General features: G+C 71.6%; 45 protein-coding genes and 1 pseudogene (1 of these 46 cut by a window edge). 27 read left to right on the forward strand and 19 right to left on the reverse strand.

Annotated features, from left to right (window positions below; all coding sequences use genetic code 11):
* Positions 1–377: 377 nt before the first annotated feature.
* Positions 378–1316: a DUF1963 domain-containing protein gene (locus tag IE172_RS19240; RefSeq protein WP_190098476.1), complete on the reverse strand. Its 939-nt coding sequence runs from the start codon at positions 1314–1316 to the stop codon at positions 378–380.
* 182 nt (positions 1317–1498) lie between these two features.
* Here IE172_RS19240 and IE172_RS35440 point away from each other — a divergent pair, with 182 nt between their 5' ends.
* On the forward strand, positions 1499–1675 hold the full coding sequence (locus tag IE172_RS35440) for a hypothetical protein (protein ID WP_166025849.1): 177 nt from the start codon (positions 1499–1501) through the stop codon (positions 1673–1675).
* 33 nt (positions 1676–1708) lie between these two features.
* Here IE172_RS35440 and IE172_RS35445 read toward each other — a convergent pair.
* Positions 1709–2092, reverse strand: a pseudogene (locus tag IE172_RS35445) (ISAzo13 family transposase); the annotation flags it as partial.
* 23 nt (positions 2093–2115) lie between these two features.
* Here IE172_RS35445 and IE172_RS19250 point away from each other — a divergent pair.
* Complete coding sequence (locus tag IE172_RS19250) at positions 2116–3054, forward strand: IS110 family RNA-guided transposase (RefSeq protein ID WP_229886195.1); 939 nt, start codon at positions 2116–2118, stop codon at positions 3052–3054.
* Between the two features lie 449 nt (positions 3055–3503).
* Here the strand turns inward: IE172_RS19250 and IE172_RS19255 are convergent, their stop codons facing one another.
* The 3 genes from IE172_RS19255 to IE172_RS19265 form a co-directional block, all read right to left on the reverse strand.
* Positions 3504–4373, reverse strand: coding sequence for a carbohydrate ABC transporter permease (locus IE172_RS19255; protein WP_190098477.1), 870 nt, complete (start codon positions 4371–4373; stop codon positions 3504–3506).
* A complete protein-coding gene (locus IE172_RS19260) occupies positions 4370–5344 on the reverse strand; it encodes a carbohydrate ABC transporter permease (RefSeq protein WP_190098478.1) in 975 nt (324 codons plus the stop codon). Before IE172_RS19260 ends, IE172_RS19255 begins: the two co-directional genes overlap by 4 nt.
* A gap of 111 nt (positions 5345–5455) precedes the next feature.
* On the reverse strand, positions 5456–6778 hold the full coding sequence (locus tag IE172_RS19265) for an ABC transporter substrate-binding protein (RefSeq protein WP_190098479.1): 1323 nt from the start codon (positions 6776–6778) through the stop codon (positions 5456–5458).
* Positions 6779–7049: 271 nt separating this feature from the next.
* On the opposite strand from IE172_RS19265, the gene IE172_RS19270 reads away from it, so the two are divergent.
* Positions 7050–9500: a glycoside hydrolase family 2 protein gene (locus tag IE172_RS19270; protein ID WP_190098480.1), complete on the forward strand. Its 2451-nt coding sequence runs from the start codon at positions 7050–7052 to the stop codon at positions 9498–9500.
* On the forward strand, positions 9497–10525 hold the full coding sequence (locus tag IE172_RS19275) for a LacI family DNA-binding transcriptional regulator (protein WP_190098481.1): 1029 nt from the start codon (positions 9497–9499) through the stop codon (positions 10523–10525). Before IE172_RS19270 ends, IE172_RS19275 begins: the two co-directional genes overlap by 4 nt.
* A 189-nt stretch (positions 10526–10714) precedes the next feature.
* Here IE172_RS19275 and IE172_RS19280 read toward each other — a convergent pair whose 3' ends face one another.
* The 3 genes from IE172_RS19280 to IE172_RS19290 form a co-directional block, all read right to left on the reverse strand.
* A complete protein-coding gene (locus tag IE172_RS19280; protein WP_190098482.1) occupies positions 10715–11689 on the reverse strand; it encodes an ROK family protein in 975 nt (324 codons plus the stop codon).
* An 89-nt stretch (positions 11690–11778) separates the two neighbouring features.
* The gene (gene manA, locus IE172_RS19285; RefSeq protein ID WP_190098483.1) at positions 11779–13023 is read right to left on the reverse strand and encodes a mannose-6-phosphate isomerase, class I; all 1245 of its coding nucleotides are present in this window, start codon (positions 13021–13023) and stop codon (positions 11779–11781) included.
* An 88-nt stretch (positions 13024–13111) separates the two neighbouring features.
* Entirely contained in the window at positions 13112–14668 is a 1557-nt protein-coding gene (locus tag IE172_RS19290) for a cellulose binding domain-containing protein (RefSeq protein ID WP_190098484.1), read from the reverse strand.
* A 553-nt stretch (positions 14669–15221) separates the two neighbouring features.
* Between IE172_RS19290 and IE172_RS19295 the strand changes: the two genes are divergently transcribed.
* The gene (locus tag IE172_RS19295; RefSeq protein ID WP_190098485.1) at positions 15222–16499 is read left to right on the forward strand and encodes a cellulase family glycosylhydrolase; all 1278 of its coding nucleotides are present in this window, start codon (positions 15222–15224) and stop codon (positions 16497–16499) included.
* A 455-nt stretch (positions 16500–16954) separates the two neighbouring features.
* On the opposite strand, the gene IE172_RS19300 is transcribed toward IE172_RS19295, so the two are convergent.
* Complete coding sequence (locus IE172_RS19300) at positions 16955–17179, reverse strand: hypothetical protein (RefSeq protein WP_190098486.1); 225 nt, start codon at positions 17177–17179, stop codon at positions 16955–16957.
* 1054 nt (positions 17180–18233) lie between these two features.
* Here IE172_RS19300 and IE172_RS19305 point away from each other — a divergent pair.
* The 5 genes from IE172_RS19305 (at position 18234) to IE172_RS19325 (ending at position 22676) form a co-directional block, all read left to right on the forward strand.
* Positions 18234–19331, forward strand: a complete 1098-nt coding sequence (locus IE172_RS19305; protein WP_229886197.1) for an IS110 family RNA-guided transposase — start codon at positions 18234–18236, stop codon at positions 19329–19331.
* Positions 19332–19363: 32 nt separating this feature from the next.
* The gene (pcaDC, locus tag IE172_RS19310; RefSeq protein ID WP_190098487.1) at positions 19364–20677 is read left to right on the forward strand and encodes a bifunctional 3-oxoadipate enol-lactonase/4-carboxymuconolactone decarboxylase PcaDC; all 1314 of its coding nucleotides are present in this window, start codon (positions 19364–19366) and stop codon (positions 20675–20677) included.
* A gap of 49 nt (positions 20678–20726) precedes the next feature.
* Positions 20727–21362 (forward strand): MBL fold metallo-hydrolase, encoded by a 636-nt coding sequence (locus IE172_RS19315; RefSeq protein WP_190098488.1) that lies wholly within the window; start codon positions 20727–20729, stop codon positions 21360–21362.
* A gap of 52 nt (positions 21363–21414) precedes the next feature.
* Positions 21415–22194: an exodeoxyribonuclease III gene (locus IE172_RS19320; protein WP_190098489.1), complete on the forward strand. Its 780-nt coding sequence runs from the start codon at positions 21415–21417 to the stop codon at positions 22192–22194.
* Positions 22195–22268: 74 nt separating this feature from the next.
* Entirely contained in the window at positions 22269–22676 is a 408-nt protein-coding gene (locus tag IE172_RS19325; RefSeq protein ID WP_190098490.1) for a DUF6278 family protein, read from the forward strand.
* A 541-nt stretch (positions 22677–23217) separates the two neighbouring features.
* On the opposite strand, the gene IE172_RS19330 is transcribed toward IE172_RS19325, so the two are convergent.
* The gene (locus IE172_RS19330) at positions 23218–23973 is read right to left on the reverse strand and encodes a hypothetical protein (protein WP_190098491.1); all 756 of its coding nucleotides are present in this window, start codon (positions 23971–23973) and stop codon (positions 23218–23220) included.
* 153 nt (positions 23974–24126) lie between these two features.
* Here IE172_RS19330 and ggt point away from each other — a divergent pair, with 153 nt between their 5' ends.
* Positions 24127–25944, forward strand: coding sequence for a gamma-glutamyltransferase (gene ggt / locus IE172_RS19335; protein WP_190098492.1), 1818 nt, complete (start codon positions 24127–24129; stop codon positions 25942–25944).
* 46 nt (positions 25945–25990) lie between these two features.
* On the opposite strand, the gene IE172_RS19340 is transcribed toward ggt, so the two are convergent.
* Positions 25991–28519, reverse strand: a complete 2529-nt coding sequence (locus IE172_RS19340) for an ATP-dependent Clp protease ATP-binding subunit (protein WP_190098493.1) — start codon at positions 28517–28519, stop codon at positions 25991–25993.
* Positions 28520–28832: 313 nt separating this feature from the next.
* Positions 28833–29606 (reverse strand): type I methionyl aminopeptidase, encoded by a 774-nt coding sequence (gene map / locus IE172_RS19345; RefSeq protein ID WP_190098494.1) that lies wholly within the window; start codon positions 29604–29606, stop codon positions 28833–28835.
* A gap of 33 nt (positions 29607–29639) precedes the next feature.
* Between map and IE172_RS19350 the strand changes: the two genes are divergently transcribed.
* From IE172_RS19350 to IE172_RS19390, 9 genes are all read left to right on the forward strand, one after another.
* Positions 29640–29903: a helix-turn-helix domain-containing protein gene (locus IE172_RS19350; protein WP_190098495.1), complete on the forward strand. Its 264-nt coding sequence runs from the start codon at positions 29640–29642 to the stop codon at positions 29901–29903.
* Positions 29904–30003: 100 nt separating this feature from the next.
* Entirely contained in the window at positions 30004–31695 is a 1692-nt protein-coding gene (locus IE172_RS19355) for a hypothetical protein (protein WP_190098496.1), read from the forward strand.
* Between the two features lie 170 nt (positions 31696–31865).
* Positions 31866–32708 (forward strand): nitrilase-related carbon-nitrogen hydrolase, encoded by an 843-nt coding sequence (locus IE172_RS19360; protein ID WP_190098497.1) that lies wholly within the window; start codon positions 31866–31868, stop codon positions 32706–32708.
* Positions 32705–33991, forward strand: a complete 1287-nt coding sequence (locus IE172_RS19365) for an aspartate aminotransferase family protein (RefSeq protein ID WP_190098498.1) — start codon at positions 32705–32707, stop codon at positions 33989–33991. Before IE172_RS19360 ends, IE172_RS19365 begins: the two co-directional genes overlap by 4 nt.
* Positions 33992–34019: 28 nt before the next feature.
* Positions 34020–35579, forward strand: a complete 1560-nt coding sequence (locus IE172_RS19370) for a PucR family transcriptional regulator (protein ID WP_190098499.1) — start codon at positions 34020–34022, stop codon at positions 35577–35579.
* A 156-nt stretch (positions 35580–35735) separates the two neighbouring features.
* Entirely contained in the window at positions 35736–36578 is an 843-nt protein-coding gene (locus tag IE172_RS19375) for a nitrilase-related carbon-nitrogen hydrolase (protein ID WP_190098500.1), read from the forward strand.
* Between the two features lie 34 nt (positions 36579–36612).
* Positions 36613–38016 carry a dihydropyrimidinase gene (gene hydA / locus IE172_RS19380; RefSeq protein ID WP_190098501.1) on the forward strand — a complete coding sequence of 468 codons (1404 nt, stop codon included), beginning with the start codon at positions 36613–36615 and terminating at the stop codon, positions 38014–38016.
* 11 nt (positions 38017–38027) lie between these two features.
* Complete coding sequence (locus IE172_RS19385) at positions 38028–39029, forward strand: TIGR03842 family LLM class F420-dependent oxidoreductase (protein ID WP_190098502.1); 1002 nt, start codon at positions 38028–38030, stop codon at positions 39027–39029.
* 27 nt (positions 39030–39056) lie between these two features.
* Positions 39057–40580, forward strand: coding sequence for an NCS1 family nucleobase:cation symporter-1 (locus IE172_RS19390; RefSeq protein WP_190098503.1), 1524 nt, complete (start codon positions 39057–39059; stop codon positions 40578–40580).
* 20 nt (positions 40581–40600) lie between these two features.
* On the opposite strand, the gene IE172_RS19395 is transcribed toward IE172_RS19390, so the two are convergent.
* The 7 genes from IE172_RS19395 to IE172_RS19425 all read right to left on the reverse strand — a co-directional run bounded on the left by IE172_RS19395 (position 40601) and on the right by IE172_RS19425 (position 49634).
* Entirely contained in the window at positions 40601–41524 is a 924-nt protein-coding gene (locus tag IE172_RS19395; RefSeq protein WP_190098504.1) for a CAP domain-containing protein, read from the reverse strand.
* A gap of 357 nt (positions 41525–41881) precedes the next feature.
* Entirely contained in the window at positions 41882–42550 is a 669-nt protein-coding gene (locus IE172_RS19400) for a hypothetical protein (RefSeq protein WP_190098505.1), read from the reverse strand.
* Positions 42551–42732: 182 nt separating this feature from the next.
* Positions 42733–43797: a lipoate-protein ligase LplAB gene (gene lplAB / locus IE172_RS19405; protein WP_190098506.1), complete on the reverse strand. Its 1065-nt coding sequence runs from the start codon at positions 43795–43797 to the stop codon at positions 42733–42735.
* Positions 43798–44067: 270 nt separating this feature from the next.
* Positions 44068–45078: an ABC transporter ATP-binding protein gene (locus IE172_RS19410; RefSeq protein ID WP_190098507.1), complete on the reverse strand. Its 1011-nt coding sequence runs from the start codon at positions 45076–45078 to the stop codon at positions 44068–44070.
* Positions 45075–47054: a dipeptide/oligopeptide/nickel ABC transporter permease/ATP-binding protein gene (locus IE172_RS19415; protein ID WP_190098508.1), complete on the reverse strand. Its 1980-nt coding sequence runs from the start codon at positions 47052–47054 to the stop codon at positions 45075–45077. Before IE172_RS19415 ends, IE172_RS19410 begins: the two co-directional genes overlap by 4 nt.
* Positions 47054–48004, reverse strand: coding sequence for an ABC transporter permease (locus IE172_RS19420; protein WP_190098509.1), 951 nt, complete (start codon positions 48002–48004; stop codon positions 47054–47056). The genes IE172_RS19415 and IE172_RS19420 overlap by 1 nt, the downstream gene beginning before the upstream one ends.
* Before the next feature lie 76 nt (positions 48005–48080).
* Positions 48081–49634, reverse strand: a complete 1554-nt coding sequence (locus IE172_RS19425) for an ABC transporter substrate-binding protein (RefSeq protein ID WP_190098790.1) — start codon at positions 49632–49634, stop codon at positions 48081–48083.
* A 206-nt stretch (positions 49635–49840) separates the two neighbouring features.
* Here IE172_RS19425 and IE172_RS19430 point away from each other — a divergent pair, with 206 nt between their 5' ends.
* The 7 genes from IE172_RS19430 to IE172_RS19460 all read left to right on the forward strand — a co-directional run.
* Positions 49841–50593, forward strand: a complete 753-nt coding sequence (locus IE172_RS19430) for a FadR/GntR family transcriptional regulator (RefSeq protein ID WP_403374496.1) — start codon at positions 49841–49843, stop codon at positions 50591–50593.
* Between the two features lie 209 nt (positions 50594–50802).
* Positions 50803–51825, forward strand: a complete 1023-nt coding sequence (locus IE172_RS19435; protein ID WP_190098511.1) for an acetylxylan esterase — start codon at positions 50803–50805, stop codon at positions 51823–51825.
* A 26-nt stretch (positions 51826–51851) separates the two neighbouring features.
* A complete protein-coding gene (locus tag IE172_RS19440; RefSeq protein ID WP_190098512.1) occupies positions 51852–53339 on the forward strand; it encodes an exo-alpha-sialidase in 1488 nt (495 codons plus the stop codon).
* 87 nt (positions 53340–53426) lie between these two features.
* Entirely contained in the window at positions 53427–54386 is a 960-nt protein-coding gene (locus tag IE172_RS19445; RefSeq protein WP_190098513.1) for a dihydrodipicolinate synthase family protein, read from the forward strand.
* Positions 54383–55348, forward strand: coding sequence for an ROK family protein (locus IE172_RS19450; protein ID WP_190098514.1), 966 nt, complete (start codon positions 54383–54385; stop codon positions 55346–55348). The genes IE172_RS19445 and IE172_RS19450 overlap by 4 nt, the downstream gene beginning before the upstream one ends.
* Entirely contained in the window at positions 55345–56019 is a 675-nt protein-coding gene (locus IE172_RS19455; protein ID WP_190098515.1) for an N-acetylmannosamine-6-phosphate 2-epimerase, read from the forward strand. The genes IE172_RS19450 and IE172_RS19455 overlap by 4 nt, the downstream gene beginning before the upstream one ends.
* 190 nt (positions 56020–56209) lie before the next feature.
* Positions 56210–57671, forward strand: the 5' portion of a protein-coding gene (locus IE172_RS19460) for a gamma-glutamyltransferase family protein (protein ID WP_190098516.1). 368 nt of this gene lie beyond the right edge of the window; 1462 of the gene's 1830 nt are visible here — the first part of the coding sequence; the start codon lies at positions 56210–56212; its stop codon lies beyond the right edge, outside the window.

A 57671-nucleotide genomic window follows, 5' to 3' on the forward strand; every position in this document is an offset into this window, starting at 1 on the left:
TACACGCCCCGCGCGATCGCCTCGCATGAGACGGTCCTTTGCTGGTGTGTCACGTTCGGACAGACCTACGCCGACGCGCTCCGCCGTCGGCATCTCCGGTCCGGGGTGGCCGGTGCACGAACCACCGGTCCGTCGACGGCCGCCCCGCGCTCCGGTACCAAGAGTGGTCGAAGAGCGGTCGGCAGTGATGCTCGCCAGGCGGGTGATGAGCACAGCGCCGACGCGGACGCCGGTGTCGAGTAGGGCCTCGACGGCGGCCGCCGGGCAGTCGGCGAGATTGAGCAGTGATGCGGGTCGGTCGGCTGCGCGAACTGGGCTTCCGACCTGGGCACACGGCTCCGACACCCGCCGGGCGTAGCAGGGAGAAGAGGGAGTGTTCAGCAGTAATAGGACTGCATGACGCGGTCGAAGCGCTGCGCCAGAAGGTCCTCACGGCGGATGATCCAGCTCACCTCGCCGTCGCCGGTGTCGAACAGCTCGGACTCGCCGAACTCCAGGAGGTTCAGCCAGGGGCCGCCCTCCTTCCACCACGCTTTCTCCAGACCCTCGGCATACAGCTCGTCGAACCTCTCCGGGGTATCCCTCAGCGTGACCACAGCTTCTTCGCACCGCTCCAAGAACTCCTTGCCGTACTGGCACCAGTAGTCCCGAGGACTCAACAACTCCCCCCGCAGGGTGCAGGTCCGGTGCACGAAGGGGATGCTCCCGACTTGCTCGGCGTACTCCGTGATCGCCTCCAGAAGCGGACGGAGCGTCTCCCTGTCGTCCTCGTGGACGTCATCGAGGTCAGGCATCAGAGCCCGGGGATGGTCGTACTGGTGCTCGGGAGCCCATGTCCAGCCCAGGGGGTCCCATGATGTACCGGGGCGGTAGACCAGTGTCCGGCGCTTGAGGACCTGTGTCGTCCACGTGTTGTACGGGGCAATGACCGAGACGCCCCCGGGCGCGGGTCGTACGGTCGTCTCGGTGCCTGGCGGTACGTACACCACCGGTGCGGACTCGTCGTCCTCGTAGCCGACGTTCGTGAAGAACAGGAGGTGTCCCTCACGGGGAAGATTGAGGGACAGGGGCTGCTCCGGTATCGCGGCCAGGTCCAGGCCGGCGACATAGACTTCCCCGCCCTCCCAGGGAACACCGGTGGGCAGCTCGGGCAGGCCGCCGGTGTGACCGACCACGATGTCGTGAGGGCCGACAGCCGCCGGATCGACCATGTCGAGGTGTACGGACGGCTGCATGCAGCACATGATGCGGGTGATGGCCTCATCGGAGACGCCGTGTTCACAGGCGAAAGCCCGGAACTCGTCTGTGTATGACATACCGTCATCCTCACACCTGCCACTGACATGCCATGCGCTCGGGTTTCGTCAGCGGACCGCGTGCGAGGCACCTTTCCGGTGCCGTCGGCATGCTCTCGGCCGGCTGGCATCCGGGCAGCTGGGGCCGTCGGCCAGTAGGGCCGTGCCATCGGCGTACCAAGCGAGGAACTGCGGCACTCAAAGTGGACCTGGCCGCGGAGGAGGGCGCAGTAGCCGAACCGGCCGTCTCATCATGCCCACCACATCCGGGCCGCGGCAGCACGATCACCCGGAGCCTGTCCGGCGTCCAACTCGTCGCCTCCAACGCCCATGCCGGCCTGGTGGACGCGATCGACGCGGTCCTGTCCGGCGCCTCCTGACAGCGCTGCCGCACCCACTGAAGCCGTAAGGATTCAACCTGTCGGGGTGGCGCCTTCGCTTTGTGCTGCGGTGAGGAGATCAGCGGCGGATCGGTAGCGGGTACTGGCCGGAGAGGGGAGGAGTTCGGCTTCGGCGAGCGGGGGGCGGATCTCGCGGACCGTGTTGCCGATCGAGAATTGCTGACGTCGTCCAACGCCTCGGCGAGGACGTCCATAGATCACAACTTGCGCAGATGCAGGATAGTGAGGACGACGGGCTCTTCGTCGCCGATCTTCTTGGGGAAGACGCCGCCGCGGCTGCCCGGCTGGCGGTCGGCGCCTCGGCGCTGGTAGGCGGCCCGTTCGGTCTGAGTGCGACATGCCGGTCAGGCTCGGATGGGACAGGTTCTTCATGATCGAGGTGCGTCGCGGCGTCCGTTTGGCGCGGGGTCGTCCTGGGCGTGGACACGCACGGCGAGGTGCATGTCGCCGCCGTGATCTCCCCGCTCGGGAAGGTCCCGGGAACCGAGTCCCTTCCCGCGACGGCGGCCGGTTACCGACAACTGCGTGTCTGGGCCCGCAAGCGGGGGACGGTGCGCCGGGCCGGCGTGGAGGGCACGGGCACCTTCGGTGCGGGCCTGTCCCATTATCTGCTCGCTCAGCAGATTCAGGTGTTCGAAGTGAACCGGCCCGACCGCTCTGCCCGCCGGCTGCTCGGCAAGTCGGACCCGCTCGATGCCCAGGCCGCAGCGCGAGCCGTGCTCAGCGGTCGAGCCCGATCCCGGGCGAAATCCGGCGACGGTCCGGTGCACAGCGCTCGGATCTACAAACTCGCCAAGGACTCCGCGGTCAAGGCCCGCACCCAGGCAATCAACCAGCTCAAAGCCGTCCTGATCATCGCCGACCCCGCCCTGCGGGAACGCATGTCGAGCCTCGGCAACGCCGAGCTGTTCCGCACCTGTGCGCGCCTCGGCCCGCACGATGGTGGTGGGGGAGACGAGGACGCGGTGGCCCAGGCCACCCACATGACATTACGCATGCTCGCCGAACGCATCGAGCAGCTCACCGGACAGATCAATGAGCTGAACCAGCGACTGACCTGGCTCGTCGAACGCCACGCGCCGCAACTGCTCGTACCGGTGGGTATCGGTCCGGACAGCGCCATCACCCTGCTGATCACCATGGGGGACAACCCTGAGCGGCTCAACACCGAAGCGTCCTTGGCTGCCCTTTGCGGAGTCAACCCCATCGAGTGCTCCTCCGGCCGGCGGAGCACGCGCCGGCTCAACCACGGCGGCGACCGGCAGGCCAACGCCGCCCTGCACCGCATCGTCTTCACCCGCCTGCGTCACGACCCACGCACCCAGGAGTACTACGAACGCCGCACTCAGGAGGGCTAGACCCGATGTGAAATCATCCGATGCCTCAAGCGATACGCAGCCCGCGAGGTCTTCAACCTGGTCAGACTGGCTTTTCGCACCCCTGCGTTATAGGGGCGTCTGTGAATCAACGGCCATTTCCAACCGATCCCGACCGACTCCGCCCGCCGTCCAACCGCTGCCTGTCCGAGGTTCCGCCAAATCTTGGCCGGATCGGTTCCCCTCGGGCGAGAACCGTGCCACGCGCGAGTGCCTGGTCTGCGACCGGTCAGGGGCAACGGTCGCGGACCAGGTCCCGTTGAGACGGCTGGTCTGTACAGCCGACGACTTCATGCCACGGCCGTCCCCTGCGGGAGCCGGCTGCGCCTCTTCGAAGGTTTCTGGTCGCCCTTGCGGCGCGGGCGGCTTCGACGTCGCCTTCAGTACGCCCGAACGCCTCGTCCGGCAGATCCCACGCGGCGGGGGCTTCGCTATTTTGTGGCCCCTTGGGCAAAGCCGTTGTAGATGTAGCGCTGGAGGAACAGGAAGACCACCAGCGTCGGCACGATGACGAGAACGGCTCCCGCGGAGATGTTCTCCCAGTGCGCCCCGAACGGCCCTTTGAACCGGAACAGGGCCGTCGACATGGTTCCGAGGTCCTCGGCGGGCATGTAGAGGAAGGGGATGTAGAAGTCGTTGTACGTGGTGATGCCCTTGATGATGACCACGGTCGCGATGGCCGGCTTGAGCAGCGGGAAGATGATTTTCCGGTAGATGGTGAAGGAGTTGGCGCCGTCGAGCCGCGCGGCCTCGTCAAGGGACTTCGGGATCCCGCGGATGAACTGCAGGAAGATGTAGATGGCCACGATGTCCGTGCCCATGTACAGCAGGATCGGGGCCCAGCGGGTGTTGAACAGCCCGAAGCTGTTGACCACCTGGAAGGTGGCCACCTGCGTCGTCACGGCCGGCACCAGCGTGGCGATCAGAAAGAGAGCCATCACGAGCTTCTTGAAGCGGAAGTCGAAGCGGTCGATCGCGTACGCGGTCATCGAGCCGATGATCACCGTGCCGGTGATGGAGAACAGCAGGATGAAGGCCGTGTTGCCGAAAGCCTGCAGCATGTGGCCGTCGTTGAAGGCCGTGGCGTAGTTGGAGAAGTTGAGCCAGTCGTCCGGCAGGGCCAGCGCGCCCTGGCCGTCGGAGATCTCCCCGTAGGACTTCAGCGAGGTCAGGAAGACCACGGCGAGTGGCAGCAGCACCACGAGTGAGGCGACGACCAGCGACAGGTACGTCAGGGCGGTGCTGACGCGCGGGCGGCGCGTCTGCTCCTGCGCGCGGCGGGTGGGGGCGGTGAGGGTCATACGAGGTCCACCTTCTCGTCGGGTACGAGGCGGCGCTGGATCCAGGTGATCACCAGGATGATCGCCAGCAGCACCACCGCGCAGGCCGAGGCCAGGCCGGTCTTGTTGAACTGGAAGGCGAACTTCACCGTCTGGATGACGAACGTCGAGGTCTCCGTCGCACCGCCGGTCATGATGTAGGGGATCTCGAAGACGGAGAGGGAGCCGGAGATAGCCAGGATGACGCTCAGGCTCAGCACTGGCCGGATGCTCGGCGCGATGATGTGCCGGAACTGCTTCCAGCGGCTGGCGCCGTCCAGCTGGGCGGCCTCGTACAGCTCGCCGGGGATCGACTGGATCGCGCCGAGGAACAGCACGAAGTTCAGGCCGGTGAAGCGCCACACGGACACGCCGGCCATGGAGGTGTTGGCGGACTCCGGAGAGCCCAGCCAGGCGTGGTCGGTGTCGGCGCCGAACCAGGACAGGACCGAGTCGAGCGTGCCGCCGTCCTGGAAGAAGTACAGGAAGACGAAGCCGATGGCGACGCCGTTGATCAGGTATGGGAAGAACAGGATGCCCTTGAACAGGTTCCTGAAGCGCAGGTCGAAGCTGAGGACGGCGGCGAAGTACAGGGCGATGACGATCTGAACGACGGACGCCGCCAGGTAGTAGAAACTCACCGCGAACACCCGGAACAGCTCGGGCCGGGTGAAGATCTCGGTGTAGTTCTCCGTACCGACGTAGTTGCGGGTGGGGCTGACGCCGTCCCAGTCGGTGAAGCTGTAGTAGATCATGTTGCCCACCGGCACGTAGGTGAACGTGATCAGCAGGGCGAGGGGGGCCAGTAGAAACAGCCACGGCGTGATCTTGCGCAGCGGCCGGTCGCGCCACGAGGCGCCGGAACGCGCACGGTGCCGGGAGGGTTGTTTGCCGGTCGGGCCCGGCTCGGCGGCCGGGACGGGGGGTGGAGCGGTGGAGGCGGTTCGGGTCATTGTGGGGCCAGGGCCTTTCGTCGTCCGCTGAGGGCACCGGGTGCCGGGTCCCGTTCACCGGGGAGGCGGGAAGGGGACCCGGCGGATGCTGAGTTCAGGCGGGTGCCGGGGTCACGAGCCGACGGTCTGCCTGGCCTCGGACCAGCGCTTGTTCAGGTCGTCGAAGTAGCCCTCGAGTGTTCCGTCCGTGGCGCCGCGGGCGATGTCGATGAGCTTCTTGCGGTAGTCCGGCTTGTTGAGTCCGATCTCGGAGGCATTGTCGATGGCGTCGACCTCAGCCGTCCGTGCCGCGGAACGCTCAATCATCTTGACATCGTTGTCAACGTAGTCCTTGAGGGTCTCCGGCATTCCCTCGGACTTCAGGGCGGAGACGGCGCCCTCCTTGGCCGCGTAGCCGGACTTCTCGGTGAACCAGTCGATCCAGGCCCGGGCGGCCTCCTTGTGGTCGGAGTGGATGTTGACGGCCTGCTGGTAGTCGGAGACCAGGGTGGAGCAGAACTTGCCGTTCTGCTGGGACGGGAGGGGCATGAAGCCGATGTCATCGGGGTTCTGGCCGGCCTTCTCGGCCGCGTCCCGCATCTGGTTGATGGCCCAGGAGCCGAGCACCATGCTGCCCACCTTGCCCTTGGCCAGGAGGGTCTTGGAGCTCTCCCAGTTGGTGGTGGCTGGGTCCTTCTCCGACAGCTTCTCGTGGACGATGTCGTGGAGCAGGGTGTCGAGGGTGTTGAGGTCGTTGCCCTCGGCCCACGGCTCGTCGTTCTCGGCGAGCTTGTCATGACCCTGGGTGTCGCAGCTGATGGAGCCGACACTGTTGGTCCAGGGGCTCTCCAGCGGCCAGCCGTCCTTGAAGTTGGTGTAGTACGGGGTCGCGCCGGTCTTGTCCTTGACGGCCTCGAGGTCGTCAAGGAACTGCTCGGGCGTCGTCGGCCAGTCGGTGATCCCGGCCTTCTTCCACAGCGCCTTGTTGTAGACCAGGCCGTTGGCGGTTCCGAAGGTGGCGATGCCGTAGGTCTTGCCGTCGACATCGGTCTTGTCGGTGAAGCGGTAGGTGGGCCTCATCGACGAAGTCTCGCCGAGGGGCGCGAAGAACTTGGGATAGTCGCCCTTGGCGACCGCCGACGGGATGAGCAGGACGTCGCCGTAGTCCTCCGTGTTCATGCGGATCTTCACCTCCCCCTCGTAGTCGGTGAGGCCCTCGAACTCGACCTTCACGTTGGGGTAGGTCTTGTTGAACTCGGCGGCGTACTCCTTCATCGTCCCGTCCTCGACGAGGTCGGTGCGATTGGTGAGCACGGTGATGTCCCCCGAGACGCCCTCCGGGTTCACCGGTGCGGCGGCGGTCTCGCCGGCGTCCGCGCTCCCCCCTCCGCTGCACCCCGCAACGGTCAGCATCGCGGTGGCAAGCAGTGCGACGCTCAGCGTCCTCTTCCCCATGTGCCCAGCTCCTTTCCAAGGATTACGGCTCGGGCTCCGGTGGTGGTTGACGGCGACTATGTCAGCCACTCGTGAACCGGTAAAGCTTCCCAAACCTTCGCGATACTCAATCGTTACCTGAGGTGAGAGGCTGAGTCGGGCCATTTATGTGCCAACTGCGCTTCCGAATGGCCTCCTGTAAAGGAAGGAGGGCTAGACCGGTTCACTTCTGTGGGGTTAGGTTGAGCCGCGTTCATACGACACCGGGCCCGTCCCGCCGAAGGAGCCGTACATGAAGGAAGTCCTCCCGCTCGCCGAGGGCTGGAGCCTGAGCTACAGCGACAACCCGCTGCCCGCCCAGGTCCCCGGCTGCGTCCACACCGACCTGCTCGCCGCCGGCCTGATCCCGGACCCCTTCCTCGGCGTCAACGAACCCGCCGTGGCCTGGGTCGGACAGCGGGCCTGGACCTACGTCCGCGACCTGCCGGGCTCCGACACTGCAGGGGAGGGGCACGAGCGGACCGACCTGGTCTTCGACGGACTCGACACCGCCGCGACCATCACGCTCGACGGGCGGGAGGTGGGCCGGACCCGGAACATGCACCGGCGTTACCGCTTCGACGTCACCGGCCGCCACGGGCGCCTGGAGGTGGACTTCGCCTCCGCCTACGACGAGGCGGCCTCGGTGCGGGCGCTGACGGGGGAGCGGCCCAACGTCTACCCGGAGCCGTTCCAGTACATCCGCAAGATGGCCTGCAGCTTCGGCTGGGACTGGGGTCCGACCCTGGTGACCGCGGGCATCTGGCGCCCGGTCCGGCTGGAACGCTGGTCGACGGCCCGGCTGGCCGACGTACGCCCGCTGGTGACGGTCGAGGGCGGCACGGGCCGCGTCGAGATACGCATCGAGATCGAGCGGACCGCGCAGGGGACGGCCCGCCCGCTCACCGTACGTGCCACCGTCGGGGACGGCCTGGCCGAGGCGCGCGGCGTGGTGGAGGGGACGCACGCCGTACTGACGATGGAGGTGCCCGACGCCGCTCTTTGGTGGCCTCGCGGATACGGTGACCAGCCCCTGTACGACTTGAAACTCGAGCTCGCCGAGGAAGCCGCGGGTCAGGGCGCCGAAGAGCGGCTCCTCGACTCCTGGCACCGGCGGATCGGCTTCCGGACCGTGGAACTGGACCGCTCGGCGGACGAGCACGGCACCGGTTTCACCCTCGTCGTCAACGGCGAACGGATCTTCGCGCGCGGGGTCAACTGGATCCCCGACGACGTCTTCCCCTCCCGGATCACCCCGGACCGCTACCGCACGCGGCTGCGTCAGACGGCCGGTGCGGGCGTGGACCTGGTGCGGGTCTGGGGCGGCGGCATCTACGAGGACGACGCCTTCTACGACGTCTGCGACGAGTTGGGCCTCATGGTCTGGCAGGACTTCCTCTTCGCCTGCGCCGCCTACCCGGAGGAGCAGCCGCTGCGCGGCGAGGTGGAGGCCGAGGCGCGCGACAACGTTGTCCGGCTGATGCCGCACCCCTCGCTCGTGCTGTGGAACGGCAACAACGAGAATCTCTGGGGCTTTCGCGACTGGGACTGGGAGCCCGAGCTGCGCGGCGACTCCTGGGGCGGCGGCTACTACCTGGACCTGCTCCCGCGGATCGTCGCCGAACTCGACCCCACCCGCCCCTACACCGCCGGCAGCCCCTGGTCCGGCTCCTGGGACCACCACCCCAACGACCCGGCCCACGGCACGTATCACTCCTGGGAGGTCTGGAACCGCCGGGACTACGCCGAGTACCGCGACTCGGTGCCCCGCTTCGTCTCGGAGTTCGGCTGGCAGGCGCCGCCCGCCCTGGCGACCCTGCGACGCGCGCTGCCCGGCGAACGACTCGCGCCCGACTCGCCCGGCATGCTGCACCACCAGAAGGCCGAGGACGGCAACGGCAAGCTGAACCGGGGCGTGGCGCGCCACTTCGACCTGCCCGAGGGCGACTTCGACCGCTGGCACTACCTCACCCAGGTCGTGCAGGCCCGCGCGATCGCCACCGGGATCGAGCACTGGCGCTCGCACTGGCCCGTGTGCGCGGGCACCATCGTGTGGCAGATCAACGACTGCTGGCCGGTCAGCTCCTGGTCGGCCATCGACGGCGACGGCCGGCTCAAGCCGCTCTACCACGAGCTGCGCCGGGTCTACGCGGACCGCCTCCTCACGCTCCAGCCGGGCGACGGCGACGACGGCCTCCCCATCCTCGCCGTCGTCAACCAGTCCTCCGAACCCTGGCAGGCACACATCAGACTGCGCCGCCTGCGGGCGGACGGCACCGAGGTGGCCGAGCACGTGCTCGACGTGACCGTCGCCGCCCGCGCGGTGCACCGCCGGACCGTGCCGCGGGACCTGGCCCCCGCCCAGGGGTCCGCCAAGGAGTTCCTCGTCGCGGACAGCGAGGATCTGCGCAGCGTGCACCTGCCCGTGACGGACCGCGAGTTCGTCTATCCGGTCCCGCACTACGACGTGTCCGTGGAGTCCCCGATGGGTGCCGGGACGGGTAATGTCGAGGTCGTGGTAACCGCACACACCCTCGTACGCGACCTCCTCCTGCAGGCCGACCGGCTCGGACCGGACGCGGTCTGCGACACCGGACTGCGCACCCTCCTCCCCGGCGAACAACTCCGCCTGCGGGTCACGGGTGCGACCGAGACCGGGGCCAATGCCGTCCGGGCGGCGCTGTTCTGCGTGGAACCGGCGTGAGCGCACCGTCCGTACGCGTCACCATCAAGGACGTCGCCGCGGCCGCCGGCGTGTCCAAGGGCGCCGTGTCCCTGGCGTTCAACGACAAGCCGGGGGTGTCCGACGCCACCCGGGAGCGGATCTTCGCGGCGGCCCGGCAACTGGGCTGGGCCCCGAACTCCTCGGCCCGCAGCCTGTCGCGCCAGTCCGTCGACACCGTCGGCCTGGCGATCTGCCGGCCCGCCCGGCTGCTCGGCCTGGAGCCGTTCTACATGGAGTTCGTCTCCGGCATCGAGAGCGTGCTGGCCGAGCGTGACTGCTCACTGCTGCTGCGCCTGGTCGGCTCGCTGGACGAGGAGATCGGGCTGCAGGAACGCTGGTGGCGGGAGCGGCAGATAGGAGGCTCGATCCTGGTCGACTTCCACCACGAGGATCCACGGATCGCCCCGCTGCGGCGCATCGGCCTCCCTGCTGTGGCGGTCGGTCACCCGTCCCTCACGGGCGGATTCCCGTCGGTGTGGACCGACGACGACGCGGCCGTCGCCGAGGCGGTGCGCTACCTGGCGGTGCTGGGGCACCGGCGCATCGCGCACGTGGGCGGTCCCCGGGGGCTCGGGCACAGCACCATCCGGACGACCGCGTTCGAACGGACCATGAGCGAACTCGGCCTCGACGGCGGTCCGCACGTCGAGACGGCCTTCTCGGGAGAGGACGGCGCGCGGGCCACCCGCTCCCTGCTGCTGTCCGCCGAGCGCCCCACGGCGATCCTCTACGACAACGACATCATGGCGGTCGCCGGACTCGGTGTCGCCGCCGAGATGGGCGTCTCCGTGCCGGACGACCTGTCACTGCTGGCGTGGGACGACTCCCAGCTGTGCCGGCTCACACATCCGACGCTCTCGGCGATGAGTCACGACGTGCACGGGTTCGGTGCGCAGGTCGCGCGGGTGCTGTTCGAGGTACTGGCGGGCCACGACGTGACCTCCGGGCCCGTAGCGACGCCCTCGCTGGTACCGCGGGCGTCGACCGCGCCGCCCCCGTCGTAGAGCGGCGGGCAGGGACGGTCCAGGGGCGCGGCGTCATGCCGCGCCCCTTCGCGTGTCACCGAGAGCTTCGCTGTGGAAATGTCACCCGGACCGCGGCAATTCCAGCGGAAGTTTCACCCAGGGGTACTGCACATGAGAGCGAAGAGCTGCCCCGTGAGCCGCACGGCTCCAGCAGTGTCACGAAACCGGTTAAGCACTGGTTTCGTGAACGACGGGCGATGCCGCCCCGCACCCTTCGGCGAACTGTTGCCGGGCCGCCGCCGCCGCACCGATGAGCCCGGCGTCGCGTGCCAGAGCGGCGGGACGCACCTTGAGATCACGCATGAAGTCGAGGACCGCGAACGCGCGCAGATGGCGGCGCAGGGGCGTGAACAGCGTCTCACCCGCCTGTGCGACACCGCCTCCGATGACCGCGACCTCGATCTCCAGCAGCGCCGCGCTGCCCGCGATCGCGGCGGCCAGCGCCCGGGCCGAACGGTCGTAGGCAGCCAGGGCACGCTCGTCGCCCTCGCGTGCGGACGCGGCGACCGCGGCGGCCGAGGGCTGCGAACCTGGCCCCGGCGACCAGCCCGTCTGCACGGCGTAACGGGTGATGGCGGTACCGCTGGCGTACCCCTCGACACATCCCCGCGCCCCGCAGGCGCAGGGCGGTCCGTCGATCCCGACGGAGATGTGGCCTATGTGCCCGGCGTTGCCCGAAGGGCCGGGATGCAGTCGGCCGCCCAGGACGTATCCGCCTCCGACGCCGGTGGAGACGACCATGCACAGGGCGTTGTCCGCGTCCCGAGCGGCCCCCAGCCAGTGTTCGGCGGCGGCCATGGCCACGGCGTCCCCGAGCAGGACCGGTTCGAGGCCGGTGAGGAGGAGCGGATGGGCGCGCACGCTCTCGACAAGGGGGAAGTCCCGCCAGGCGGGAATGTTCACGGGGCTGACCGTGCCGGCCGCCGTGTCGACGGGGCCCGCGCTGGCGATGCCCACACCCCGCACGGTGCCCCAGGCCGGAGCGGTCGACAGGGTGTCGATCACGGCGTCGATCGTCCGTGCCATGCGTTGGGCGGACTCCCTCGCGGGCGTGGGGAGTTCGGCTCGGTGGATGACGGAGCCCCCTTCATCCACCAGCGCTCCCGCGATCTTGGTCCCTCCGATGTCAAGGGCGGCGTACACCGATGTGGTCCTTTCTCCAGTCGGTCACCGGAGACCTCGAAGCGTGATGTGGACGCGACGAGGAAACCGGTGATGCGACAACGTTGTCATTACAGAGAGGCGAACGAATTCTGCGCGATCGCGCCGTGCTCGTCCGGGCGCAGGCCCACGGTGGCCACGAACAGCGTTCCTTCGCCCTCGACCAGGACTTCCTGGTCCGAGGCGGGAAGGAAGCAGGAGGCGCCGGGGCCGAGGTGCAGCGGCTCGGTGTCCCCGGTCCTCGCGCTCAGTCGGGCCGATCCGCCCGCACAGAAGGCGATGCGGGGGCCGGACGCGGGTACGAGGGGGCCGCTGGAGCCGTCGAGTTCGGTCCTGTAGAGCGCGAACTCCGCCACCGGGCAGTCGTACAGCCAGGTGGACCCCGGCCCCGGGACGCGCCTCGGCGCGACCACCGGCACGCGCACCGTCGGGTCGGTGATCCGCAGCAGCTCCGGCACGTTCACCTCCTTGGTCGTCAGTCCCGCTCGCAGCACGTTGTCCGAGTTGGCGAGCAGTTCCAGGCCGACCCCGTGCACGTGGGCGTGCAGTCCGCCCGCCGGCATGAAAAGGGCGGTGCCCGGCTCCAGAACCCGGTGGTCCAGCAGCAGGGAAGCCACCAGGCCGAGGTCTCCGGGGTGATGCTCTGACATGCGTTCCACCGCCGCGTACGCGGCCGCATGAGGGTGCGTGGACCGCGCCAGGCGGCGGCTCGACGCCACGGCGGCGGACACCAGTGGCGCGCGATCGTCCGGCGCCCGTTCGAGCAGGGCGCGCAGGGCCTCGGAGAGGGCTTGCTCACCGGTGCCGGCTCGCAGCAGTCGGATCACCGGGCGAAGGCCGTCCATCCCGAGGTCTTCCAGGAGGTGTGCGGCCTCCTCGCGGTCGCGGAATCCGGCCAGGACCTCGAAGCGGCTGAGCGCGTAGAGCAGTTCGGGCTTGGGCCAGTCGTCCGCGTAGGGGCCGTGACCGCCGCGGGCCTGCTGGGCGGCGAAGGCCGAGCGGGCCTGGTCCCGGTCCGGATGCACCTGGATGGACAGCGGCTGCTCGGCGGCCAGCACCTTCAGCAGGAACGGCAGTCTGCCGCCGAACCGCCGGGCGCAGGAGCTCCCCAGCTCCCCGTCCGGATCGCCGGCCACGGCGTCCAGGAGCGTCGTGGCCCGTCCGTCGCGGGTCAACCCCGCGGGACCGGAGGGATGGGCGCCCATCCACAACTCCGCCTCCGGCCCGGCCGACGGGGTGTCCCTCCCCTGCAGCCGGGCCAGTGCGTCGCGTGAACCCCATGCGTATGGCTTGATGATCGGTTGAAGTAGATCCACGGTCGTACGTTAACCGTGTCCGGACAGATTCCGTGAGCTGCCCGGGTCCCGTTATTGAACCGGTATAGTTGGTGGGGTCGGCTTTCCGTCACACTGACGAGCAGGCCGTTCCATTCAGCGTGAAGGAGTCCGGAACTCCGTTCGTGCCGGCTTGCGAGGCCCCGCTGAACCCGAAGTTCACGGTCGCTCCGGGTGCGATGGACGTGTTGTAGCCCGAGGGGTGGGTCACGGTCACGCGGCGACCGTCCTGGACGCGGATGGCGTTCCAGATCTGCGTGACGGACTGGCCGCCGGGGAAGGTGAACGACAGCTCCCACCGGTCGGCCGCCGTGCTGCCGGTGTTGTGGATCGTGACGTCCGCGTTGAAGGTGGTTCCCCAGTCCGACAGCCGGTAGTCGACCCGGCACGGTGTACCGGCCGTGGGCGACGCGGTGGGTGTGCCGGTCGGGTCCGGCGTGGTGGTCGGCTCGGGGGCCGTCGTCGGCTCTCCGGTGGAGGGTGAGGAGGACGGGGTGTCGGTCGGGGAGGTGTGACCGCTCTTGGCGGCCATGCGGGCGGAGTGTGCACGGAACACGTCGAGTTCGGGATCGCCCCGGGTGACGCCGAACTTCCCGTCGATCTCGCGGTCCTGGTACCACCAGAAGGCGCTGCCGTCACCGCCGGCCGCCTCGAAGTCGGCGTAGATCTCGCTCCACCAGGCCGCCCGGTCGACGTTGTGGACGTTGAACTCGCCCATGAAAAAGGGCTTGCCGACCTTCTCGTGCGAGTCGGTGATCCAGGCCCGGATGAGTTCCTTCGTCTCGTCCAGGGTCAGGTCGGCCCAGTATTCGGTCGGGTAGGGATGCGCCGAGGTGAAGTCCAGGTAGGGCGACTGCTGGAGGTGGACGAAGGGGTTGCCCTCGTCGCCGCCGAAGCCGTACTGCGTGCCGTGTCCCTCGATGCCGGCGCCGAGCAGGTGGTTGGGGTCGATCTCCTTGACGAAGGCCCCCATCTCGTCGACCCAGGCTCGCAGCGTGGTACCCTCGACGTTCTCCTCGTCACTCTGGCCTTCGTAGCGCGGCTCGTTCATCAGGTCCCAGGCGAAGATGGTCGGGTCGTCCTTGTACTTGACACCGCTGTAGTGGTTCGTCCGGTTGAGGGCGTGGCTCACGTAGTTCTTGTAGGACGTGAAGCACCCCGGGCAGCGGTCCTTGTCGAAGAACGCGGCACGGGCGGGCTGCCCACCGGACAGTCCCTCCCAGCCCAGGCGCGTGTCGATGCCGCCGTATGCCTCCCAGTAGTTCTCGAAGACCGGCATGAGGCGCAGCCCGTGCGTCCTGGCGGACTCGATGACGTAGTCGAAGAGCGCGAACTGCTGCTCGTCGTAGACACCTTCGGACTTCTCGAAGCCGTGCCAGCTCTCGTGGCTGAACATGCACAGCCGGACGACGTCGACACCGTCGTCACGCATGCGTGCCATGTGGGCGTCGATGCGTTCCTTGTCCATGTACTGCGACTCGGTGTCGCCGGAGCCCGACCCGAAGGTGAACAGGTCGTAGGCGTTGGCGCCGGCGAAGTAGTACTCCTCGCCGTCGAGGCAGAAGCGGATCCCGCAGCGCGTGACGAAGGAGTCCTCGGCGGCGGCCGAGGCCGGGGGAGGGCGCATGAGCGACAGACACGCGCCCGCCAACGCGGCCACGAGCACGAGCACCAGAGGCGTCACATACCGTCTGGATGAGGGGAGGGAGTGAGCATGCATAGCGGCTCTCTCGTTCGGAGGTGACTTGCATGTACCGGTTAACCGGGGAGGAACGTAGGGGCGTCCACTTCGACTGTCAATCAATCGCGCAGAGTGTGTTCTTGCTGGTAACTGCCCACCTTTGAAGGTCTCTTGGCGCTGGGCAGCGCGTTTAGCGGTTTAGTACGCCAGGGCTTCTCGACTTACTGAAACGAATCTTGAACCGTCTATTGACATGGATGGAACATCCGGTGCCTCATGGTGTGGCGCTGGGCGGTCCGCAGCCCCTCCGGCTGCCTCGTCGTCCCCGTCGCACCGCTTGTCCGGCGCGTGCTCCGCAACCCCCGACGCCTGTGAGGGCCTGTGTCGGGCGGCACCTCCCGCCGTCTGACATCGTTGTCATCCACATGTGCCGGCACCGCGCGTCCAGCGCACCCGGTCAGGTGCCGTCACCCCGTCCCACTCACCCCCGAGGAGACACATGCGAAAGCCAGGAAACACACTCATCACGACGGCGGGGATGGCGTTCGCCGCCGTCCTCGGCCTGCTGCTCTCACTCGCCGGGCCGTCCACCGGCAAGGCGGAGGCGGCGGAAGGCGGTATCCACGTCAGCGACGGACGCGTCGTCGAGGGCAACGGCAACGCATTCGTCATGCGCGGCGTCAACCACGCCTACACCTGGTACCCCGAGCAGACCAGCTCCATCGCCGACATCGCCGCCAAGGGCGCCAACACCGTCCGCGTCGTGCTCGGCAGCGGCGGCCGCTGGACGAAGACGAACGCGTCCCAGGTGTCCGCGCTCATCGAGCAGTGCAAGGAGAACAAGGTCATCTGCGTCCTGGAGGTGCACGACACCACCGGCTACGGCGAGGACGGCGCCGCGACCAGCCTGGACCAGGCGGCCGACTACTGGATCAGCGTGAAGAGCGCGCTGGAGGGCCAGGAGGACTACGTCGTCGTCAACATCGGCAACGAACCCTTCGGCAACACGAACTACACCGCGTGGACCGACGCCACAAAGGCGGCCATCACCAAGCTCCGCGGCGCCGGCATCGACCACGCCCTCATGGTCGACGCACCCAACTGGGGCCAGGACTGGTCCGGCACGATGCGGTCCAACGCGGCCTCGGTCTTCGCCTCCGACCCCGACCGCAACACCATCTTCTCCATCCACATGTACGGGGTCTACGACACCGCCGCCGAGGTGCAGGACTACCTCAACGCCTTCGTCGGCAACGGACTCCCCATCGTCGTCGGCGAGTTCGGCGACCAGCACAGCGACGGCAACCCCGACGAGGACGCCATCATGGCGACGGCCCAGTCCCTCGGCATCGGCTACATCGGCTGGTCCTGGAGTGGCAACGGCAGCGGGGTCGAGTACCTCGACATGGTCAACGGCTTCGACCCGAACTCGCTGACCAACTGGGGCGACCGCTTCTTCAACGGCAGCAACGGCATCGCCGCCACGTCCAAGACGGCCACCGTCTACGGCGGCGGGGACGGCGGCGGCGGTGACGACGGCAGCACGGGCGGCACCGCTCCCAACGGCTACCCGTACTGCGTGAACGGCAGCGCCTCCGACCCGGACGGCGACGGGTGGGGCTGGGAGAACAGCCGCTCGTGCGTGGTCCCCGGCGGGCTCGCGCCCAACGGGTACTCGTACTGCGCCAACGGCAGCGCCTCGGATCCCGACGGTGACGGGTGGGGCTGGGAGAACAGCCGGTCCTGTGTCGTCCGAGGCAGCGCGGCGGATCGCTAACCGGCGGATGCGGTAGTGCCCCGCCCCAGGGGAAGTCCCAGGGGGCGGGGCATTCGGCCGTACGGCGACGCCAGGCGTTGGCCACGGACGTGAGATTCCGAATTCGGGCCGCCTGTGCCGCTTCGTCCACGCGACCAGGAGCCTCGGCATCCCTTGAGTCAGGTGACGACTCCGGCAGAGATCTCGTCGCCTACCTTCACTCAGCGCAGAGCGTCGGGGATGGTGCGCGATGCGCGGGCCGACACCCTCCGGCGCGTGAACATCTTGCTCAGACATCTCCGCCTGCATGGGGACGCCGCACGGTTTCAACCAGTCCTCGCGGACCGACGTGAGCACCCGAACCGGGCTCGGGCGAGCGGAGCGCCTTCGCGGCGACGGGTGCATGGACGGCGCATCTGGGGCCGTGCGGTCCGCCGGCGCCTCTTAGTCACTGCACCACGGCCAGGCTGTCCGCCTCAGACGCCATTCAGTTGGAACGCCTCGGAGGTGGGTGCCTTCGATGCTGCGATGAAGGGCGACCGCCTGTTCGCGCTGCTGCTGTCCGTGATGGGGCTCCGTCCGGCGGGGGTCTGCTGCCTGCGGTGGTCGGACATCGACCTGGGCGCTGCCACGCTCAGCATCACCAACACCCGGACCATGATGGGGCGCCGCACGGTGGTGGAAAAGGACACGAAGAGCATGGCGGGGGAGCGTATGTTGCCGCTCCCGAGCCTCGTACGGGAGGCGCTGAAGAGGTTCCGCGCCACGCAGGCAGTGGGTGAGGGGTGCGAGTGCGGCGGGTATGCGCTCGTGGATGAACTTGGGTGCGCACTGAAAGGTCGGCAGCTCCGAACGTGGGCCTACGAAGTATTGGACGCAAACGGCCTTCGCGGGTCCGTGCGTACGATGCTCGGCCTGCTGGCCTCACGCACCTCGCCAACAACGGGGTACCGGATCACCTGCTCGCCAGGTGGGGAGTGGCGACGCTGTTGCCTGCGAGGTTGGTCAGCCGGTCATCGCCCGCTAAGAAAAGGCCCTCGACACCGTGCACGTCAACCAGATACTCCGCGCCGCAAACCCCTCCCGCCGCCCGACAAGGAGCAGGCCACCGGTCTTGCGGCGGAACTGCCGACAAAAGCCTGACCACACCACCTCGATCAACTCCCTGAGCCTCGTCGCGCCACTCTGGGAGAAGCGTGCGCGAGCGTACGCGGCCTTGTGCCCGGTGCCCCGTGTTCGCCGGGCACAAGGCGTTGGGTGAGGTATGCGCGCAACATGGCCGACACGGCGGCGGCTACCGCAGCGGAGGCAAACGGCAAGAGTCCTTCCGGTGAGTTGGCCACCGGGTGCTGATCACGGAGTAGGTGCCGCAGCCGGTGAGATCACCACCTCGCTTGACGCCTCTCCGTCAAGACCGGTCAGGAGCGGACGAATGGCAACGCCTTGTCAGCTCGCCCAATCAGGTTGAGTACCGATTCGGCCGAAGCCATCCGGAAATGATCGAGTCATGCCGCTGTACCGGCATCGATGGGACGGTTGTGCAGCGCCATCCCGGACGGGGTCTGACTCGTGAGATTTTTGACCGAAGTGTCCAGTCACAGGCATGTCGGCCATCGTTGCGGGATGCTGCCTGCCACCGAGCCAGAGGGCGTGTCCCTATAGGGGCCTTGCCGATCAGGCGCCATCACGGTTCAGACCGCCCGAGCAGGCCGGTGCCATCCACCCTGCATCTCACATAGCGGGAGGCGAACCATCATGACGACCCGACAACGCAGCACTTTCTCGAGCACGGATCCTCCCATTCGGCGCGAGGTCGTCCTGGGCGTGGACACCCACGGCGAAGTCCATGTCGCGGCCGTGATCTCTCCGCTGGGAAAGATCCTGGGCACCGAGTCCTTCCCTGCGACGGCGGCCGGCTACCGTCAGCTGCTCGTCTGGGCCCGCAAGCGGGGCACGGTGCGCCGGGCCGGTGTGGAGGGCACCGGCACCTTCGGTGCGGGTCTGTCCCGCTACCTGCTGGCCCAGCACGTCCAGGTGTTCGAAGTGAATCGGCCCGACCGCACAGCCCGCCGTCTGCTGGGGAAGTCGGACCCGCTCGATGCGCAGGCTGCCGCACGGGCCGTGCTCAGTGGCCGCGCCCGGGCCTGGGCGAAATCCGGCGACGGTCCGGTGCACAGCGCCCGGATCTACAAACTTGCCAAGGACTCCGCGGTCAAGTCCCGCACCCAGGCGATCAACCAGCTCAAGGCCGTCCTGGTCATCGCCGACCCCACCCTCCGGGAACGGCTGTCCAGCCTGGGCAACGCCGAGCTGTTCCGCACCTGCGCGACCCTCGGCGCGACCGCCGGAGGGGGAGACGAGGACGTGGTAGCCCAGGCCACCCACATGACGCTGCGCATGCTCGCCGAACGCATCGAACAGCTCACCGGACAGATCAATGAGCTCAACCAACGCCTGACCCGGCTCGTCGAACGTCACGCCCCACAGCTGCTCGTGCCGGTAGGCATCGGTCCGGACAGCGCCGTCACTCTCCTGATCACTATGGGGGACAATCCCGAGCGGCTGAACACGGAGGCGTCCTTTGCTGCCCTTTGCGGAGTCAGCCCCATCGAGTACTCCTCCGGGCGTCGGAGAACGCGCCGGCTCAACTACGGCGGCGACCGGCAGGCCAACGCCGCCCTGCACCGCATTGTCTTCACCCGCCTGCGCCACGACCCGCGCACCCAGGCGTACTACGAACGCCGCACCCAGGAGGGCAAAACCCGACGTGAGATCATCCGATGCCTCAAGCGATATACAGCCCGAGAGGTCTTCAACCTGGTCAGACCGGTTTGCCACACCCCTGCGTTATAGGGGCGTCCGTGAGACGTGAGAGGGTCTGACGCGTGAGTGAGACACCGCCGAACACCCTGCAATACCGCTTTGACGGGCCAGAAGAGGCCCCGGTCCTGATCCTGGGTCCCTCACTGGGTACCACATGGCACATGTGGGACCGGCAGGTTCCCGAGCTGACCAAGCAGTGGCGTGTGTTCCGGTTCGACATGCCGGGACACGGAGGCGCCCCCGCCCACCCCGCGGGCTCCGTCGCCGATCTCACCGCGCGGCTGCTCGCCACCCTCGACGGCCTCGGCGTACAGCGGTTCGGGTACGCGGGCTGCGCGCTCGGCGGCGCGATCGGCATCGAGCTGGCACTGCGCCGCCCCGAGCGGCTCGCCTCGCTCGCGGTGATCGCCGCCTCGCCCCGCTTCGGCACGGCGGACGAGTTCCGCCGCCGCGGGGTGATCGTGCGGACCAACGGCCTCGACCCGATCGCCCGCTCCGCGCCCGAACGCTGGTTCACCGGTGGGTTCGCCGCCGCCCAGCCCGCGATCACCGAGTGGGCCGTGCAGATGGTGCGCACCACCGACCCGGGCTGCTACATCGCCGCCTGCGAGGCGCTCGCCTCGTTCGACGTGCGCGCCGAGCTCGGCAGCGTCGGCGTGCCCACCCTGGTGCTGGTCGGCTCGGAGGACCAGGTCACCGGCCCCGCCGAGGCCCGCACCCTGGTCGCAGGCGTCCCGGACGCCCGGCTCGCCGTGGTGCCCGGCGCCTCCCACCTGGTGCCGGTGGAGCAGCCGGCCGCCGTCACCGACCTGCTGGTGCGGCACTTCTCCACCGCCTGGCAGCCCGCCTTCGAGTCCGCCACCGGGCAGACCGCGCTGCCCGCGTCCGCGGCCGTCGCGGTGCCCGGGCAGCCCGTCCCGGCCGTCGCCCCCGCGCAGCCCGCCCCCGTCGCCGAGATCGCCCCGGCCGTCGTGCCGCAGCAGCCGCACGGCAGGCCCGACCCGTACGACAGCGGGATGAAGGTCCGCCGGGAGGTGCTGGGCGACGCGCACGTCGACCGGGTGCTGGCGGGGACCGACGAGTTCTCCGGCGACTTCCAGGAACTCCTCACCCGCTACGCCTGGGGCGAGGTGTGGGACCGGCCGGGGCTCGACCGGCGCACCCGCAGCTGTGTCACCCTCACCGCCCTCGTCGCCGGCGGTCACCTGGAGGAGCTGCCCGTGCACATCCGGGCCGCCCTGCGCAACGGGCTCACCCCGGCCGACATCAAGGAGGTGCTGCTCCAGACGGCCGTCTACTGCGGCGTCCCGGCGGCGAACCGGGCCTTCCGGGTGGCGCAGCAGGTCGTCCGTGAGGAGACCACACCCCAGGAGTGAGCCGGGGCGCCCCGCGCGGGCGCCGTGCGCGCGGGGGCAGGATGGGGGCATGAAGCTCACGAAGAAGGCGCACTCCTGCGTCCGGCTGGAGAAGGACGGAGGCGTCCTCGTCGTGGACCCCGGAGGGTTCAGCGAGGAGGACGCCGCCCTCGGCGCGGACGTCGTGCTGGTCACGCACGAGCACCCCGACCACTTCGACGAGGGCCGGCTGCGGGCGGCGCTGGAGGCGAACCCCGCGGCCGGGATCTGGACACTGAAGTCCGTCGCGGACCGGATCTCGGCGGCGTTCCCGGGCCGGGTGCACACCGTCGGGCACGGCGACACCTTCACCGCGGCCGGCTTCGACATCGAGGTGCACGGCGAACTGCACGCGGTGATCCACCCGGACATCCCGCGCGTCACCAACGTCGGCTACCTCGTCGACGGCGGGAAGCTCTTCCACCCCGGCGACGCGCTCACCGTGCCGGACCGTCCGGTCGAGACGCTGATGCTGCCCGTCATGGCCCCCTGGAGCAAGATCTCCGAGGTGATCGACTACGTCCGCGAGGTGCGGCCGCGGCGCGCCTACGACATCCACGACGCCCTGCTCACCGACCTCGCCCGGCCGATCTACGACCGCCAGATCGGCGCCCTCGGCGGCGCGGAACACCTGCGGCTCGCCCCGGGAGGCGCCGCCGAACTGTGACCCGGCGGGCGGCCGTCGGGCGTTGTCGGACCCTCCGGGTAGGTTGGGGGACATGCGCATCGCCACCTGGAACGTGAACTCGATCACCGCCCGCCTGCCGAGGCTCCTGGCCTGGCTGGAGAGCAGCGGCACGGACGTGCTGTGCCTCCAGGAGGCCAAGGTCGCCGAGGCCCAGTTCCCGGTGGAGCAGCTGCGCGAGCTGGGCTACGAGTCGGCGGTGCACGCCACCGGCCGGTGGAACGGCGTGGCGGTGCTCTCCAGGGTCGGCCTGGAGGACGTCGTCAAGGGACTGCCGGGCGACCCCGGCTACGACGGCTCCACCGAGCCCCGTGCCGTCGCCGCGACCTGCGGCCCGCTGCGCGTCTGGTCGGTCTACGTGCCGAACGGGCGCGAGGTGGACCACCCCCACTACGCGTACAAGCTCCAGTGGCTCGAGGCGCTGAAGGCGGCCGTGGCCGGCGACGCGGCGGGCGGCCGCCCGTTCGCCGTCCTCGGGGACTACAACATCGCCCCGACCGACGACGACGTCTACGACCGGGCCGCGTTCGAGGGATCCACCCACGTCACCCCCTCCGAGCGCGCCGCCCTCGCCTCGCTGCGCGAGGCCGGCCTGTCGGACGTCGTGCCGCGCCCCCTCAAGTACGAGCACCCGTACACGTACTGGGACTACCGCCAGCTCTGCTTCCCCAAGAACCGGGGCATGCGCATCGACCTGGTGTACGGCAACGAGCCGTTCGCGAAGGCGGTCTCCGACTCCTACGTCGACCGTGAGGAGCGCAAGGGCAAGGGCGCCTCGGACCACGCGCCGGTCGTGGTGGACCTCGACGTGTGACGCGGCGCCGACAGCCGGCGGCCGGCCCCGCGCGCCTGTGGTGCGCGCGGCGGTACGAATGACAGGCTGGAGGTATGAACATCCCTTTCCTGGGCAACAGGCGCCGGAAGGGCGGGGTTCCCGGTCCCGAGGGCATCGCCGAACTCCTGGCCGAGTGCGAGCTGTTGCGCTCCCAGGCCTACCGGTCGGGGATCCGACTGGACGATTCCCCCGCCTCGTTGCAGGCGCTGGACCAACTGGTGCCGGGCTGGCGGGACGACGAGGAACGGTCGGCCTGGCTGGGCAACGACGCGGGACTGTACCTCGGCACCGTCATCGTGCGCACCGTGCCGGGAGCCGCCTGGAAGATCCGTCCCGACGGCCAGCCGGTCGTACGGCTCGCCTCCGGCCGGGAGTTCGACGTCGTGGACTCGGGACACCAGTGGGCGGCCAGCGGGGTGCCCGAGCTGTCCCAGCTCTACGCGGAGGTCGCGGAGGACTGAACGCGCGGCCGGCCGGCCCGGGACCGCTTCGCCGCAACGCCCGCCGCACCCACGGCCGATGACGGCCGGACGCGCGTCACGCCGTCCCCGCCGCCCCGACCGGACACCTCGCGGTGACCGTCACGGGCCGGGGCGGGCCCGCGGGCCCGATGACACCGCCCGCGGTTCGGGACAAGGGGCACGCACCTCCCGGAGGCCGTCCGCCACGCCCGGCGAATGCCCCGGCGACCGGGCCGGGAACCCCCTGCTGACGCCCCCCGGACACCGGGCGGGGAACGCCCCGCGACCCGCCCGCGCGGACCTCGACTACGATGTTTCCTCCGTCCCCTCGGGGGAGGGGACTTCGCGCGGCAGGAGCGCGGACGCCGTCGCCGGGAGGGGTCCACCGCGGACCTCGCCCGCGGGGCGGCGGTCACATCGGCCAGTCCCGTCCGGCGGCAGCCGGAGATCACTGCCCGGGCGGCGAACCGTCACACACGACGGGGCGTCCGCCCAGGGGCAGAAGGTCAGCTGCGCGCCGGACGGGGGCTGCCGGCCCGCCTCACTCCGCCCGGTGCGTCGCGCGCGACGCCGGAGCGGGGAGCGGGGTGCGCGCCGGCCGGGTCACGTCGCCGACCAGTTCGACCACATCGGGCCCGTACGCCTGCGAGTTGACCACCTTCAGCAGCAGGACGAAGGAGTTCGACCCGTGCTTGCGGGCCAGCCGCTCGTGGTTGCGGGCCAGATAGCGGGTGGCGGCCTGGTTGGTGATCGCACGCTGGCCGCAGAACAGGAACACCGGCCGCGCCTCACGCCGTTCACCCGCGGTCAGCCGGGCCAGCAGGACGTACTCGGTCACGCCCGGGTCCATACGGTAGCGGTCGGGACCTATCTGGAAGGCGCCCCGGTCCGGGCCCGGCTCCGGATCGACGTTGACCCGCACCCCCGGCAGCATCGCCGCCATGTGGGCCACCATCCGCCGGTTCGAACCCGGACCACCCACGCAGAACTCGGTCCGCTCGCCGAAACCCTGGTGCGCCGCGTCCTGCGTGACCATCTGGACGTGCGCCCCGCAGTCCTTGATCAGGGCGGAGAGCTCCAGCAGCGCGAACACGTCGAAGCGGTGCACCGCCGGCTCCGCCGTCGCCGGGTCACGGTTGACGACGAGCAGCGACTCGGCGTTCTCCGGCAGGCCGAAGAACGCCTGCTTGCGCCGCAGCTTGCGCTTCCACAGATAAGTGCGGGCGATCCAGCCCAGCGCGGCACTGATGCCCGCGGCCACCACACCCAGAACGATGTTGCGTACGTCGTCGGTCATGGGCGCGCATGCTAGCGGTCCGACACAAACCCGTGTTCGACACACGGATGGCGGACCCGGCCCCGACAGGCGGCACGGCACGCCCCGCGACGTACCTGACGCGAGCATGGCGGCGAACTAAGCTGCGCGGACGGCCCTTTCACGGAGGTGCGGATGCGTCGTCCCCTGGCACGGAAACTCGCAGTCCTGGCGGCCGGTGCCGCCGTGATGTCGGTGGGGGCCTTCGCGCCGCCCGCCGCGCACGACAGGCCCGCCCGGCCCGCCCCGCACACCCCCAAGGCCCCGGTGGCCGTCGGCTACGGCGGCGCGGTCTCCAGCGTTGACGCCGACGCCTCGGCCGCCGGGATCGACATCCTGAGGAAGGGCGGCAACGCCGTCGACGCGGCCGTCGCCACGGCCGCCGCGCTCGGCGTCACCGAGCCCTACTCGGCCGGCGTCGGCGGGGGCGGCTACTTCGTCCACTACGACGCCCGGACCCGCACCGTGCACACCCTCGACGGCCGGGAGACCGCACCGCTGAGCGCCGGCTCCGGACTGTTCCTGGAGAACGGCGAGCCGATCCCGTTCGCCGAAGCCGTCAGCAGCGGTCTCGCGGTCGGCACCCCCGGCACGCCGGCCACCTGGCAGCGGGCGCTGGACACGTGGGGCACGCGCGGACTGGGCACGGTCCTGGAGCCCGCCGAACGCCTCGCCCGCGAGGGCTTCACCGTCGACGACACCTTCCGCGCGCAGACCGCCGCCAACGAGACGCGCTTCCGTCACTTCCCGGACACCGCCGAGCTGTTCCTGCCGGGCGGTGAACTGCCGGTCGTCGGATCCACCTTCAAGAACCCCGACCTGGCCGACACCTACCGGGAGCTGCGCCGCAAGGGCGTCGACGCCCTGTACCGGGGCGCCCTCGGCCGGGACGTCGTCGACACGGTCAACGCGCCGCCCGTGGACCCGGACTCCGGCTGGAACGCCCGCCCGGGTGACCTGTCCGCCCGCGACCTCGCCGCCTACCGCGTCAGGTCCCAGGCACCCACCAAGACGTCCTACCGGGGCCTGGACGTCTACTCCATGGCGCCCTCCTCCTCCGGCGGCACGACCGTCGGCGAGGCCCTCAACATCCTGGAGCGCACCGACCTGTCCCGGGCGAGCGACGTGCGGTACCTGCACCGCTTCGTCGAAGCGAGCCGCATCGCCTTCGCCGACCGGGGGCGCTGGGTCGGCGACCCCGCCTTCGAGGACGTACCGACGAAGGAACTGCTCTCCCAGCGCTTCGCCGACTCGCGCGCGTGCCTCATCGAGGACGACGCCGTCCTCACCAGCCCCCTCGCCCCCGGCGACCCCCGCGACCCCAAGCCCTGCGCCACCGGCGGGACGGCCGCGCCGACGACGTACGAGGGCGAGAGCACCACGCACCTCACCACCGCCGACCGGTGGGGCAACGTCGTCGCCTACACCCTCACCATCGAGCAGACCGGCGGCAGCGGCATCACCGTGCCCGGCCGCGGGTTCCTGCTCAACAACGAGCTGACGGACTTCTCCTTCGCCCCGGCGAACCCGGCGGTGCACGACCCGAACCTGCCCGGCCCCGGCAAGCGGCCCCGGTCCTCGATGGCGCCGACGATCGTGCTCGACCGGGACGGCAGGCCGGTGGTGGCGCTCGGTTCGCCCGGCGGCTCCACCATCATCACCACGGTGCTGCAAACCCTCACCGGCTTCCTCGACCGAGGACTGTCCCTGCCCGACGCGATCGCCGCGCCGCGCGCCAGCCAGCGCAACACCGCGCAGACGGACCTCGAACCCGGCCTGTACGACAGCGAGGCGCGGCGAGCTCTGGAGGCGATCGGGCACTCCTTCCGGGAGAACCCGGAGATCGGCGCCACCACCGCCGTCCAGCGGCTGCCGGACGGCAAGTGGCTGGCGGCGGCCGAGAAGGTCCGCAGGGGCGGCGGCTCGGCGATGGTGGTCCGGCCGGCACGCTAGCCGCGCGCGGGGCGCCCCCGCCCGGGAGGCGCCCCCGCCGTTCGGCTCACAGTTCGGGCGCCGGCGTCTCCTGCGTACGGAACGTCAGGCGCCCGTCCTGCGCGTCCACGGTCACCCGGCCGCCCTCCTGGACGCGGCCGTCCAGGAGCAGCCGGGAGAGCTGGTTGTCGACCTCCCGCTGGATGGTGCGGCGCAGCGGCCGGGCGCCGTACTCGGGCTGGTAGCCGCGCTCGGCCAGCCAGTCCACGGCCGCGTCGGTGAAGTCGATCGCGATGTCCTGCCCCTTGAGCCCGCGCCGGGTGCCCTCCAGCAGCAGGTCGGTGATCCTCCGCAGCTCGTCCGCGGTCAGCTGGCGGAACACCACGATCTCGTCGATGCGGTTCAGGAACTCCGGCCGGAAGTGCTCCCGCAGCGGCCGCAGGATCTGCTCGCGCCGCGCCTCCTCGTCGGCGTCCGCGCCGCCGGACGCGAAACCGAGGGTGGCGCCGCGCCGGGTGATCGCCTCGGAACCGAGGTTGCTGGTCATCACGATGACCGTGTTGGTGAAGTCCACCGTGCGGCCCTGCGCGTCGGTCAGCCGCCCGTCGTCCAGCACCTGCAGCAGGATGTTGAAGACGTCCGGGTGGGCCTTCTCCACCTCGTCCAGCAGCAGCAGCGAGTAGGGGTGCCGGCGCACCACCTCGGTCAGCTGGCCGGCCTCCTCGTGCCCCACGTAGCCGGGCGGGGCACCCACCAGCCGGCTGACGGTGTGCCGCTCCTGGTACTCGCTCATGTCGAGCCGCACCATCCGGTCCTCGCTGCCGAACAGTGCCTCGGCGAGCGCCCGCGCCAGCTCCGTCTTGCCGACGCCCGTCGGTCCGAGGAACAGGAAGCTGCCGATCGGCCGGTCGGGGCTGGCGAGCCCCGCGCGGGAGCGCAGCACGGCGTCCGAGACGACCCGCACCGCCTCCTCCTGGCCGACGACGCGCTGGTGCAGGTGCTGTTCCAGGCCCAGCAGCCGGTCCTTCTCCTCCTCGGTGAGGCGGCTGACCGGGATGCCCGTCTGCCGGGCCACCACCTCGGCGATCGCCTCGGCGTCCACCCACAGGCTCTGGCCCTCGTCGACCTCGTCGCCGCCGCCGGCCTGGGCGATCCGCTCCTTCAGCTCCCCGATGCGGTCCCGCAGCCGCATCGCCTGCTCGTAACTCTCGTCGGCGACCGCCTGGTCCTTGTCGCAGGTGAGCTGCTCGACCTCGCGCTCCATGGCCCGTACGTCGGTGCCCTTGGTCCGGGCCCGCAGCCGCACCCGGGCGCCCGCCTGGTCGATGAGGTCGATGGCCTTGTCCGGCAGCCGGCGGTCGCTGAGGTAGCGGTCGGACAGCTCCACGGCGGCCACCAGCGCCTCGTCGGTGTAGCGCACCTGGTGGTGGGCCTCGTACCGGTCCCGCAGGCCGCGCAGGATCTCGATGGCGTCCGCGGGGGTGGGCTCCGGCACCATGATCGGCTGGAAGCGGCGGGCCAGCGCGGCGTCCTTCTCGATCCGGCGGTACTCCTCCAGCGTGGTCGCCCCGACGACGTGCAGTTCGCCGCGGGCGAGGGCCGGCTTGAGGATGTTGCCGGCGTCCATCGAACCGCCCTCGCCGCCGCCTCCGGCGCCGACGACGGTGTGCAGCTCGTCGATGAAGACGATCAGCTGGTCGGAGTGGGAGCGGATCTCCTCCACGATGGTGTTCATCCGCTCCTCGAAGTCGCCCCGGTAGCGGGTCCCGGCGACGACCGCCGTCAGGTCGAGGGCGATCACGCGCCGGCCGAGGAGCACGTCGGGGACGTCGCCCTCGGCGATCCGCTGGGCCAGCCCCTCGACGACGGCGGTCTTGCCGACACCCGCGTCACCGATCAGCACCGGGTTGTTCTTGCCGCGCCGGGAGAGCACCTCGACGGTCTGCTCGATCTCCTCGTCCCGTCCGATCACGGGGTCGATGCGGCCCTCGCGGGCCATCGAGGTGAGGTCACGGCCGTACTTGTCCAGGGTCGGGGTGCCCGTGGCGGGACGGGGGCGCTCGGCGCGCGGCTGCCGGTCCTCCGGGGCCTCCGGCGGGGGAGAGGGGGCGTAGCGGGCGGCGTGCAGGATGTGCCCGGCGGCCGAGTCCGGGTTGGCGGCCAGGGCGCTGAGCACGTGCTCGGGGCCGATGTAGCCGACGCCGCTCGCGCGGGCCATCTCGTGCGCGTCCAGGAGCGCACGCTTGACGGCGGGGGTGAGGGACAGCGAGGTCGGCGGCGGGGCATCGCCCGGGGCGTGCTGGGCCGGGCCCGACCGGTCGTCGATCTCGGACGCCAGCGAGTCCGGGTCCGCGCCCGCCCTGCTGAGCAGACTCCGGGTCGGCTCGGCGGAGAGGGCGGCGCGCAGGAGGTGCTGGGTGTCCAGATCACGGCTGCCGTGCTCGGCGGCGTACTGGGCGGCGCCGCGCACCAGTTCGCGGGCCGGCTGGCTGAGGAGCCTGCCGATGTCGATCTGGCGGGGGCGCTGTCCGCCGAAGAAGCGGGCGAGGAATTCTGCGAACGGGTCACCCTCCGGGCCGACGAAACCACTCGTCATCGTCATCCGTTCCTTCGCTGGGTCGACGTGCCGGGCCCGGGTAACCCGGCCGGGGCTCGCTCATGCCCACGATGACACGATCCGTGGGGGCGGGCATGTCCGCCGGCGCGGGCACCCTGCCGTCTCCGCCGCCGCCCGGGCGCCCCCGGCGTCGACGCCGGGGAGGTCAGGGCGTAGCGCCCCCTGCCGGCCACCCGGGGAGCGGCGCGGAGGCCGTCGGGGTGGACCGTACCGGCGACGGAACGGCGCGAGCGGCCCCGTCCCGGCGTCCCGGCGGGCCGCCCCGCCCGCCGTGACGCCGCCCGCCGCGCGGCTACGGCACCCGGGCGGTGAGGACACGGGGTCCCGCCCCGGTGATCGCCACCGTGTGCTCGGCGTGCGCCGCGCGGGAACCGTCGTGCGTGCGCAGGGTCCAGCCGTCACGGTCGGCGTACCACTCGTCGCCGCCGCCGGCGAGGAGCATCGGCTCGATCGCGAGCGCCATCCCGTGCCGCAGCGGCATGCCCCGGCCCGGCCGCCCCTCGTTCGGCACGGACGGGTCCTCGTGCATGCGGCGGCCGATGCCGTGCCCGCCGAAGCCGTCCATGATCCCGTACCCCGCCTCGCGGCACACCGTGCCGATCGCGTGCGCGATGTCGCCGATGCGGTTGCCGACGACGGCCGCCCCGATGCCCGCCGCGAGCGCCCGCTCGGTGGTCTCGATCAGCCGGACGTCCGCCGGACGTGGGGTGCCGACGGTGAAGCTGATCGCCGAGTCGCCGACCCAGCCGCCCAGTTCGGCCCCGCAGTCGAGGGAGACGAGGTCGCCGTCGCGCAGCCGGTAGCCGTCCGGGATGCCGTGCACGATCGCGTCGTTCACGGACGCGCAGATCACGGCGGGGAACGGGGTCGGCGCGAAGGTGGGCCGGTAGCCCAGGAAGGGGGAGGTCGCGCCCGCCGCGCTGAGCACGTCCCGCGCCACCTCGTCCAGTTCCAGCAGGGAGACGCCCACGCCGGCGGCCTTCCGCGCGGCCGTCAGCGCGCTCGCCACGACCTGGCCGGCCTCGTGCATGGCATCGATCGATGTGTCGGTCTTGAGTTCCACCATGCCAATTACTATACCGGTATTAGAATGGTGCCCATGGTGCGCACCCCCTTGACCCCGGAAGAGCGCGAACGCGGCGAGCGGCTCGGCCGGCTGCTGCGCGACGCGCGCGGCAGCCGCAGCATGACCGACGTGGCGGCGGGCGCCGGCCTCTCCGCGGAGACCCTCCGCAAGATCGAGACGGGCCGGGCCCCGACCCCCGCGTTCTTCACGGTGGCCGCCCTGGCGGCCGAGCTGGGCCTGTCCATGGACGAACTGGTGGGCCGCTGCGCGCCGCCGAGCACGTCGATCGCCGCCTGAGCCGGGCCGCATCCCGCCGGAAAACTCCGCGTAGCGCCGCCGTAACACGACGGGTGTTACCTACGGATCCGAGTGCTGGAGGATCTGGCGGGGGTTGGGTATGAAGGCGGAGCAACTCCCTTACGCCGTGCGGGAGTTCGCGGACCATCTGCGGGCGCTGCTGGCGCGCGTCGACCGCTACGACGGTTGGTGCCCGGTGTTCTGGCAGCGGGACCCCGAGGGCATGCGGGCCTGGGTCGAGGGGCGTGAACCGCCGCCCTGGGACATGGTGGAGGCACTTCTCCACGACCTCGCCGCCGCGCACGGTCCGGCAGCCGCCGAGGCCGAGGTGCCGCGTGCCCGTGCCCTGCACACGGCCGCGCTGGCCGCGTACGACGCCCGGCCGGGCGCGCGGGCGGCCCTGAGCGGCCGGCTGGACGTCGTGCTGCGCGAGCGGCGGTACGCGGCGCGGCGCAGGACGGAACTCGCCCGCGAACTCGCCGCCGCCACCACCTCCGAGGCGGCCCGCGCCCTCCGCGCCGGTCTCGCCTGGGCCGACGACGACCACCGGCGCGCGACGGCCCGCTGTGCGGAGATCACGGCCCGCCTCCGCTCCCTCGACCGGCACACCCCCGGGGCGGAGCCCTTACCGCCACCGTCCGCACGCCACGAGATCCGCCTGCGTGCCCCCGCACCCGCCCGCACGTCCGCCGCCGCAGCCGACCGCACGTCCGCCGCCGCCCCCGGCCCGGCCCGCGTGACCGGGGAGCGTCCGGCGCCGGTCCCGCCCGAAGCACCGGCGTTCTCCGCCGGTCCCGGCTCGTTCCACGCGGGGCGGGGGAGCGACGCACCAGGGTTCCCCGCCGGAACCGGGCCGGCACCCGGGGCCCCCGGCCCCACCGCGCCGGACGGCCGTGAACCCGCCTTGGGCGCCGGCGCGTCGGGGACCGCGCCCCTGAACGGGCCGGCTGCCCGGCGCGACGGCGGGGATCCGACCCCGGCGGGCCCCGGCCCCGGTCACGACGCCGGCCGCGCCGACCCCCGGCCGGACGGTGCCGGTCCCGTGCGTCCCCCCGCCCCCGCGCCGCCTGTCACCAGGGCGCGCGGGCGGCGGCGAGGCGGTGCGCGGTTCGCCGGGGTGGGGGACGAGGAGACGGGAGCCGTCGTCGTGCCGCCCGTCGCCGCCCGGGCCGTCCCCGCCTCCCGCGGTGCGCGGTTCGCCGGGGCCGGCGAGGCGCCGGGCGAGGGCGCGGCGTCCTGGAGCGAGCGGCCCGCCGGCGAGGCCGACCGGCAGGAGGTCGCCCGCACCGTGGCCGAGCTGACACGGCTGCGGGCCGAGGGGCGGAGCGGGGAGGCCCACGCCCTGCTGACCGAGGCGGCGGCCTCGCCCGCCGCACGCTTCCCGCTGTTCGCCGACGCGATGCGGCGGGCCGGGCTCGGCGCCGACTGGACGACCCTGCTGTGGGAGGCCGCGGCCGCGCTGCCCGCCGACCGGCTCGTCGTCGCCGCCGACGCGCTCACCAGGGCGGGCCACGCGGCCGACGGCGAGCGCCTCCTGAGGCACGGCGTCGTACGCCCGGCGGACGAGATCGGGCGGGCCGCACTCGCCCTGGACGCGCAGGCACGGCACCGCGAGGTCCGGGCGCTGCTCGACGCCTGCGTCCGCATGCGCACCCCGGCGGACGCGGCCGGCGCGGCCGCCGCCGATCCCCGAAGGCTCGTCCCGCTGCTCCTCACCGTGTCCCGGGACGTCTCCGAGACGCGGCACCGGGATCTGCTGTACGCCCTCCGCGTCGCGGGCCTCGCCCTCTGACCGGGAACCGGCGGCCCGGCCGGCTCACCCACCGGGGTGTCAAACACGATCGACTCCGCGGCCGCCACGACGATGGTCTTGGCAAGGCCGTCCGAGGGGCTTACGTTCGTCCCTCTACGACCCGTTTCTACGGGTGTAGAGGCGCTGACGTCGCGTCGAAGGAGCAGTTCATGACCAACGTCGTACGTGCCGCTCTGGTCCAGGCGACCTGGACCGGCGACACCGAGTCCATGCTGGCGAAACACGAGGAGCACGCCCGCGAGGCGGCCCGGCGGGGCGCGAAGGTCATCGGATTCCAGGAGGTGTTCAACGCCCCCTACTTCTGCCAGGTCCAGGACCCCGCGCACCACCGCTGGGCCGAACCCGTCCCCGACGGCCCCACCACCCGCCGGATGCGGGAACTGGCCCGCGAGACCGGCATGGTCGTCGTCGCGCCGGTGTTCGAGGTCGAACAGCCGGGCCACTCCTACAACACCGCCGCCGTGATCGACGCCGACGGCACCGTCCTCGGCAAGTACCGCAAGCACCACATCCCCCAGGTCGAGGGCTTCTGGGAGAAGTTCTACTTCCGTCCCGGCAACCTCGGCTGGCCCGTCTTCGACACCGCCGTCGGCAAGGTCGGCGTCTACATCTGCTACGACCGCCACTTCCCCGAGGGCTGGCGGCAACTGGGACTCAACGGCGCCCAGTTGGTCTACAACCCGTCCGCCACCCACCGCGGTCTGTCCGCCCACCTCTGGCGTCTGGAGCAGCCGGCCGCGGCCGTCGCCAACGAGTACTTCGTCGCCGCCATCAACCGCGTCGGGGTGGAGGAGTACGGGGACAACGACTTCTACGGCACCTCGTACTTCGTCGACCCGCGCGGACAGTTCGTCGGCGACGTCGCCGACGACAGCAAGGAGGAACTCGTGGTACGGGACCTGGACTTCGACCTCATCGAAGAAGTACGGCAGCAGTGGGCCTTCTACCGGGACCGCCGCCCCGACGCCTACGAGGGGCTGGTGCGGCCGTGACCGACGACCTGCTGGGCCGCCACCGCTCCGTCCTCCCCGACTGGCTCGCCCTCTACTACGAGCACCCCATCGAGATCACCCACGGCGAGGGACGCCACGTCTGGGACGCCGACGGCAACCGCTACCTCGACTTCTTCGGCGGCATCCTCACCACCATGACCGCCCACGCCCTGCCCGAGATCACCAAGGCGGTGAGCGACCAGGCCGGGCGGATCGTCCACTCCTCCACCCTCTACCTCAACCGGCCGATGGTCGAACTCGCCGAGCGCATCGCCAAGCTGAGCGGCATCCCGGACGCCCGGGTCTTCTTCACCACCTCCGGCACCGAGGCCAACGACACCGCCCTGCTGCTCGCCACCACCTACCGGCGCAGCAACACGGTCCTGGCGATGCGCAACAGCTACCACGGCCGCTCCTTCAGCTCGGTCGGCATCACCGGCAACCGCGGCTGGTCCCCGACCTCCCTCTCCCCGCTCCAGACGCTCTACGTGCACGGCGGGGTGCGCACCCGGGGCCCCTTCGCCGCCCTGGACGACTACGACTACGTCGCGGCCTGCGTCGACGACCTCAAGGACCTCCTCGGCCACACCCGCCCGCCCGCCGCGCTGATCGCCGAACCCATCCAGGGCGTCGGCGGCTTCACCTCACCGCCCGACGGGCTGTACGCGGCCTTCCGCGAGGTGCTGCACGAGCGGGGCATCCTGTGGATCGCCGACGAGGTGCAGACCGGCTGGGGCCGCACCGGCGAGCACTTCTGGGGCTGGCAGGCCCACGGCCGCAGCGGCCCGCCCGACATGCTGACCTTCGCCAAGGGCATCGGCAACGGCATGTCCATCGGCGGGGTCGTCGCCCGCTCCGAGATCATGAACTGCCTGGACGCCAACAGCATCTCCACCTTCGGCGGCACCCAGATCACCATGGCCGCGGGCCTCGCCAACCTCACCTACCTGCTCGAACACGACCTGCAGGGCAACGCCCGCCGGGTCGGCGGCCTGCTCATCCAGCGGCTGCGGGCCGCCGCCGCCCAGGTCCCGGCCGTACGGGAAGTGCGCGGACGCGGACTGATGATCGGCATCGAGCTGACGCGACCCGGCACCGACCGGGCCGACCCCGAGGCGGCGTCCGCCGTCCTGGAGGCGGCCCGCGAGGGCGGCCTGCTCATCGGCAAGGGCGGCGGGCACGACACCAGCGCCCTGCGCGTCGCCCCGCCGCTGTCCCTCAACGTCGCGGAGGCGGAGGAGGGCGCCGACATCCTCGAACGCGCCCTGCGGAGCATCCGGTAGGAGCGGTACCCGACAGGAGGACGCTGCCATGACCACCTGGGAGCCACCCGCACCGGCCCTCTCCGTCCGGCAGGTCCTCGCCCTGGAGCGGGTGCTCGCCGGGGAGCCCGAGGTGGTGGCCGGAGCGGGCCGGCTGGACCGGCCCGTGCGCTGGGTGCACGTCGCCGAGGCCGCCGACGTCGGGGTGATGCTCAGCGGCGGCGAGATGGTCCTCACCACGGGGGTGCTGCTCGCCGGTGACGAGGGCAAGCAGGCCGAGTACGTCCGGTCCCTGCACCGCGCGGAGGCGTCCGCCGTGGTCCTCGGACTCGGCCGCGCGTTCCCGGCCCCGCCGGAGGCCATGCGACGCGCGGCGGAGCGGTGCGGGCTGCCCCTGGTGGTCCTCCACCGCCCCTTCCCCTTCGCCCAGCTGACCGAGGAGGTGCAGTCCCGTCTGGTGCGGCGCAAGTTCGCCGCCGTCAGCCTCTCCGAGGCCGTGCGCACCCGACTCACCGCGCTGATCACCACCGGAGCCCCGCTGCAGCGCCTGCTCGACGAGGTCGCCCGGCACAGCGGCTGCCCCGTCGTCGTCGCCAACCTCGCCCACCGCGTCCTCGGCACGGCGGGGGAACGGCCGGCCGTGGACGACGTCCTGCGCGACTGGGAACGCGTCGCCCGGCAGGCCGGCGCCGGCGAGGGCGACGGCTGGATCCGCGCCGAGCTCGGCGGGCGGGGCGAGCGGTGGGGCCGGATCGTGCTGTGCGGCTACCGGGGCGACACCGCCACCGGGCGGCTCCTCGCCGACCGTGCCGCCGAGGCCCTGGTGCTGCACCGCATGCTCGGCGGTTCCGCCCGCTCCTGGGAGGAACAGTCCGCGCGGAGCCTGCTGACCGACCTGGCCGGCGGTGTCGTACCGGCCGGACACCTGCTGCCCCGGGCGCGCGCCGCCGGGCTGCCGGTGAACCGGCGCACCTTCGTGCCGCTCGTCGTACGGGGCCGGGACGCCGCCCGGCTCGACCGCGTGCTGCGCCTGCTGGGACTGCCCGGCATCGCCGCCGAACTGACCGGCACGGCGACCGCCGTGCTGCTCAGCCTCGCCCGCGACCAGGACGCCGACGCCCTCACCGGCCACTTCGCCGCACGGCTGCGCGCCGAACCGGGGGCCGCGCCCGTCGTGGTGGCGGCGGCCGGCGCCCGCACCTCCTTCGACGACGTGCCCGCCGGACTGCGCGAGGCCCGGCACGTCGCGGACGCCGTGGCCGGCTCCGCCGCCGCGCTCGACCTGCCGCCCGTGGTGCGCCTGCACGACGTCCATCTGCGCGGACTGATCCGGCTGCTGCGGGACGACCCGCAGGTGCAGTCCTTCGCGGAGAGGGAGCTGGACGGCCTGCTGCGCGATCCGGACGAGGACCTGCTGTCCGTGCTGCGCACCTACCTCGCCACCGGCCGCAACAAGTCCCGCACCGCCCAGCTCCACCACGTCTCCCGGCCCGCCCTCTACCGCCGGCTGGAAGCGATACAGGCCCGCCTGGGCGTGGACCTCGACGACTTCGAACAGGCCGCCTCGGTCCACATCGCGCTGCTCGCGCACGACGCGCAACAACGCTGAGACAAGCGACCCACCTGCGACGACGGCGGTGAGACATGGGCCCGTCGACGGGTGACACGGTGACACGCCGCACCCCCGCGGACGTGACACGGTGCACCTCACGGCCGGCCCGTCCCCTCCCTAGGCTCACCGCACACCGAGCGACCGGAGGTCCCGATGAGCCGAGTGATCCGTGCCGCCGTCTTCCAGACCGCCTGGACCGGCGACAAGGAATCGATGATCCAGGTCCACGAGCAGGCCGCCCGCGACGCCGCCGCCCAGGGCGCCCAGGTCCTGTGCTTCCAGGAACTGTTCTACGGACCGTACTTCTGCCAGGTACAGGACCCCGCCTTCTACGCGTACGCCGAACGCGTCCCCGACGGGCCGATCGTCCGGCGCTTCCAGGCCCTCGCCCGGGAGCTGGGCCTCGTCCTGGTGCTGCCGATGTACGAGGAGGAACAGCCCGGCGTCCTCTACAACACGGCCGCGGTGATCGACGCCGACGGCTCCTACCTCGGCAAGTACCGCAAGACGCACATCCCGCAGGTGAAGGGCTTCTGGGAGAAGTTCTACTTCCGTCCCGGCAACAGCGGCTGGCCCGTCTTCGACACCGCCGCCGGCCGGATCGGCGTCTACATCTGCTACGACCGGCACTTCCCCGAGGGCTGGCGCGCGCTCGGCCTCGCCGGAGCCGAGATCGTCTTCAACCCCTCGGCCACCTCACGCGGACTGTCCGGCTACCTCTGGCAGCTGGAACAGCCCGCGGCGGCCGTCGCCAACGAGTACTTCGTCGGCGCCATCAACCGGGTGGGCGTGGAGGAGTACGGCGACAACGACTTCTACGGCACGAGCTACTTCGTCGACCCCGAGGCCCGGTTCGCCGGCGAACCGGCGAGCGACAAGGAGACCGAACTCGTCGTCCGCGACCTGGACCTGGACCGACTCCGCGAGGTCCGCGACCGCTGGCAGTTCTACCGCGACCGCGCCCCCGGCGCCTACGGGCCGCTGACCGCACCCTGACAGCAGCACCGACCACGCGAGGAGAGGGAGCACCATGAGCAGCCGTACCGTCATCCGCGGCGGCCTCGTCATCACCGCCTCCGACGAGATCCACGCCGACGTCCTGATCGAGGACGGCCGCATCGCCGCCCTCGCCGCCTCCGGCACCCCCGCCGCCCGGGCGTTCACCGCCGACCGCACCCTCGACGCCACCGGGAAGTACGTCATCCCCGGCGGCGTCGACGCGCACACCCACATGGAGCTGCCGTTCGGCGGCACCTTCGCCTCCGACACCTTCGAGACGGGCACCCGGGCCGCCGCCTGGGGCGGCACGACCACCATCGTCGACTTCGCCGTGCAGAGCGTCGGCCGCACCCTGCGCGAAGGACTCGACGCCTGGCACGCCAAGGCCGAGGGCAACTGCGCCGTCGACTACGCGTTCCACATGATCGTCTCCGACGTCAACGCCGGGACACTGAAGGAGATGGACCTCCTCGTGGAGGAGGGAGTCACCTCCTTCAAGCAGTTCATGGCCTATCCGGGCGTCTTCTACTCCGACGACGGCCAGATCCTGCGCGCCATGCAGCGCTCCGCCGACAACGGCGGGCTGATCATGATGCACGCCGAGAACGGCATCGCCATCGACGTCCTCGTCGAACAGGCCCTCGACCGCGGGGAGACCGACCCCCGCTTCCACGGCGAGGTCCGCAAGGCCCTCCTCGAGGCCGAGGCCACCCACCGCGCCATCCGGCTCGCCCAGGTGGCGGGCGCCCCGCTGTACGTCGTGCACGTCTCCGCCACCGAGGCCGTCGCCGAACTCGCCCGTGCCCGCGACGACGGCCTGAACGTGTTCGGCGAGACCTGCCCGCAGTACCTGTTCCTGTCCACCGACAACCTCGCCGAACCGGACTTCGAGGGCGCCAAGTACGTGTGCAGCACCCCGCTCAGGCCGCGGGAGCACCAGGCGGCCCTCTGGCGGGGCCTGCGCACCAACGACCTGCAGGTGGTCTCCACCGACCACTGCCCCTTCTGCTTCACCGGCCAGAAGGAACTCGGCCGCGGCGACTTCTCCAGGATCCCTAACGGGCTCCCGGGCGTGGAGAACCGCATGGACCTGCTCCACCAGGCCGTCCTCGACGGGCACATCTCCCGCCGCCGCTGGATCGAGATCGCCTGCGCCACCCCGGCCCGGATGTTCGGCCTCTACCCGAAGAAGGGCACCGTCGCACCGGGCGCCGACGCCGACGTCGTGATCTACGACCCGGCCGCCGAGCAGGTCATCTCCGCCGAGACCCACCACATGAACGTCGACTACTCGGCCTACGAGGGCAAACGGGTCACCGGCCGGGTGGAGACCGTCCTCTCGCGCGGGGTCCCCGTCATCACCGGCCGGGAGTACACCGGGCGCGCCGGACACGGTGTCTACACCCCGCGTTCCACCTGCCAGTACCTCACCTAGGAGCACCGCGCATGGACTTCGGACTCGTACTGCAGACCGACCCGCCGGCCTCGCGGGTGGTCAGCCTGATGAGGCGCGCCGAACGCAACGGCTTCACCCACGGCTGGACCTTCGACTCGGCCGTGCTGTGGCAGGAACCCTTCGTCATCCACAGCCAGATCCTCGCCCACACCACGCGGCTGAAGGTCGGCCCGATGGTCACCAACCCGGGCACCCGCACCTGGGAGGTCACTGCCTCCACCTTCGCCACCCTCAACGACATGTACGGCAACCGCACCGTCTGCGGCATCGGCCGCGGCGACTCCGCGATGCGTGTCGCCGGACGCAGACCGAACTCCCTGGCCCGCCTCGGGGAGGCGGTCGACGCGATCCGGGACCTCGCCGAAGGACGCGAGGCCGAGGTCGACGGGCAGCCGCTGCGCATCCCGTGGGTGCGCGACGGGAAGCTGCCCGTCTGGATGGCCGCGTACGGGCCGAAGGCACTCGCCCTCACCGGCCGCAAGGCCGACGGCTTCATCCTGCAGCTCGCCGACCCGTACCTGACCGAGTGGATGGTGAAGGCCGTACGCGCGGCGGCCGTCGAGGCGGGCCGCGATCCCGCCTCCGTCACCGTCTGCGTCGCCGCCCCCGCCTACGTCGGCGACGACCTGGCGCACGCCCGCGAGCAGTGCCGCTGGTTCGGCGGCATGGTCGGCAACCACGTCGCCGACCTGGTCGACCGCTACGGCGAGCACTCCGGCATGGTCCCCGAGGCGCTGACCGCGTACATCAAGGGACGGCACGGCTACGACTACAGCCACCACGGCCGGGCCGGCAACCCGTCCACGGACTTCGTGCCCGACGAGATCGTCGACCGGTTCTGCCTGCTCGGCCCGCCCGAGGCGCACATCGAGAAGCTGAAGGTGCTGCGCGAGCTGGGCGTGGACCAGTTCGCCGTCTACGACATGCACGACGCGCAGGAGACGACGATCGACGCGTACGGCGCGGAGATCATCCCGGCACTCGACCGCTGACCGGTACCACCGCCGAAGGACACGCCCATGGCCGCGACCGTCCCGCCCACGCCGTCCGACAGACCGATACCCGACCCGGCGGGACGCGTCGAACTCCCGCCGGGCACCGAACTCACCGACGGCCGCTTCGTCAACGACGACCTGCTGCCCGTGCCGCTGGCCCGCCGCCGCTGGACGACGTACAACTTCACCGCGCTGTGGGTGGGGATGGCGCACAACATCCCCTCCTGGCTGCTCGCCTCCGGCCTGGTCGCGCTGGGCATGGACTGGAAGCAGGCCGTCCTCACCATCGCGCTCGCCAACGTGATCGTGCTCGCGCCGATGCTGCTCACCGGTCACGCCGGCCCCAAGTACGGCATTCCGTTCCCGGTGCTGGCCCGGGCCTCCTTCGGGCTGCGCGGCGCCAACCTGCCGGCGATGATCCGTGCCGGGGTGGCGTGCGCCTGGTTCGGCATCCAGACCTGGATCGGCGGCCAGGGCATCTTCGTGCTGCTCGGCAAGATCTTCGGCGGCTGGGCCGAGGCGTCGGAGGTCGGCGGCCGGCCGTGGACGCTGTGGGTGTGCTTCGTGCTGTTCTGGGCGCTCGAACTGGCCATCATCTACCGGGGGATGGAGACCCTGCGGCGGTTCGAGAACTGGGCAGCGCCGTTCGTCATCGTCGGCGCGCTGGTGCTGCTGGCCTGGATCGCGCACAAGGCGGGCGGTCTCGGTCCGCTGCTCGACCAGCCGTCACGGCTCGGCTGGGGCGCCGACTTCTGGCCGGTGTTCTTCCCCTCCCTCATGGGCATGATCGCCTTCTGGTCGACCCTGAGCCTGAACATCCCCGACTTCACCCGCTTCGGCGCGGGCCAGCGCGCCCAGGTGTGGGGGCAGACGCTCGGACTGCCCACGACCATGACCCTGTTCGCGCTGCTGTCCGTGTTCGTCACCTCCGGCTCGCAGGCGGTGTACGGGGCCCCGGTGTGGGACCCCGTCGCACTCGCCGCCAGGACCGACAACGTCTTCGGACTGCTCTTCGCGCTGGTGACGGTCCTCGTCGCCACCATCTCGGTGAACATCGCGGCCAACGTGGTCTCACCGGCGTACGACCTGGCGAACCTGGCACCGCGCGTCATCAGTTTCCGCACCGGGGCCCTGATCACCGGGGTCGTCGGCGTGGTGATCATGCCGTGGAAGCTCACCGAGACGCCCGAGCTGTACATCTTCACCTGGCTCGGCCTGGTCGGCGGGCTGCTCGGCACCGTCGCCGGCATCCTCGTCGCCGACTACTGGATCGTCCGCCGCACCGCCCTGGACCTGCCCGGCCTGTACACACCCGGCGGACGCTACTGGTACCGCTCCGGCTGGAACCCGCGCGCGGTCGCCGCCTTCCTGATCGGCGGCGTGCTCGCGGTGGGCGGGTCCCACTCCGCCCCCGGCAAGGGTCCCTTCCCGGAGGGCGGACTGATCCCCTTCCTGAAGCCCCTCGCGGACTACGGCTGGGCGGTGGGACTCGCGGCGTCACTGCTGGTGTACGTGGCGCTGATGGCCGGGCACCGGCGGCGCGCCTGAGCGGACGACCGCCACCGGTCCTACCGGGCCGTGCCGAAGTCCTGCGTCCAGTAGTTGCCGGGCTGCGCGAGGCCGACACCGATCTCCTCGAAGGAGCAGTTGAGGATGTTCGCCTTGTGGCCGGGGCTGGTCATCCAGCCGTTCATGACCTGCTCGGGGGTGGAGTAGCCGTAGGCGACGTTCTCGCCGTAGGTGCTCCAGGTGTAGCCGGCGCGGGTGATGCGGGCGCCGGGGTCGGAGCCGTCGGAGCCGGTGTGCGACATGGTGCCGCTCGCCGCCATGTCCTCGCTGTGTTTCTGGGCGGCCTGCGTCAGGGTGGTGTTCACCTTCACGGCGGAGCAACCGACCTTGGCACGCTCGGCGTTGACGAGCTGGACGACCCGGGCGACGGTGCCGGACGCGGCGGGGGCCGAGGTCGTGGCGCCGGGCTTCGGGGCGGCGGTAGTGGGCTCGGGAGCGGCCGTCGAGGGCTTCGGAGCGGCCGTGGTGGGCTTCGGAGCGGCCGTCGTGGGTCCGGGCGCGGCCGTCGTCGGTTCGGGAGCCGTGGTGGGCGTGGTGGTCGGACGGGAGGCGGGTGTCCCGGGGGCCGCCTTCGCCGGCTTCCGTGACGGCTCGCGTGACGTGTGCGACGGCTCCCGGTCGCCCGGCTCGGTGGTGCTGGGCGCCGGGGTGCCGGACTTCGAAGGGCTCGGGGTCGCGGCCGGCGTGTCCGACGGGACCGGCGAGGGCTTGCCGTGCTGCTGGCCGCTCCACTGGCGGTACCAGTCGGGGCCGCCCCACCGGTCGTGGTCCGCGGCCCGGGCGGAGTCGTCACGGCTCTGCCGTTCCCCGCCGCCGGGCCAGTCGGTACAGGCCATGGCGACCGAGGGTATGCCTATGACGCCGACGGCGATCGCCGTGACGATCGTGCGGCGGTACTGCTTGTGATGGCGGTGCTTTCCCATGTGTGACCTCACCCCTGCTGTCCGGAGGCTGGTCATTCTTGGGACGGCCCGGCGCGGGGCGCAAAGGGCCTTTCTACTAACAGGAGCCGTAGGCCCGTGCGGGCCTTGCGGTGCCCGGGAGAGCGTGCCGACCTCCGGTGACGGGCCCCCGGTGACACCTGCCGCCTCGTCAGGAGGCCCCGCGCGGCGCAGGAGTCCCGCCTTCCGGTTCCCCGCCGGACGACCACCCGCCCGGGCCGGGGGCGGTTTCACGGCAAGACGGACAAGTCCCCCATGTCGCCGGGGCGGTTTCTACTAAGCGACCCGCGCAGATCGGAAACGCGGTGTGACAGATGTCACGGAACCATCAACTCCGGATCACTCCGGCGCGTTCCCCAGCGCGGCGACCGCCTCCTTGGCGGCCTTGATCGCGCCCTTGTTGATCTCGTCCGTGGCCGGCGCCTTCTTCGACTCGAAGTCGCTGCCGTTGTACGTCACGATCACCAGCGCGTTGGAGGCCCGTGCCAGCACCACGCCCTCTCGCGTCTGCTGCTTGTCCTCGGTGGTGAGGTTCACGACGGAGTAGGCGGCGTCCCCGAGCCCGGGCACCTCGCCCCCGCCGCTCTTCTCCTCCAGCCGCCCCTGGTACGACCGCTCCGCCGCCTCGTCCGACGCCAGCACCTCGTAGGACACGTCGAGCCACCGGTACTCGTAGCCCTTGAGGGCGTTCCAGGAGCAGGTGCGGCGCAGCTTGGTGTCCGTGGACGGTATCTCCTTGCCGGCCGTCTTGGCGCCCGGCACGAGGGACTTGACGCTCGCCTCGGCGATGCTGCCGCACGGTGCGGGCGCGGCGGCGTAGGTCTTCGCCGGCGCCTGGGTCTCCGAGGGGGCGGACGAGGACTGGGTCCTCGTCTTCTCGGTCGGCTTGTCCGCGGCGGCCTCCGGCGCGGACAGCGGGCCGGAGGACAGCGCCCATCCCGCCGCGGCGAGGACGACCACCGGGGACAGGCGCGCGGTCAGGGCGATCGGCAGAGGAAAGGAACGCACGGCGCACTTCTCGTGGGGTTGGTGCGGAAGGGGTCCGCACTGCGGACGGGACGCCAGTGTCACACGCATTGTGGTGGCGCGGAAGCCTCAACTCGCTCCGTAGGCGCGTGGTGACGGGGGCGTACCGTCCGGGGCGGCCGGTTGCTTCGATTCCTCTGGAAAACAGGCGATTTGGGTGTGCGTCAGGGGACGCGCGCGATCCACTCCGGCGAGGTGAACTTCGTCCGCGCCAACTCCCGCGCGCGGGACAGTTCCTGGTCCGTCACCTTGCCGGCGGCGAGCCCGTACCGGGCGCGGAAGGAGTCGATCATCCGGTCGATGACGGCCTCGCGCGGCAGACCGGTCTGCCGGCGCAGCGGATCCACCCGCTTCCCGGCGCTCCGGGTGCCCTTGTCGGACAGCTTCTCCCGTCCGATGCGCAGCACTTCGAGCATCTTGCCGGCGTCGATGTCATACGCCATCGTCACGTGGTGCAGCACCGCTCCGGGACCGCCGTCCTGGCCGACGAGCCGCTTCTGGGCGGCGCCGGCGATCTTGCCCTGGTCGGTGGCGATGTCGTTCAGCGGCTGGTACCAGGCGCGGATGCCCATCTCGCCGAGCGCGCCGAGCACCCAGTCGTCGAGGTAGGCGTAGCTGTCCTGGAACGACAGCCCCTGCACCAGTGCCTCCGGCACCGACAGGGAGTACGTGATGGTGTTGCCGGGCTCGACGAACATCGCGCCGCCGCCGGAGATGCGGCGCACGACCTCGATGCCGTGACGTCGGGCGCCCTCGGCGTCGACCTCGTTGCCCAGCGACTGGAAACTGCCGATGATCACCGCGGGGGCGCCCCACTCCCACACCCGCAGCGTCGGCGGACGCCGGCCGGCGGCGACCTCGGCGGTCAGCACCTCGTCCAGGGCCATGTGCAGCGCGGGGGACTGAGGGCTCTCGTGGATCAACTGCCAGTCGTAGTCGGTCCAGTCGGTGGCGTGGGCCAGCGCGCGGCGCACCGCGATCCCGACGCCCTCCGAGGTGAGCCCGTACATCACCGTCCCCTCGGGGAGGGCCGCGTCGATCCGTGCCGCCAGACCGGCGGCGTCGGTGTCGGCGGGGGCGCCTTCCAGGGCGCCGTTCACGGCGTCCAGCGCCTCGTCGGGTTCGAGGAAGAAGTCGCCCGCCACGCGCGCGCGGCGCAGCACGCCGTCCTCCACATCCACGTCCACGACGACCAGCTTGCCGCCGGGAACCTTGTACTCACCGTGCACGGCTCCGCCTTTCGTTCCGCCCCTGGGGGAACACGCGCGGGGGCGGAGATGTTCCCCCGCCCCCGCACGCGCCCTCTGCCCCCGGAGATCGGTGACCGGCCCCGGTCCCTGACTCCCGGTCCCGGCTCCCGCCCCCGGGGACGACTCCGTCCCGCGCCCCCGTCCCGGGGCCGCGGCCCACCGGGATCCTGCCCCGAGCCCTGGACCCCCGGGCAGGACCCGGCCCCGGAGGCGGGTCACACCTCGGGACCGGACCCGGCGCGGGGGCCGTCAGACAGCGGCGGCGGTGTCCGCCGCCGGCTGCGGGTGCACGCAGTGCCACCGGTGCCCGTCCCCGCCGTCGGAGACGGCGGGGAACACGGTGGCGCACGCGTCGTCCGCCTTCCAGCAGCGGGTGCGGAAGGGGCAGCCGGAGGGCGGGTTGGTCGCCGAGGGCACCGGGCCGTGCAGCACGATCCGCTCGGGCCGCTCCAGCAGGCTGGGCGTGGCCGACAGCAGCGCCTCGGTGTACGGGTGGCGGGACGCGCCGGAGACCTGGGCGGCCCGGCCCTCCTCCACCACACGGCCGAGGTAGAGCACCGCGATGCGGTCCGCCAGGTAGCGCACGGTCTGCACGTCGTGGGAGATGAAGACCATGGCCAGGCCGAGCCGGGAGCGCAGGTCCACCAGGAGGTTGAGGATCTGGGCGCGCACCGACACGTCCAGGGCGCTGGTGGGCTCGTCGGCCACGATCAGCTCCGGCTCCAGGGCGAGCGCGCGGGCGATCGCCACGCGCTGGCGCTGGCCGCCGGACAGCTGGCCGGGCAGCGCCCCCATGGTGTGGCCGGGCAGACCGACCAGGTCGAGCAGTTCCTCGACCCGCCGCGCACGCTCGGCCTGGGTGCCGCGGCCGTGCACGTCCAGCGGGTCACGCAGGATGCGGCTCACGGACAGCCGCGGGTTCAGGGCGGTGGACGGGTCCTGGAAGATCACGCCGACACTGGCCCCGAAGCGGGTACGGCGTTCCGCGGCGGGCATCCTCCACAGGTCCTGGCCCTTGAAGTACACCTCGCCCTCCGTCGGGCGCTGGAGGCCGGTGACCACGCGGGCCAGGGTGGACTTGCCGCAGCCCGACTCGCCCACCAGGCCGAGGATCTCGCCGCGCCGGACCTCCAGGGAGGCGTCGGTCAGGGCGTGCACGGCGTCGCGCCGCAGCAGGCCGCCGCTGCGCGCCTTGTGCCGGACGTGGATGTGGTCGAGCCGTACGAGCGGTTCCATCGTGGTGTCCTTCGGGGCGGTCATCGGGCACCCTCCAACGACTTGGCCGACGGGCGCACCGGCGCCGGGTGGTGACAGGCGAACAGATGGTCGCCGTCGCCGGCGCCGTCGCGGTCGGTGGCGGGCGGCGGGGTGGTGGCGCACAGCTCGGTCGCGGCGGCGCAGCGGGAGGCGAACCGGCAGCCGGCGCCGAACGCCTTGGGCGCGGGCACCACCCCGCGGATCTGGTGCAGCCGTTGTGCCCCGGCCTCCAGCGAGACGACGGAGCCGAGCAGACCCCGGCTGTAGTGGTGGGCGGGGTCCGTCAGCAGGGCGCGGGTGTCGCCGGCCTCGGCGACCTGACCGGCGTACATGACCGCGACCCGGTGGGCGAGGTCGCCGACCAGGGCCAGGTCGTGCGAGACCAGCACCATCGCGAAGCCGAGTTCGTCGCGCAGCTTCACCAGCAGTTCGACGACCTGCGCCTGCACCGTCACGTCGAGCGCGGTCGTCGGCTCGTCGGCGATCAGCAGCCGCGGACTGCGGGAGAGCGCCATCGCGATCAGCACGCGCTGGCGCTGGCCGCCGGAGAGCTCGTGCGGGTAGCTGCGCAGGGTGCGCTCGGGGGAGAGGCCGACCAGTTCCAGCAGCTCGGCCGGGGTGCGGGTGCCGCCCCGGGAGGTGAGCCGCTTGAGCTGGGTGCCGATGAGCACCGACGGGTTCAGCGACGACATGGCGTCCTGGTAGACCATCGCGATCTCCGGCCCCATGAGCGCGCGGCGCTCCTTCGGCGACAGCTTCAGCAGGTCCCGGCCCCGGTAGAGGATCTCGCCCTCCGCCTCGGCGTTGCGGGCCAGCAGGCCCATGATCGCGAGGCTGGTGATGGACTTGCCGCAGCCGGACTCACCGACCAGGCCCAGGGTCTCGCCCTCACGGACGGTGAAGGAGATGCCGTCGACCACGCGGATGTCGCCGTAGCGGTCGGGGAAGCGGATCGACAGGTCACGGACGACCAGCAGGTCGGAGGCGTCCGCGGACAGCGGCGGGACGGCCGGCTCGGTCGCCTCGATGCGGGTGGCGAGCTCGGCGAGGGCGGCGTCCGCCGCGGCCCGGTCGGCGGCCGGCTCGGCGGCGGCGGCCTTCTCGGCGGTGTCGCCGCCGTCGGCACGGGCCTTGTCCGGGGACGCGGCGGCGTCCGTCATGCCCTCCGACAGGACGTTCAGCGCGAGCACCGTGATCAGCAGGCACAGACCCGGGAAGAGGGTCGCCCACCAGCCGCCCGAGAGGAGGATCTGCCGGCCGTAGGCCAGCACGCTGCCCCAGCTGGGGTCGGGATCCTGCACACCGGCGCCGATGAAGGACAGACTGGCCTCGAAGATGATCGAGTCCGCCACCATGACCGTCGCGAACACCAGGACCGGAGCGGCACAGTTGACGGCGACGTGCCGGGCGACGATGTAGTGCCGCCGGGCGCCGATCACCTGCTCGGCGGCGACGTAGTCCTCGCCGTACTGCTCCAGCACGTTGGCCCGTACGACGCGGGCGAGCGAGGGGGAGTAGACGAAGGCGATGGTGAAGATGATGACCGGGACGCTGGGCCCGAACACGGCGACCAGCACGGCGGCGAGCGCGATCGGCGGGAACGACATGACGACGTCCAGCGTGCGCATCACCGACTCGTCGGCGAACTTGCGCGAGGTGGCGGCGAGGGCGCCCAGGGCCGAGCCGATGGCCAGCGCGAGGAGGGTCGCGCCGAAGCCGATGACGAGGGAGTAGCGGGCTCCGTGCACGACGCGCGCGAACACGTCACGGCCGGCCCGGTCGGTGCCGAACCAGTGGTCGGCGCCCGGCGGCTGTGCCGGCGTGCCGGTGGCGAGCGGGTCCTGGGTGAGCAGCGGCGCGAGGACGGCACCGAGCACGACGACGAGGAGGACCCCGAAGGCGATCCGCGAGGGCAGGGGCAGGCGACGCAGGCGGGTGCCGGGCCGGAGTCGCTCGGCGAGGGAGCGTGGGGCGAACATCACACCGTCCTGATGCGCGGGTTGACGAGCAGGTAGAGCAGGTCGACGACGACGTTGACCACGAGGAAGGCGATGGCGATGGTGAGCACGGTGCCCTGGACCAGGCCGACGTCGCCCCCGTTGACGCCTTCGAGGATCAGCTTGCCCATGCCGGGCAGGTCGAAGATCGCCTCGATGACGACGGCGCCGCTGAGCATGTAGCCCACCTTGACGCCGAGTACGGTCAGCGGGGTGATCAGGGAGTTCCGCAGCACCGACCGGATGATCAGAGACGGCGGCAGACCGCTGCCGCGGGCGGTGCGCACGTAGTCGCGGTCGAGTTCGGCGACCATCGAGGTGCGGATCAGCCGGGCCAGTGAGGAGGCGACCGGCAGGGCGAGGGCGATGGCCGGCAGGGCGAGGCTCTCCAGCCAGCCGGAGAAGGAGTCGGCCGGGTTGACGTAGCCGCCGGTCGGGAAGACCGGCATGTTCAGCGCGAACTGCTGGATGAGCAGGACACCGAGCCAGAACGACGGCAGGGCGATGCCGATCATGGACAGCACCCGGAAGACCTGGTCGGGCCAGCGGTCGCGGTGGACGGCGCTGGCGACGCCGAAGACCAGGGCCAGCACGATGGCCAGCGAGAGGCCGAGGAGCGTCAGCTGGAGGGTGAGCGGGAAGGCCGTGGCGATCCGGTCGACCACGGGCTGGCTGGGCGCCACGGTGACCCCGAGGTCCCCCTGCAGCAGGTCGCCGAGGAAGGCGACGTACCGGACGGGCAACGGGTCGTTGAGACCGTTCTCCTCGGCGAACGCGGCCCGCGCCTCGGGGCTCGCGCTGTCGCCGAGCGCGTTGTACGCGGGGTCGGCGGGCGAGAACTGCAGGACGACGAAGACCAGCAGGGCGATGCCGAGGATCATCACCGGCATCATCGCGACGCGGCGCAGCGCGAGCCGGAGAAAAGCAACCATCGTGAGGTTCCTAGCGATTGGGGCGGGGGCCGCCACCCGTGAAGGCGTGGCGGCCCGTCGTCGTGGGCGTGCGGGGTCAGGCGCGGCCGACGTCGATGAAGGACAGCCCGGTGGTCGGCAGCGGCTTGAACCCGGGCAGCGAGGCCTCGCGCCAGGCGGTGGGCAGCTTGCGGTGCAGCACCGGGTAGAGGGCGGCCTCGTCGGCGACCAGGTCGGTCACCTGTCCCCACAGGTTCTTGCGCTCGGCCTCGTCGGCCTCCGCCGCTGCCTTGTCCAGCAGCGACTTGACCTGCTTGTAGGCGGCGCTGCCCGCCCAGCCGTAGCGCTTCTCCGGCCAGAAGCCGTAGTAGAACCAGCGCAGCAGCAGGTCGGCGTCGTTGCCGAAGACCGACGGGTCGCCCGGCGCGGCCATCGCCTGGAAATCACCCTTGTCGATCTTGGCGTACTGCGCCGCGGACTGCTGGATGTCGAGCTCGGCGTCGACCCCGACCGCGGCCCAGCTCTCCTTGATCAGCGGTGCGATGTCCTTGACCCAGCCGTTGTCGGTGAGCATCAGGGTGAAGGAGAGCTTGCCGGCGCCCGCCTCGGCGAGGAGCTTTCTGGCCTTGGCCGGGTCGTGCCGGTAGACGGTGGCAGCCTTGTGGAAATCGGGGTGCGAGGCCGGAACGTACCCGGTGGCCGCCTCGGCGTTGCCCAGCAGGGCGGTGGAGATGATCTTCTCGGTGTCCAGGGCGTAGTGCAGCGCCTGGCGCACCCGCTTGTCCGCGAAGCGCTTGTCGGCGGTGTTGAACATCAGGAAGAGCAGCCCGAAGGACTGGACGGACTCGACCTTGTCCTTGCCCGTGATGCCCTTGACGTCGATGTAGGGCACGTCCTCGATGGCCTGCACGCGGCCGGACTTGAGGGCGCTGACCCGCGCGGACGGGTCGGAGATCAGACGCCAGACCATCTTCTTGGCCTTGGCGGGGTGGGGGCCGTTGTACTTGTCGTACGCCTCCATGACGATCTTGTCCTCGCGCACCGCCGACACGAAGCGGTACGGACCCGAACCGACCGGCTTGGCGTCGAACGCCTTGGCGTCGGCACCGGCGATCTTCTTCGGCACGATCCGTACCACGGCTATGCGCGAGGGGAAGAGCGCGAAGGCGTACTTCAGCTTGAACTCGACCGTCGTCCCGTCGACCGCCTTCACCTGGTCGATGAAGGGCACGAACTGGGCCATCAGCGAGTTGTTCTTCGGGTCCAGGACGCGCTCGAAGCTGAACACCACGTCGTCCGCGGTGACGGCCGAACCGTCGTGGAAGGTGGCACCCTTGCGGAGGGTGGCCCGGTAGGTGGTCGCGTTGATCTTCTGCGGCATGGCGGTGGCCAGCGTCGGCCGCGCGACGAGCGTGGCCGGGTCGAGGTCCACCAGACCCTCGAAGATGTGCATGTTCGCGGCGAACGGGGTCGCGCCGGAGGTGATCATGGGGTCGAAGCCCGTGGAGAGGGGGTAGGAGAGCCCGGCCTCGATGGTGTCGGTGCTGCCGCCGGACCCGCCGGAGTCGTCACTGGTGCTGCCCGGACCGCCGCAGGCGGAGAGGCTCGCGGTGATCGCGGCCGCCGCACCGATGGCGCTGGTGTATCTCATGAAGGCGCGGCGGTCGATGCCGGCTGAGCTGCGCGGGGACAAGGATTCCTCCTGGCGGGGGGAGTCATGGCGGACGAGAATGCGGAATGGCTGATTCTGTACGACGTGGCCGGCGAGAACGTACCCCGACGGCAATGCATCAGACGTCTGATGTCTGACGCTTGATAGCGTGGGAACGTAGTCGGGCAAGGGAGAGGGGTCAAGAGGTGGCGGTGGGACAAAAGGCGATTCGGCATACCGTGCCGGAACCCAAGGCGGCGCGACAGCCGTTGCGGCAGGAGGTCGTGGACGGCATCAAGGCGTACATTCTGCGCAATCAGCTGCGTCCGGGGGATCCATTGCCCACCGAGCCCGCGCTGTGCGAGGCGCTCGGTGCCAGCCGCTCCAGCGTGCGGGAGGCCATCCGGATCCTCACCGCGCTCGACATCGTCGAGGTGCGGCACGGTCACGGCACCTACGTCGGCCGGCTCAGCCTGTCCGCCCTGGTGGAGAGCCTCGCCTTCCGCGGACTGCTCAGTCCCGACGACGACTTCCAGGTGATGAGCGACCTCGTCGAGGTCCGCGAGCTGTTCGAGCGCGGCATGTCGGAACGGCTCGTGGAGTCCCTCAGCGGCGAGCAGATCGACCGGCTGGCGTCGCTCGTCGACGAGATGCGCAAGGCGGGCGCCGGTGAGGGGCACGGCTTCGTCGAGTCCGACCGTGCCTTCCACACCCTGCTCGTCGCCCCCCTCGGCAACGACCTGATCGGGCAGCTGTCCGCGGCGTTCTGGGACGTCTACGTCATCGTCGCGCCCCACCTCGACGTCTTCACCCACGAGGACGAAGCCGCCACCATCGCCAATCACCAGCGCATCGTGGACGCCGTGCGGGACCGTGACCCCGCCGAATTCGCGGCGGCCCTCACCGAGCACTACGCGCCCGTGCGCAAGCGGATCGCGGAGGCCCGCGCCCGGCGCTGACCCGGTCGTCACGCGGCGGAGGCGGTCCCGGTGCGGGGCCGCCTCCGCCGCGTCGTGCGGGGTACCGGGCCGCGGCGACGGGCACTTGACGGTCGCCTTCCGGATCTCTAGGGTCCCAGGACAACAGACATCAGACGTCTGCTCTTAGTGCTCTCAGCGATTCGTCTGCGCTGCGCCGCGCGCACGCCTCACCCATCGGGGCCCCCTTCATGCCACTGACGGACCTCACCCTTGCCCAGTGCCTCGCACTCCGGCCCGACCTCGACGAACCCGCCGACCTCGACGCGTTCTGGGACCGGACCCTGCGCGAGGCCCGAGCGGCCGGCGGCTCCCCGCGGTTCACCCCCGTCGACTCGGGCCTGAGCCAGGTCACGACCTACGACGTGTCCGTGCCCGGATTCGGGGGCGAGCCCGTGCGGGGCTGGCTGCACCTGCCCGCCGGGGCCGACGGCCCGCTCGGCTGCGTCGTGGAGTTCCTCGGCTACGGCCGCGGCCGCGGCCTGCCGCACGAGCAGGTCCTCTGGGCGACCGCCGGCCATGCGCACTTCATCATGGACACCCGCGGCCAGGGCTGGTCCACCGCCGGCGGGGACACCCCCGACACCGTCACCCTCAACGGCGATGTGCCCGGCTTCCTCACCCGGGGAGTGGACAGCCCCTACAACCACTACTACCGGCGCGTCTACACCGACGCCGTGCGCTTCGTCGAGGCCGCCCTTGCCCACCCGGCGGTCGACCCCGACCGGGTCGTCGTCACCGGGCACAGCCAGGGCGGCGGCATATCCCTCGCGGTCGCCGGGCTCGTCCCGGGCCTGGCGGGCGTCATGCCCGACACCCCGTTCCTGTGCGACATCCGCCGCGGCGCACTGATCGCCGGCGCGCCGCCCTACACCGAGATCGCGGAGTACCTGAGCCTGTACCGCGACCGCACCGAGACCGTCTTCACCACCCTGTCCTACGTCGACGCGGCCCTGCTCGCCTCCCGCGCCACCGCACCGTCCCTGTTCTCCATCGCCATGATGGACGGCATCTGCCCGCCCTCCACCTGCTTCGCCGCCTATCACCGCTACGGAGGCGCGAAGGACCTGCGGGTCTACGAGTTCAACGGCCACGAGGGCGGCGGCGGCCACCACCGCCGCGAGCAACTCGCCTGGGTCCGGGACCTGCTCACCTCACCCCACGCCCTCGACGACCCAGCCCCCTCCACCCTGCACGATCCCCAACTCGCCTGACCCCACTCCCGAGAAGAGGCCCGTTCATGCAGCGTAGAGTCACCCTGGCCACCGCCACCGCCGGCGCCACCCTGGCCCTCCTGATCGCTGGCACGCCCACCGGGTACACCGCCGGCCAGCAGGCCGCCGCCCCCGCTCCCGGCACCCTCACCTCGCAGAACATCGCCACCGCCGGGACCGGCTCCCCCTACTACCGCATCCCCGCCCTCACCCGCACCACCAAGGGCACCCTGCTCGCCGCGTACGACGCCCGGCCCACCCTCGCGGACCTGCCCGGCAACCTCGGTGTGGTCCTGCGCCGCAGCACCGACGGCGGCACCACCTGGCAGGCCCAGCAGGTGGTCCGCAAGGAAGCCGCCCCCAAGGGCTTCGGCGACCCCAGCCTCCTCGTCGACCGGGAGACGGGCCGCGTCTTCGTCTTCTACGCCGCCTCCGTCCACCAGGGCTTCTTCGGCTCCGCCACCGGCAACGACGAGAACGACCCGAACGTCCTCCAGGCCGACTACAGCTACTCCGACGACGACGGCCTGACCTGGAAGCACGAGCGGATCACCGCCGAGATCAAGAACCCGGCCTGGGCCGGCATGTTCGCCGCCTCCGGCGAGGGCATCCAGCTGCGCCACGGCACGTACAAGGGCCGCCTCATCCAGCAGTACGCGATCCGCAACAACGGCGCCAACTACGCGGTCAGCGCCTACAGCGACGACCACGGCGCCACCTGGAAGATGGGCACCCCGGTCGGCCCCGGCGGCGACGAGAACAAGACCGTCGAACTCTCCGACGGCCGCGTCATGCTCAACAACCGCTCCGCCCCCTACCGCACGGTCGCCTACTCGACCGACGGCGGTGTCACCTACACACCGTTCCAGCAGGACAGGGAACTGCCCGACCCCGCCAACAACGGCGCCGTCATGCGCTTCGCCCCCGACGTGGCCGCGACGCACCCGCGCGCCCAGTGGCTGATGTTCAGCAACACGGCGACCACCAACAGCCGCAGCAACCTCACCGTACGGCTCTCCTGCGACAACGGGCAGAACTGGCCCGTCCGCAAGACCGCGGAGGCCGGTTCGGCCGCCTACTCCACCATCACCCCCCTCGGCAGCGGCACCATGGGCGACGACCGGATCGGCATGCTGTGGGAGCGCGCCAACTACCAGCACATCACCTACTCCTCCTTCGACCTGCAGTGGCTCGGCGGCGTCTGCGCGCCCGTCACCATCACCCCGCCCGCCTCCCTGCCCGCGGGGAAGACCACCGAGGTCACCGTCCGCGTCGTCAGCCAGAACGACAAGGACCTGCCCTCCGGATCGGTCTCCCTCACCCTGCCCTCCGGCTGGAGCGCCCCGGCCGTCACCGTGCCCGCGCTCAAGCCCGGCCAGGGAGCCAACATGAGGATCCCCGTCACCGTCCCGGCGAACGCCACCGCGGGCGCCGTGCCGACGACCGCCACCTACCTCGTGCGCGGCACCCAGCGGTCCTACGGTGACCACACGCTCACCGTGACCGCCCCCTAGCACCCCCGCCGCCGGGCCGCCCGCGCGCCACCGGCCGCGGGCGGCCCGCCCACCCCGTACCACCGTCCGCACAGCCCAGGAGTCACCATGTCCTCGTCCCAGCCCCTCCGCGGTGTCGTGCCGCCCGTCTGCACCCCCCTGGATGCGTCGGGCGACGTCGACACCGTCTCGCTCACCCGGCACGTGGAACACCTCGTGAGCGGGGGAGTGCACGGGCTGTTCGCCCTGGGCTCCAGCAGCGAGGTCGCCTTCCTCACCGACCGGCAGCGCGACGTGACACTGCGGACCGTCGTCGAGACCGTCGCCGGCCGCGTGCCCGTCCTCGCCGGCGTCATCGACACCACCACCCCCCGCGTCCTCGTCCACGCCGAGGCCGCCCGCGACGCGGGCGCCGACGCCCTGGTCGCCACCGCGCCGTTCTACGCCCGCACCCACCCCGTCGAGATCGCCCACCACTTCCGCACCCTGCGCTCCCGCGTCGACCTGCCCCTGTACGCCTACGACCTCCCGGTCTCGGTGCACAGCAAGCTGTCGCCCGCCCTGGTCCGCGCACTCGCCGAGGACGGCACCCTGGCCGGCCTCAAGGACAGCAGCGGCGACGAGGGCGGCCTGCGCCGGCTCATCGTCGAGCTCGGCGGACGCCACGGCCGCGCCGACGGCCCCGCCCCCGCCTTCAGCATCCTCACCGGCTCCGAACTCACCGTGGACGCCGCCCTGCTGGCCGGCGCCGACGGTGTCGTCCCCGGCCTCGGCAACGTGGACCCCGCCGGTTACGTACGCCTCTACGACGCCGTGCGCGGCGGCGACTTCGACGGCGCCGTCAAGGAACAGGAACGCCTGGTCGAGCTGTTCGGCATGGTCGACGCCGGACCGGAGGGCGAGATGGGCCGCAACTCCTCCGCCATCGGCGCGTTCAAGCACGCGCTGCGCCTGCTCGGGGTGTTCGCCGAGGGCACCACCGCCGCACCGCAGGTCCAGCTCGGCGACGCCTCCGTCGCCCTCGTCGAGGAGCGGCTGCGCTGCGCCGGCCTGCTTCCCGTCCGATGACGGCACACGTTCCGGGCGGCGCACCGGTGATCGGCCTCGACCTGGGCGGCACGAAGATCGCCGCCGCTCTCGTCGCGGCCGACGGCACCGTCCTCGCCCGGCACTCCCTGCCCACCCCGGCGACGGCGGGCGCGGAGGCGGTGCTCGACGCGCTGGCCCGGGAGGTCCGCGCGGTGTGGACACCGGCCGCGGCGGCCGTCGGGGTCGCCGCCGCCGGCGTCATCGACCCGGTCGGCGGCACGGTCACCAGCGCCACCGACACCATCCGCGGCTGGGCCGGCACGGCCCTGGCCACCGGCCTCGCCGCCCGCACCGGCCTCCCGGTCGCCTGCGACAACGACGTACGCGCCGCGGCGGCCACCGAACTGTCCGGCCCGCACGCCGACGGGAACGAGACCGGCACGACCCTGATCTACGCCGCCGTCGGCACCGGCGTGGGCGGCGCCGTCGCCGTGGACGGGCGCATGCTGCACGGGGCGGCCGGGATCGCCGGGCACCTCGGGCACCTGCCGAGCCCCGAGGCCGAGGGACTGCCCTGCACCTGCGGCGCCATCGGGCACCTCGAGGCGATCGCCGCCGGCCCCGGCATCACCGCCCACTACACCCGGACGAGCGGACTGCCCGCCGACCGCCTGGAAACGGTCGCCGCCCGCGCGGCCGAGGGCGAGCCGCACGCCACCGCGGCCATCGTGCTCGGCGCCCGGGCCGTCGGCCGTGCCCTGGGCGGCCTCGCCAACGCGCTGGGGGCCCACCGCGTGGTCGTCGGCGGCGGAGTGCCCCGCATCGGCGCCCGCTACCTGGACGCACTGAACACGGCGTTCGCCGCCGAACTCATGCCCCCCTTGCGGAAACTGCGGCCCGTACCGCCCCGCGGCGGAACCGACGCCGCGGTCCTCGGCGCGGCCGCGCTGACCCGCACCCTGCCCCTGCACCACCCCCACACCACCGGAGCACCGCGATGACCCCGCCCCTGGCCGAGGCCCTCGAGGGCCGACTGATCGTGTCCTGCCAGGCCCCGCCCGGCGACCCGATGCGGCACACCGACACCCTGGTCCGGATGACCCTCGCGGCACGGGCCGGCGGCGCGGCGGCCGTCCGGGTCAACGACCCGGAGGTCGTCGCCGCCACCGTCGCCGCCGTCGACCTCCCGGTGATCGGCCTGTGGAAGGACGGCGACAGCGGTGTCTTCATCACCCCGACCGTGCGCCACGCCCTCGCCCTGGTGGACGCCGGCGCGGCGGTCGTCGCGGCCGACGCCACCGCCCGCCCCCGCCCCGACGGCAGCACCTTCGCCGAACTCGTCGAGGCCGTCCACGCGGCCGGCGCCCTGGTGATGGCCGATGTGTCGACCTTCGACGAGGGCCGCGAGGCCGCCGAGCGGGGAGCCGACTTCGTGGGCACGACCCTCTCCGGCTACGTGCCCGGCTCACCCGTGCAGACCGCCCCCGACCTCGCCCTCGTCGCCGACCTCGCCGCCGCGCTCACCGTTCCCGTGATCGCCGAGGGCCGCATCGCGACCCCGGAGCAGGCCGCCCGGGCACTCGAAGCGGGCGCCCTCAGCGTCGTCGTGGGCACCGCGATCACGGCCCCGACCGCCCTGACCCGCACGTTCGCGGACGCCCTCGCACCCTGACGGGCCCCGGCCGGAGGACGAACGGCGAAGCATGGCACGCGGGGCGGGACGCCCACCGGCCTCCCGCCCCGCGCCGCGCACGCCTTCACCAACCCCTGACACGCCCCCGGCACCGCCGTGCACACCCGGTCGATAGCCTGCTGCCTGTTCGAGGCCCGAGGTCACCGGCGCGCGCACTTCGAGGTGAGAGATGCAGTTCACCACCCGTCCCACCCTCCAGGGCACCTTCGGCATGGTGTCCTCCACGCACTGGCTGGCCTCCCAGTCGGCGATGGCCGTGCTGGAGGACGGCGGCAACGCCTACGACGCCGCCGTGGCCGGCGCCTTCGTCCTGCACGTGGTCGAACCGCACCTCAACGGACCGGCCGGCGAGGTGCCGATCCTGCTCGCGCCGGCCGGCGGGGAGGTGCGGGTGCTGTGCGGGCAGGGCGTCGCACCGGCCGGGGCGACCGTCGCCCACTACAAGGGGCTCGGCCTGGACCTGGTCCCCGGCACCGGACCGCTCGCCGCGGCCGTGCCCGGCGCCTTCGACGCCTGGATGCTGCTGCTGCGCGACCACGGCACCAAGTCCCTCGCCGACGTCCTGAAGTACGCCATCGGCTACGCCGAGGACGGGCACCCGCCCGTGGAGCGCGTCGGCCGGACCGTCGAGACCGTACGCGAACTGTTCGAGACGGAGTGGACGTCCTCCGCCGAGGTGTACCTGCCCGGCGGCCACCCCCCGCGCCCCGGCGAGCTGCTGCGCAACCCCGCCCTGGCCGCCACCTGGAAGCGGCTGCTCGCCGAGGTCGCGGGGGCGGGGGACAGGGAGGAACAGCTGGACGCGGCGCGGGAGGTGTGGCGGACCGGGTTCATCGCCGAGGCCCTGGTCCGCCAGTCGGAGCGCCCCACCCTGGACACCAGCGGCGAGCGTCACCGCGGCACCCTCACCGCCGCCGACCTCGCCGGCTGGTCCGCCGGCTACGAGGCCCCGGTGACCTACGACTACGGCGACTGGACCGTGTGCAAGGCGGGCCCCTGGAGCCAGGGCCCGGTGCTGCTCCAGCAACTCGCCCTGCTCCCGCCCGAACTGCCCCCCTACGGCTCCGCCGACTACCTGCACCTGCTGATCGAGGGCTGCAAGCTCGCCATGGCCGACCGTGAGGCCTGGTACGGGGACGCCGCCGAGGTGCCGCTCGACGACCTGCTGTCGGCCGAGTACAACGCCGAGCGGCGGACCGCGGTCGGCCCCCGTGCCTCCCTCGACCTGCGCCCCGGCAGCCCCGGCGGGCGCGTCCCGCGGCTGAGCGCCCACGCGCGGGTGGTGGCCACCGAGGACCCGGGCGCCGGCCCGATGGGCGCCGGCGAGCCCACCGTCGCCAAGGGCCCCACGTCCCCCGTGCCCGGCGAACCCGAGGTCACCGCCGACGGCGGCACCCGCGGCGACACCTGCCACCTCGACGTCGTCGACCGCTGGGGCAACATGGTCGCGGCCACCCCCAGCGGCGGCTGGCTCCAGTCCAACCCGGTCGTGCCCGAACTGGGCTTCCCCCTCGGCACCCGGCTGCAGATGACCTGGCTGGAGGAGGGCCTGCCCAACACCCTCACCCCCGGCCGCCGGCCCCGGACCACCCTCACCCCGTCGCTCGCGCTGCGCGACGGCGTGCCCGTCA

Origin of the sequence: Streptomyces griseoflavus (genome assembly GCF_014649995.1) — a bacterium.
In the GTDB taxonomy this organism is placed as follows: Bacteria; Actinomycetota; Actinomycetes; order Streptomycetales; family Streptomycetaceae; genus Streptomyces; species Streptomyces griseoflavus.

What these genes read in the sequence shown, in the direction of transcription:
- IE172_RS19240 (WP_190098476.1), bottom strand. Translation starts at nt 1,316, where the DNA reads ATGTCATACACAGACGAGTTCCGGGCTTTCGCCTGTGAACACGGCGTC.
- IE172_RS19255 (WP_190098477.1), bottom strand. Translation starts at nt 4,373, where the DNA reads ATGACCCTCACCGCCCCCACCCGCCGCGCGCAGGAGCAGACGCGCCGC.
- IE172_RS19260 (WP_190098478.1), bottom strand. Translation starts at nt 5,344, where the DNA reads ATGACCCGAACCGCCTCCACCGCTCCACCCCCCGTCCCGGCCGCCGAG.
- IE172_RS19265 (WP_190098479.1), bottom strand. Translation starts at nt 6,778, where the DNA reads ATGGGGAAGAGGACGCTGAGCGTCGCACTGCTTGCCACCGCGATGCTG.
- IE172_RS19270 (WP_190098480.1), top strand. Translation starts at nt 7,050, where the DNA reads ATGAAGGAAGTCCTCCCGCTCGCCGAGGGCTGGAGCCTGAGCTACAGC.
- IE172_RS19290 (WP_190098484.1), bottom strand. Translation starts at nt 14,668, where the DNA reads ATGCGCCCTCCCCCGGCCTCGGCCGCCGCCGAGGACTCCTTCGTCACG.
- IE172_RS19295 (WP_190098485.1), top strand. Translation starts at nt 15,222, where the DNA reads ATGCGAAAGCCAGGAAACACACTCATCACGACGGCGGGGATGGCGTTC.
- IE172_RS19300 (WP_190098486.1), bottom strand. Translation starts at nt 17,179, where the DNA reads ATGCTCTTCGTGTCCTTTTCCACCACCGTGCGGCGCCCCATCATGGTC.
- IE172_RS19305 (WP_229886197.1), top strand. Translation starts at nt 18,234, where the DNA reads ATGACGACCCGACAACGCAGCACTTTCTCGAGCACGGATCCTCCCATT.
- IE172_RS19315 (WP_190098488.1), top strand. Translation starts at nt 20,727, where the DNA reads ATGAAGCTCACGAAGAAGGCGCACTCCTGCGTCCGGCTGGAGAAGGAC.
- IE172_RS19320 (WP_190098489.1), top strand. Translation starts at nt 21,415, where the DNA reads ATGCGCATCGCCACCTGGAACGTGAACTCGATCACCGCCCGCCTGCCG.
- IE172_RS19325 (WP_190098490.1), top strand. Translation starts at nt 22,269, where the DNA reads ATGAACATCCCTTTCCTGGGCAACAGGCGCCGGAAGGGCGGGGTTCCC.
- IE172_RS19330 (WP_190098491.1), bottom strand. Translation starts at nt 23,973, where the DNA reads ATGACCGACGACGTACGCAACATCGTTCTGGGTGTGGTGGCCGCGGGC.
- ggt (WP_190098492.1), top strand. Translation starts at nt 24,127, where the DNA reads ATGCGTCGTCCCCTGGCACGGAAACTCGCAGTCCTGGCGGCCGGTGCC.
- IE172_RS19340 (WP_190098493.1), bottom strand. Translation starts at nt 28,519, where the DNA reads ATGACGAGTGGTTTCGTCGGCCCGGAGGGTGACCCGTTCGCAGAATTC.
- map (WP_190098494.1), bottom strand. Translation starts at nt 29,606, where the DNA reads ATGGTGGAACTCAAGACCGACACATCGATCGATGCCATGCACGAGGCC.
- IE172_RS19350 (WP_190098495.1), top strand. Translation starts at nt 29,640, where the DNA reads ATGGTGCGCACCCCCTTGACCCCGGAAGAGCGCGAACGCGGCGAGCGG.
- IE172_RS19355 (WP_190098496.1), top strand. Translation starts at nt 30,004, where the DNA reads ATGAAGGCGGAGCAACTCCCTTACGCCGTGCGGGAGTTCGCGGACCAT.
- IE172_RS19360 (WP_190098497.1), top strand. Translation starts at nt 31,866, where the DNA reads ATGACCAACGTCGTACGTGCCGCTCTGGTCCAGGCGACCTGGACCGGC.
- IE172_RS19370 (WP_190098499.1), top strand. Translation starts at nt 34,020, where the DNA reads ATGACCACCTGGGAGCCACCCGCACCGGCCCTCTCCGTCCGGCAGGTC.
- IE172_RS19375 (WP_190098500.1), top strand. Translation starts at nt 35,736, where the DNA reads ATGAGCCGAGTGATCCGTGCCGCCGTCTTCCAGACCGCCTGGACCGGC.
- hydA (WP_190098501.1), top strand. Translation starts at nt 36,613, where the DNA reads ATGAGCAGCCGTACCGTCATCCGCGGCGGCCTCGTCATCACCGCCTCC.
- IE172_RS19385 (WP_190098502.1), top strand. Translation starts at nt 38,028, where the DNA reads ATGGACTTCGGACTCGTACTGCAGACCGACCCGCCGGCCTCGCGGGTG.
- IE172_RS19390 (WP_190098503.1), top strand. Translation starts at nt 39,057, where the DNA reads ATGGCCGCGACCGTCCCGCCCACGCCGTCCGACAGACCGATACCCGAC.
- IE172_RS19395 (WP_190098504.1), bottom strand. Translation starts at nt 41,524, where the DNA reads ATGGGAAAGCACCGCCATCACAAGCAGTACCGCCGCACGATCGTCACG.
- IE172_RS19410 (WP_190098507.1), bottom strand. Translation starts at nt 45,078, where the DNA reads ATGACCGCCCCGAAGGACACCACGATGGAACCGCTCGTACGGCTCGAC.
- IE172_RS19415 (WP_190098508.1), bottom strand. Translation starts at nt 47,054, where the DNA reads ATGTTCGCCCCACGCTCCCTCGCCGAGCGACTCCGGCCCGGCACCCGC.
- IE172_RS19420 (WP_190098509.1), bottom strand. Translation starts at nt 48,004, where the DNA reads ATGGTTGCTTTTCTCCGGCTCGCGCTGCGCCGCGTCGCGATGATGCCG.
- IE172_RS19425 (WP_190098790.1), bottom strand. Translation starts at nt 49,634, where the DNA reads ATGAGATACACCAGCGCCATCGGTGCGGCGGCCGCGATCACCGCGAGC.
- IE172_RS19435 (WP_190098511.1), top strand. Translation starts at nt 50,803, where the DNA reads ATGCCACTGACGGACCTCACCCTTGCCCAGTGCCTCGCACTCCGGCCC.
- IE172_RS19440 (WP_190098512.1), top strand. Translation starts at nt 51,852, where the DNA reads ATGCAGCGTAGAGTCACCCTGGCCACCGCCACCGCCGGCGCCACCCTG.
- IE172_RS19445 (WP_190098513.1), top strand. Translation starts at nt 53,427, where the DNA reads ATGTCCTCGTCCCAGCCCCTCCGCGGTGTCGTGCCGCCCGTCTGCACC.
- IE172_RS19450 (WP_190098514.1), top strand. Translation starts at nt 54,383, where the DNA reads ATGACGGCACACGTTCCGGGCGGCGCACCGGTGATCGGCCTCGACCTG.
- IE172_RS19455 (WP_190098515.1), top strand. Translation starts at nt 55,345, where the DNA reads ATGACCCCGCCCCTGGCCGAGGCCCTCGAGGGCCGACTGATCGTGTCC.